Source organism: Rhodococcus sp. NPDC057529 (assembly GCF_042802055.1).
Taxonomy (GTDB): domain Bacteria; phylum Actinomycetota; class Actinomycetes; order Mycobacteriales; family Mycobacteriaceae; genus Rhodococcus_F.
In genome coordinates this window covers 249,291-306,961 of the sequence record NZ_JBHVEY010000008.1, presented here as the reverse complement: position 1 = coordinate 306,961, position 57,671 = coordinate 249,291, and the positions used below count along the sequence as shown (strand labels likewise).

General features: G+C 67.1%; 53 protein-coding genes. 41 read left to right on the top strand and 12 right to left on the bottom strand.

The features are described 5' to 3' along the window. Positions 1-6: 6 nt before the first annotated feature. The 4 genes from urtA to ACFU5V_RS18300 form a co-directional block, all read right to left on the bottom strand. Positions 7-1,257 (bottom strand): urea ABC transporter substrate-binding protein, encoded by a 1,251-nt coding sequence (urtA, locus tag ACFU5V_RS18315; RefSeq protein ID WP_378701041.1) that lies wholly within the window; start codon positions 1,255-1,257, stop codon positions 7-9. Positions 1,258-1,464: 207 nt separating this feature from the next. Beyond that, a complete protein-coding gene (gene ramB / locus ACFU5V_RS18310; RefSeq protein WP_007301354.1) occupies positions 1,465-2,877 on the bottom strand; it encodes an acetate metabolism transcriptional regulator RamB in 1,413 nt (470 codons plus the stop codon). A gap of 73 nt (positions 2,878-2,950) precedes the next feature. After that, positions 2,951-4,210 (bottom strand): formamidase, encoded by a 1,260-nt coding sequence (fmdA, locus tag ACFU5V_RS18305; RefSeq protein ID WP_378701039.1) that lies wholly within the window; start codon positions 4,208-4,210, stop codon positions 2,951-2,953. Positions 4,211-4,231: 21 nt separating this feature from the next. After that, the gene (locus tag ACFU5V_RS18300; protein ID WP_378440113.1) at positions 4,232-4,522 is read right to left on the bottom strand and encodes an FmdB family zinc ribbon protein; all 291 of its coding nucleotides are present in this window, start codon (positions 4,520-4,522) and stop codon (positions 4,232-4,234) included. A 402-nt stretch (positions 4,523-4,924) separates the two neighbouring features. On the opposite strand from ACFU5V_RS18300, the gene aceA reads away from it, so the two are divergent. From aceA to ACFU5V_RS18280, 4 genes are all read left to right on the top strand, one after another. Continuing rightward, positions 4,925-6,214: an isocitrate lyase gene (gene aceA, locus ACFU5V_RS18295; protein WP_072939629.1), complete on the top strand. Its 1,290-nt coding sequence runs from the start codon at positions 4,925-4,927 to the stop codon at positions 6,212-6,214. A gap of 169 nt (positions 6,215-6,383) precedes the next feature. Next, positions 6,384-7,280, top strand: coding sequence for a 3-hydroxybutyryl-CoA dehydrogenase (locus ACFU5V_RS18290; RefSeq protein WP_378437425.1), 897 nt, complete (start codon positions 6,384-6,386; stop codon positions 7,278-7,280). 44 nt (positions 7,281-7,324) lie between these two features. After that, positions 7,325-9,619 (top strand): 5-methyltetrahydropteroyltriglutamate--homocysteine S-methyltransferase, encoded by a 2,295-nt coding sequence (gene metE, locus ACFU5V_RS18285; protein WP_378437427.1) that lies wholly within the window; start codon positions 7,325-7,327, stop codon positions 9,617-9,619. Positions 9,620-9,701: 82 nt separating this feature from the next. Beyond that, positions 9,702-10,742: an NAD(P)-dependent alcohol dehydrogenase gene (locus tag ACFU5V_RS18280; protein WP_378701037.1), complete on the top strand. Its 1,041-nt coding sequence runs from the start codon at positions 9,702-9,704 to the stop codon at positions 10,740-10,742. 1 nt (position 10,743) lies between these two features. On the opposite strand, the gene ACFU5V_RS18275 is transcribed toward ACFU5V_RS18280, so the two are convergent. Together ACFU5V_RS18275 and ACFU5V_RS18270 are read right to left on the bottom strand one after the other, a co-directional pair. Further along, positions 10,744-11,541, bottom strand: coding sequence for an RNA polymerase sigma factor SigF (locus ACFU5V_RS18275; protein WP_072939636.1), 798 nt, complete (start codon positions 11,539-11,541; stop codon positions 10,744-10,746). Beyond that, positions 11,538-11,972 carry an ATP-binding protein gene (locus ACFU5V_RS18270; protein WP_378437432.1) on the bottom strand — a complete coding sequence of 145 codons (435 nt, stop codon included), beginning with the start codon at positions 11,970-11,972 and terminating at the stop codon, positions 11,538-11,540. Before ACFU5V_RS18270 ends, ACFU5V_RS18275 begins: the two co-directional genes overlap by 4 nt. A gap of 225 nt (positions 11,973-12,197) precedes the next feature. On the opposite strand from ACFU5V_RS18270, the gene ACFU5V_RS18265 reads away from it, so the two are divergent. Further along, entirely contained in the window at positions 12,198-12,950 is a 753-nt protein-coding gene (locus ACFU5V_RS18265) for a GAF and ANTAR domain-containing protein (protein ID WP_378701035.1), read from the top strand. A gap of 358 nt (positions 12,951-13,308) precedes the next feature. After that, the gene (locus ACFU5V_RS18260) at positions 13,309-13,617 is read left to right on the top strand and encodes an STAS domain-containing protein (RefSeq protein ID WP_241032615.1); all 309 of its coding nucleotides are present in this window, start codon (positions 13,309-13,311) and stop codon (positions 13,615-13,617) included. Positions 13,618-13,647: 30 nt separating this feature from the next. On the opposite strand, the gene ACFU5V_RS18255 is transcribed toward ACFU5V_RS18260, so the two are convergent. From ACFU5V_RS18255 to ACFU5V_RS18245, 3 genes are all read right to left on the bottom strand, one after another. After that, entirely contained in the window at positions 13,648-14,850 is a 1,203-nt protein-coding gene (locus ACFU5V_RS18255) for a glycosyltransferase (protein WP_378437436.1), read from the bottom strand. Positions 14,851-15,036: 186 nt separating this feature from the next. Beyond that, a complete protein-coding gene (locus ACFU5V_RS18250) occupies positions 15,037-15,192 on the bottom strand; it encodes a DUF6131 family protein (RefSeq protein ID WP_095862504.1) in 156 nt (51 codons plus the stop codon). Between the two features lie 16 nt (positions 15,193-15,208). Continuing rightward, positions 15,209-15,766, bottom strand: a complete 558-nt coding sequence (locus tag ACFU5V_RS18245) for a DUF2231 domain-containing protein (RefSeq protein ID WP_378437438.1) — start codon at positions 15,764-15,766, stop codon at positions 15,209-15,211. Positions 15,767-15,871: 105 nt separating this feature from the next. On the opposite strand from ACFU5V_RS18245, the gene ACFU5V_RS18240 reads away from it, so the two are divergent. Further along, complete coding sequence (locus ACFU5V_RS18240) at positions 15,872-16,093, top strand: hypothetical protein (protein ID WP_025433155.1); 222 nt, start codon at positions 15,872-15,874, stop codon at positions 16,091-16,093. 144 nt (positions 16,094-16,237) lie between these two features. Then, on the top strand, positions 16,238-17,713 hold the full coding sequence (locus ACFU5V_RS18235) for a flavin-containing monooxygenase (protein WP_378437441.1): 1,476 nt from the start codon (positions 16,238-16,240) through the stop codon (positions 17,711-17,713). On the opposite strand, the gene ACFU5V_RS18230 is transcribed toward ACFU5V_RS18235, so the two are convergent. Next, positions 17,700-18,005, bottom strand: coding sequence for a DUF4873 domain-containing protein (locus tag ACFU5V_RS18230; RefSeq protein ID WP_378437443.1), 306 nt, complete (start codon positions 18,003-18,005; stop codon positions 17,700-17,702). The genes ACFU5V_RS18235 and ACFU5V_RS18230 overlap by 14 nt on opposite strands. Before the next feature lie 49 nt (positions 18,006-18,054). Next, on the bottom strand, positions 18,055-18,750 hold the full coding sequence (locus ACFU5V_RS18225; protein WP_378437449.1) for a TetR/AcrR family transcriptional regulator: 696 nt from the start codon (positions 18,748-18,750) through the stop codon (positions 18,055-18,057). 190 nt (positions 18,751-18,940) lie between these two features. On the opposite strand from ACFU5V_RS18225, the gene ACFU5V_RS18220 reads away from it, so the two are divergent. The 21 genes from ACFU5V_RS18220 to ACFU5V_RS18120 all read left to right on the top strand — a co-directional run bounded on the left by ACFU5V_RS18220 (position 18,941) and on the right by ACFU5V_RS18120 (position 39,221). After that, the gene (locus ACFU5V_RS18220) at positions 18,941-20,212 is read left to right on the top strand and encodes a DUF445 domain-containing protein (protein WP_378701030.1); all 1,272 of its coding nucleotides are present in this window, start codon (positions 18,941-18,943) and stop codon (positions 20,210-20,212) included. A gap of 103 nt (positions 20,213-20,315) precedes the next feature. Further along, positions 20,316-20,822, top strand: a complete 507-nt coding sequence (locus ACFU5V_RS18215; RefSeq protein WP_012689029.1) for a helix-turn-helix domain-containing protein — start codon at positions 20,316-20,318, stop codon at positions 20,820-20,822. Continuing rightward, entirely contained in the window at positions 20,815-21,639 is an 825-nt protein-coding gene (tadA, locus tag ACFU5V_RS18210) for a major lipid droplet protein TadA (protein ID WP_378437447.1), read from the top strand. The genes ACFU5V_RS18215 and tadA overlap by 8 nt, the downstream gene beginning before the upstream one ends. 72 nt (positions 21,640-21,711) lie before the next feature. Next, entirely contained in the window at positions 21,712-22,005 is a 294-nt protein-coding gene (locus ACFU5V_RS18205; protein WP_005251878.1) for a DUF2516 family protein, read from the top strand. Positions 22,006-22,133: 128 nt separating this feature from the next. Further along, positions 22,134-22,925: a MerR family transcriptional regulator gene (locus ACFU5V_RS18200; RefSeq protein WP_378701027.1), complete on the top strand. Its 792-nt coding sequence runs from the start codon at positions 22,134-22,136 to the stop codon at positions 22,923-22,925. Between the two features lie 2 nt (positions 22,926-22,927). Beyond that, positions 22,928-23,959, top strand: a complete 1,032-nt coding sequence (locus tag ACFU5V_RS18195) for an alpha/beta fold hydrolase (RefSeq protein ID WP_378701025.1) — start codon at positions 22,928-22,930, stop codon at positions 23,957-23,959. 181 nt (positions 23,960-24,140) lie between these two features. Next, positions 24,141-25,820, top strand: a complete 1,680-nt coding sequence (locus ACFU5V_RS18190; RefSeq protein WP_378701023.1) for an FAD-dependent oxidoreductase — start codon at positions 24,141-24,143, stop codon at positions 25,818-25,820. A 233-nt stretch (positions 25,821-26,053) separates the two neighbouring features. Further along, a complete protein-coding gene (locus tag ACFU5V_RS18185) occupies positions 26,054-26,926 on the top strand; it encodes an SDR family NAD(P)-dependent oxidoreductase (protein WP_012689023.1) in 873 nt (290 codons plus the stop codon). A gap of 15 nt (positions 26,927-26,941) precedes the next feature. Further along, positions 26,942-27,175: a ferredoxin gene (locus ACFU5V_RS18180; RefSeq protein ID WP_172651486.1), complete on the top strand. Its 234-nt coding sequence runs from the start codon at positions 26,942-26,944 to the stop codon at positions 27,173-27,175. 6 nt (positions 27,176-27,181) lie between these two features. Further along, positions 27,182-28,411 carry a cytochrome P450 gene (locus tag ACFU5V_RS18175; protein WP_378701021.1) on the top strand — a complete coding sequence of 410 codons (1,230 nt, stop codon included), beginning with the start codon at positions 27,182-27,184 and terminating at the stop codon, positions 28,409-28,411. 179 nt (positions 28,412-28,590) lie between these two features. Then, positions 28,591-29,193, top strand: a complete 603-nt coding sequence (locus ACFU5V_RS18170; RefSeq protein WP_378441400.1) for a TetR/AcrR family transcriptional regulator — start codon at positions 28,591-28,593, stop codon at positions 29,191-29,193. Between the two features lie 402 nt (positions 29,194-29,595). After that, positions 29,596-30,666, top strand: a complete 1,071-nt coding sequence (locus ACFU5V_RS18165) for an ABC transporter ATP-binding protein (protein ID WP_378701019.1) — start codon at positions 29,596-29,598, stop codon at positions 30,664-30,666. Positions 30,667-30,749: 83 nt separating this feature from the next. After that, on the top strand, positions 30,750-31,556 hold the full coding sequence (locus ACFU5V_RS18160) for an ABC transporter permease (RefSeq protein ID WP_378433653.1): 807 nt from the start codon (positions 30,750-30,752) through the stop codon (positions 31,554-31,556). A gap of 1 nt (position 31,557) precedes the next feature. Further along, positions 31,558-32,433 (top strand): MlaE family ABC transporter permease, encoded by an 876-nt coding sequence (locus ACFU5V_RS18155; RefSeq protein WP_378433635.1) that lies wholly within the window; start codon positions 31,558-31,560, stop codon positions 32,431-32,433. Between the two features lie 4 nt (positions 32,434-32,437). Next, entirely contained in the window at positions 32,438-33,520 is a 1,083-nt protein-coding gene (locus ACFU5V_RS18150) for an Mce family protein (protein ID WP_378433636.1), read from the top strand. After that, positions 33,517-34,521, top strand: coding sequence for an MlaD family protein (locus tag ACFU5V_RS18145; RefSeq protein ID WP_378433637.1), 1,005 nt, complete (start codon positions 33,517-33,519; stop codon positions 34,519-34,521). The genes ACFU5V_RS18150 and ACFU5V_RS18145 overlap by 4 nt, the downstream gene beginning before the upstream one ends. Next, positions 34,509-35,534 (top strand): MlaD family protein, encoded by a 1,026-nt coding sequence (locus tag ACFU5V_RS18140; protein ID WP_378433638.1) that lies wholly within the window; start codon positions 34,509-34,511, stop codon positions 35,532-35,534. Before ACFU5V_RS18145 ends, ACFU5V_RS18140 begins: the two co-directional genes overlap by 13 nt. A gap of 1 nt (position 35,535) precedes the next feature. Then, complete coding sequence (locus tag ACFU5V_RS18135) at positions 35,536-36,567, top strand: MlaD family protein (protein WP_172651481.1); 1,032 nt, start codon at positions 35,536-35,538, stop codon at positions 36,565-36,567. 1 nt (position 36,568) lies between these two features. After that, a complete protein-coding gene (locus ACFU5V_RS18130) occupies positions 36,569-37,576 on the top strand; it encodes an MlaD family protein (RefSeq protein WP_378433639.1) in 1,008 nt (335 codons plus the stop codon). Further along, positions 37,573-38,532 carry an MlaD family protein gene (locus ACFU5V_RS18125; protein ID WP_378433640.1) on the top strand — a complete coding sequence of 320 codons (960 nt, stop codon included), beginning with the start codon at positions 37,573-37,575 and terminating at the stop codon, positions 38,530-38,532. The genes ACFU5V_RS18130 and ACFU5V_RS18125 overlap by 4 nt, the downstream gene beginning before the upstream one ends. 71 nt (positions 38,533-38,603) lie before the next feature. Next, positions 38,604-39,221, top strand: coding sequence for a hypothetical protein (locus ACFU5V_RS18120; RefSeq protein WP_378433641.1), 618 nt, complete (start codon positions 38,604-38,606; stop codon positions 39,219-39,221). 43 nt (positions 39,222-39,264) lie between these two features. Here ACFU5V_RS18120 and ACFU5V_RS18115 read toward each other — a convergent pair whose 3' ends face one another. After that, the gene (locus ACFU5V_RS18115) at positions 39,265-39,879 is read right to left on the bottom strand and encodes a TetR/AcrR family transcriptional regulator (protein WP_206013102.1); all 615 of its coding nucleotides are present in this window, start codon (positions 39,877-39,879) and stop codon (positions 39,265-39,267) included. A gap of 71 nt (positions 39,880-39,950) precedes the next feature. Here ACFU5V_RS18115 and ACFU5V_RS18110 point away from each other — a divergent pair, with 71 nt between their 5' ends. The 12 genes from ACFU5V_RS18110 to ACFU5V_RS18055 all read left to right on the top strand — a co-directional run bounded on the left by ACFU5V_RS18110 (position 39,951) and on the right by ACFU5V_RS18055 (position 57,566). Next, entirely contained in the window at positions 39,951-41,132 is a 1,182-nt protein-coding gene (locus ACFU5V_RS18110) for a Rieske 2Fe-2S domain-containing protein (RefSeq protein WP_172651476.1), read from the top strand. After that, positions 41,129-41,890 (top strand): enoyl-CoA hydratase/isomerase family protein, encoded by a 762-nt coding sequence (locus ACFU5V_RS18105; RefSeq protein WP_378433643.1) that lies wholly within the window; start codon positions 41,129-41,131, stop codon positions 41,888-41,890. Before ACFU5V_RS18110 ends, ACFU5V_RS18105 begins: the two co-directional genes overlap by 4 nt. Next, on the top strand, positions 41,887-42,558 hold the full coding sequence (locus ACFU5V_RS18100; RefSeq protein ID WP_378433644.1) for a PaaI family thioesterase: 672 nt from the start codon (positions 41,887-41,889) through the stop codon (positions 42,556-42,558). Before ACFU5V_RS18105 ends, ACFU5V_RS18100 begins: the two co-directional genes overlap by 4 nt. Beyond that, positions 42,555-43,805: a CaiB/BaiF CoA transferase family protein gene (locus tag ACFU5V_RS18095; RefSeq protein WP_378433645.1), complete on the top strand. Its 1,251-nt coding sequence runs from the start codon at positions 42,555-42,557 to the stop codon at positions 43,803-43,805. Before ACFU5V_RS18100 ends, ACFU5V_RS18095 begins: the two co-directional genes overlap by 4 nt. A gap of 191 nt (positions 43,806-43,996) precedes the next feature. Continuing rightward, positions 43,997-45,538, top strand: a complete 1,542-nt coding sequence (locus ACFU5V_RS18090; protein ID WP_378433646.1) for a class I adenylate-forming enzyme family protein — start codon at positions 43,997-43,999, stop codon at positions 45,536-45,538. A gap of 63 nt (positions 45,539-45,601) precedes the next feature. Continuing rightward, a complete protein-coding gene (locus ACFU5V_RS18085) occupies positions 45,602-47,008 on the top strand; it encodes an MFS transporter (protein WP_378433647.1) in 1,407 nt (468 codons plus the stop codon). Positions 47,009-47,011: 3 nt separating this feature from the next. Then, positions 47,012-49,141 carry a molybdopterin-dependent oxidoreductase gene (locus tag ACFU5V_RS18080; protein WP_378701016.1) on the top strand — a complete coding sequence of 710 codons (2,130 nt, stop codon included), beginning with the start codon at positions 47,012-47,014 and terminating at the stop codon, positions 49,139-49,141. Continuing rightward, positions 49,141-51,378: a molybdopterin-dependent oxidoreductase gene (locus ACFU5V_RS18075; RefSeq protein ID WP_378701014.1), complete on the top strand. Its 2,238-nt coding sequence runs from the start codon at positions 49,141-49,143 to the stop codon at positions 51,376-51,378. Before ACFU5V_RS18080 ends, ACFU5V_RS18075 begins: the two co-directional genes overlap by 1 nt. After that, the gene (locus tag ACFU5V_RS18070; protein ID WP_378701012.1) at positions 51,378-53,006 is read left to right on the top strand and encodes an FAD-dependent oxidoreductase; all 1,629 of its coding nucleotides are present in this window, start codon (positions 51,378-51,380) and stop codon (positions 53,004-53,006) included. The genes ACFU5V_RS18075 and ACFU5V_RS18070 overlap by 1 nt, the downstream gene beginning before the upstream one ends. Next, the gene (locus tag ACFU5V_RS18065) at positions 53,000-55,132 is read left to right on the top strand and encodes a molybdopterin-dependent oxidoreductase (protein WP_378701138.1); all 2,133 of its coding nucleotides are present in this window, start codon (positions 53,000-53,002) and stop codon (positions 55,130-55,132) included. The genes ACFU5V_RS18070 and ACFU5V_RS18065 overlap by 7 nt, the downstream gene beginning before the upstream one ends. A 166-nt stretch (positions 55,133-55,298) precedes the next feature. Continuing rightward, complete coding sequence (locus ACFU5V_RS18060; RefSeq protein WP_378701010.1) at positions 55,299-56,822, top strand: class I adenylate-forming enzyme family protein; 1,524 nt, start codon at positions 55,299-55,301, stop codon at positions 56,820-56,822. Beyond that, positions 56,823-57,566: an SDR family oxidoreductase gene (locus tag ACFU5V_RS18055; protein WP_378701007.1), complete on the top strand. Its 744-nt coding sequence runs from the start codon at positions 56,823-56,825 to the stop codon at positions 57,564-57,566. Positions 57,567-57,671: the final 105 nt, after the last annotated feature.

Sequence of the window (57,671 nt, the reverse complement as noted above, 5' to 3'; positions counted from 1 at the left end):
TTCCAGCTACCCCAGCGACTCGGCCCACGGGTAGGACTTCAGGTACGGGTCCGGCTGAATCGGGGTGCCCGAATCCCAGACCGTGTAGATCAGGCCGTCGCCCCGGATCTCACCGATCCGCGCGGTCTTGGTGATGTGGTGATTGGACCCGTCGATGGTGACCAGACCCTCCGGTGCGGCGAACGTGACGCCGTCCGCGTTGTCCTGGATGTCCTTGGTGGCGAACGAGTTCGCCTTCTCGACGGTGTTTCTCCACAGGTACACGGACGTGTACGCGGCTTCCATCGGGTCGGACGTCGGCTTGTTCGCGCCGTACCGGGCCTTGTACGCGTCGACGAACTTCTTGTTCTCCGGCGTGTCGACGGTCTGGTAGTAGTTCCATGCGGTCAGCTGACCTTCGATGTTCTGGACGCCGATGCCGCCGACCTCCTCCTCGGCGATCGACACGGACACGACGGGCATGTCGGCGGGTTTCAGGCCGACGTTCGCGTACTCGCGGAAGAAGGCGACGTTGGAATCGCCGTTCAGGGTGTTGAATACGGCGTCCGCGTCGGCGGAGCGGACCTTGTTGACGATGGTCGAGAAGTCGGTGGAGCCGAGCGGTGTGTAGTCCTCGCCCTTGATCTCGATGCCGTTGGCCTCCGCGTACGCCTTGATGATGCGGTTGGCCGTCTGCGGGAACACGTAGTCGCTACCGACCAGGTACAGCGATGTGACGCCCTTCTCCTTCAGGTAGTCGAGAGCGGGCACGATCTGCTGGTTGGTGGTGGCGCCGGTGTAGAAGATGTTCTTCGAGTCCTCGAGCCCCTCGTACTGCACGGGGTAGTAGAGCAGCGAGTTGTTGTCCTCGAAGACCGGCAGCATCGCCTTGCGGCTCGACGACGTCCAGCCGCCGAACACGGCTGCGACGCAGTCGCTGCTGATGAGCTTCTCCGCTTTCTCCGCGAACACGGTGGGCTCCGACGCACCGTCCTCGGCCACGATCTGGATCTTCTTGCCGAGCACGCCGCCCGAGTTGTTGATCTCGTCGACCGCGAGTGCGATCGAGTCCCGGACGGTCACCTCACTGATGGCCATGGTGCCGGACAGCGAGTTCAGCGACCCGACCTTGATCGTGTCCCCGGACGTGTCCACACAGGACGCCGCCGTGGACTCGCCGGCCGTGTCGGACGCCTTGCTGCCGCAACCGGTCAGCACGAGCCCGATGGCGGCGAGCGCGGTCGGTGCAGCGAGGGCGCGCTTGGAGAAGGTGCGCATGTACGGGCCTTTCCGTCGGAGGACTGGGTGGACCTCCGCAACCCGGGACATGTATCCGCCCCACGTATACAGAGGTGTATTCGTGGGGCGAACATTAAGCGGCCGTTGTTGCGCCTGAATGTCTGGCGGTGACGTGTTCGTGACGCGAATTACGGTTGCGTGAACAACCGCTCACAGTGCCCCGGCGTGGCCGGGAACCGGTGTGCGCTAACGGATCAGATAGGGCGACACCGAACTCTGGTGCTCGCTGATGTCGAGTTGCTTACCGAGCGGGGGGAACGCGCGCTGCGGGCAGTTGACGCGCTCGCACACCCGGCAACCGGCACCGATCGGGGTGCCCGGGTTGGAATCGTCGAGGTCCAGTCCGTCGCCGTACACGAGACGGTGCGCGTGCCGGATCTCGCAGCCCAGCCCGATCGCGAAGATCTTGGCGGGCTGACCGTAACGTTGGGCGCGGCGTTCGACGGTCCGGGCGATCCACAGGTACCGGCGGCCGTCGGGCATCTGCGCGATCTGGTTCATGATCTTGCCCGGGTACGCGAACGTCTCGTACACGTTCCACAGCGGGCACGTGCCGCCGCTGGTGGAGAAATGGAACCCGGTGGCGGACTGCCGCTTCGACATGTTGCCGGCCCGGTCGACGCGCACGAACATGAACGGGACACCGCGCAGCTTCGGACGCTGCAGCGTGGAGAGTCGGTGGCAGATCGTCTCGTAGCTCACCGAGTAGAACGCCGACAAGCGCTCGATGTCGTAGCGGAAGTCCTCGGCCACGTCGTGGAACTGGCCGTAGGGGAGGACCGTGGCCGCAGCGAAGTAGTTGGCCAGCCCGAGCCGGGCGAGCGCGACCGACTCGTCGCTCGTGAAGCCGCCCTCCGCCACCAGCTTGTCCAGCAGGTCGCCGTATTCGAGGAACGCCAGTTCGGTCGCGAACTTGAACACCTGCTGCCCACCCGACAGGTGCGGCGAGATCTCCAGCAGCCGCGACTCGGGGTCGTACCGGTGCAGGACGTTCTCGCCGAGGTCGATGCGCTTGACGATCTGCACGTCGTGCACCGTCTGCAACCGGCGGGCGATCTCACCGCCGACGTCGCCGCGGTGGAACCGCATCCGCGCCGTCAGCTCCTCCGCGGCGGTGTCCAGCTCGTGCAGATAGTTCTGCCGCTGATAGAAGTAGTCGCGGACCTCCTCGTGCGGCATCGTGATCGAGCCGCTGCCGCTGCCGTCGCTGTAGCGGTCCTCCGTCGCGAGCGCCAGCTGGGCGGTGGTGTTGCGGAAGCGGCGGTGCATGTTGACCATCGCCTTGGCCAGGCCCGGATGCGACGCCACCATCTCCGCGATCTCCTGGGCGTCGGCGTCGATCCCCATCTCCTGATCCAGCGCCACCTCGCGCATCTCCGCGATCAGGCGCGTGTCGTCCTGGGACGAGAAGAACGTGGTGTCGACGCCGAAGACCTCGCTGATCCGCAGCAGCACCGGCACCGTCAGCGGCCGGACGTCGTGCTCGATCTGATTGAGGTAGCTGGCCGAGATCTCCAGCGTCTTCGCCAGCGCCGCCTGGCTCAGACCACGCTCGGTTCGGAGCTGACGCAACCGGGTGCCGACGAAGGTCTTGGACATACGGCAATGGTACCGGCGCAGGTCAGCTGTGCGAACGGAACCTTCGCAAGATTTGCTCGCTCGGGTCGGGAGGTCAGGCCCTGTTCTCCGAGCGCGGGGCGCCGATCCCCGGGTCGATCCGGTACGGACCCGACGCCGACGGTGCGACGGGGAAGTCGAACATCGCCGTCGGCAGGTACACGGTCGAGCAGGAGTTCGGGATGTCCACGACCCCGGACAGCCTGCCCTCGATCGGCGCGGCGCCGAGCAGGAGATACGCCTGCTCGGGGCTGTACCCGAACTTGGTGAGGTAGTCGATCGCGTGGAGACATGCACGCTGATATGACAGGTGCGAGTCGAGGTACTTCTGTTCCCCGTCCAGGGTGACGGACGTCCCCGAGAACGCGAGCCATTCCGAGTACTGCGGATCGGTGTTGCCGGGCATGAAGATCGCGTTCTCGGACACGCCGTACGTGTCCATCCCGCCGGGGATGATGTCGACGCGCAGGTCGATGAAGCCGCCCATCTCGATGGCGCCGCAGAACGTGATCTCGCCGTCGCCCTGGGAGAAGTGCAGATCGCCGACCGACAGGTTCGCTCCGTCGACGAACACCGGGTAGAAGACGCGGCTGCCCTGGGTGAGGTTCTTGATGTCCTGGTTGCCGCCGTTCTCGCGCGGGGGCGCGGTGCGGGCCGCCTCGCCGGCGACGCGGTCGAAGTCGGAACCCGACAGGGACCCGAGGACGGCGTCCTGCGGTTCGGGCGGCAGCGCGAGTGGGGGAACCCGGCCCGGGTCGGTGGCGATGAGCGCGCCCTCCCTCGCGTTCCACTTCGACAGGAGGGCGGCCGACGGCGCGGTGCCCATCAGCCCGGGGTGCACGATGCCGGTGAACGAGACGTGGGGGACGTGGCGCGACGTGGCGGTCTGGCCGGCGAAGTCCCAGACGGCCTTGTAGGCGTCGGGGAACTGCTCGGTGAGGAGTCCGCCGCCGTTGTGGCGGGAGAAGATGCCCGTGTAGCCCCAGCCCTGGCCGGCCAGCGGGCCGGAATCCTCCTGGGGGATGGGCCCGACGTCGAGGATGTCGACGATCAGCAGGTCGCCGGGCTTTGCGCCCTCCACGGCGAACGGTCCGGACAGGGTGTGCACGGTGGTGAGCGGTGCGTTGAGGATGTCGTCGGCGGAGTCGTCGTTGTGGATGGCGCCGTCGAACCATTCGCGGCAGTGCACGCGGAAGGAGTCGCCCGGTTTCACCGTGACTGCGGCCGGGATGTCGGGGTGCCAGCGGTTGTGCCCGACTATCGCCTGGTCGGTGAACTTCTTCGAGGAATCGAGCGGAAACAGCAGTTCGGGCATGTGCGCTCCTTCGGTGGCCGGTCAGGGACGAGGAAGTCGGCGATGCAGCGGGTTGTTCGTGACGGGTGAACGCCCGGTCGCGGCCCGCGGTGGCGGTCCGGCGACGACGGCCGGTTCGTGAGCCGACCTCTTCGTTGCGTCGAGGAGTTTCATCGCGGACGAAGATCCGTGTCCGAGGCGCGGGGAGGACACGAGCCGGGCGGCGTCGCCTTCGCATCCGGGGCAGGGGACCGATCGGGGCACGTCGGCCATGGGGAACGACCGCTCGAACGGGCCGCAATCGGCGGCGCATCGGAATTCGTACAGCGGCATCGTGGTGCCCTTCGCCCGGAGGAGACCATTCGAGGTCACGGTAGCCGACCGGATCGGTGATTGCAGTCACATCGGGCTGTCGGAGGCGCCTCCGCGGACGGGGAACGGCACGGTCGGGCGGGGGCAGTTATCTGTGTACGACGGGTTGCGTGCATGTGGTTCACCACCTGCGAGTTTTTGCTACTGGCGAGTATTTTTCCTCCCCGATCGGGCAGGTGTGGCGCTGAACTTTCTTAACAGTCTTTGCAAAGTGTTGTGAAAAGCTAGCCAAGATTGGCAGTAGCAACAGGTAGACGGCACTTTTTGCTTATGCCATTCTCGGTGAGTACATACGAAGGGCCTGGCAAGGATGTGAAGCAGTACATCCGTACCGGACCAGAAGTCGAAGAGAGTGGAGTCTTGATGTCGACCACCGGCACCCCGAAGACCGCAGCTGAAATCCAGCAGGATTGGGACACCAACCCGCGCTGGAAGGGAGTAACCCGCAACTACACGGCGGAGCAGGTCACCAAGCTCCAGGGCACCGTTGTCGAAGAGGCGACCCTCGCACGCCGTGGATCCGAGATCCTCTGGGACCTCGTGAACAACGAGGACTACATCAACTCGCTGGGCGCGCTGACCGGCAACCAGGCCGTGCAGCAGGTCCGTGCAGGACTCAAGGCCATCTACCTGTCCGGCTGGCAGGTCGCCGGTGACGCGAACCTGTCCGGACACACCTACCCCGACCAGAGCCTCTACCCGGCCAACTCGGTCCCGCAGGTCGTGCGCCGCATCAACAACGCGCTGCTGCGCGCCGACGAGATCGCCAAGGTCGAGGGTGACACCTCCGTCGACAACTGGCTCGCCCCGATCGTCGCCGACGGTGAAGCCGGCTTCGGTGGCGCGCTCAACGTCTACGAGCTGCAGAAGGCCATGATCGCGGCCGGTGTCGCCGGTTCGCACTGGGAGGACCAGCTCGCGTCGGAGAAGAAGTGCGGCCACCTCGGTGGCAAGGTGCTCATCCCCACGCAGCAGCACATCCGCACCCTGACCTCGGCTCGCCTCGCGGCCGACGTCGCGGACGTCCCCACCGTCGTCATCGCGCGAACCGACGCCGAGGCCGCCACCCTCATCACCTCCGACGTGGACGAGCGTGACCGCCCGTTCCTCGACGGCACCCGCACCGCCGAGGGCTTCTACGGCATCAAGAACGGCATCGAGCCCTGCATCGCGCGTGCCAAGGCCTACGCCCCGTACTCCGACCTCATCTGGATGGAGACCGGCGTGCCGGACCTCGAGGTCGCCAAGAAGTTCGCCGAGGCCGTCCGCAGCGAGTTCCCCGACCAGCTGCTCGCCTACAACTGCTCCCCGTCCTTCAACTGGAAGGCGCACCTGGACGACGCGACCATCGCGAAGTTCCAGAAGGAGCTCGGCGCGATGGGCTTCAAGTTCCAGTTCATCACCCTGGCCGGCTTCCACTCGCTCAACTACGGCATGTTCGACCTGGCCCACGGCTACGCCCGCGAGGGCATGACCGCCTTCGTCGACCTGCAGGAGCGCGAGTTCAAGGCCGCCGAGGAGCGTGGCTTCACGGCTATCAAGCACCAGCGTGAGGTCGGCGCCGGCTACTTCGACAGCATCGCCACCACGGTCGACCCCAACACGTCGACGGCTGCGCTGAAGGGCTCCACCGAAGAGGGCCAGTTCCACTAGGAACTGAGCCGCCTCTCCGGAACGTCAACGCACCAGTCGGGCGGCCCGCAATTCGCGTTGCGGGCCGCCCGTGCCGGAGTCCGAGGCTTTTGGAAGTACCCGGTGAGTTACCCCTGTGCTCGCCAAATCGGTTGTCACCGAAGCGCAGTCAAGGTTGAGGAGATACGACGTGACCAGCGAAAAGATTCAGCGCGTCGGCGTGATCGGCGCCGGGATCATGGGCGCCGGAATCGCAGAGGTGTGCGCTCGCGCGCACGTCGACGTTCTGGTGTTCGAGCAGACCCGTGAGCTTGCGGCGGCGGGGCGTTCGCGCATCCTGCGTTCGCTCGATCGCGGAGTGAGCAGCGGCAAGATCACCGAGCGGGAACGGGAGCAGGCCGCCTGGCGGCTGCGGTTCACCTCCGACCTCGGTGATTTCGCGGACCGGCAGCTCGTCGTGGAGGCCGTCGTCGAGGACGAGAAGGTGAAGAGCGAGATCTTCGCCGAACTCGACCAGGTCGTGACGGATCCGAACGCCGTGCTGGCGTCCAACACGTCGTCGATCCCGATCATGAAGCTGGGCATCGCCACGACGGCCCCGGAGCGGGTCATCGGGATGCACTTCTTCAACCCCGTTCCGGTGCTTCCCCTCGTCGAGCTGGTGACCACGCTCAAGACGAGCAAGTCGGTGTCCGAGCGGGCCGAGGCTTTCGCGAGTGACGTGCTGGGCAAGCAGGTCGTCCGGTCCGCGGACCGTTCCGGGTTCGTCGTCAACGCCCTCCTGGTGCCGTACCTGCTGTCCGCGATACGCATGGTGGAGTCCGGGTTCGCCACGAAGGAAGACATCGACAAGGCAACCGTTCTCGGCCTCGCGCACCCGATGGGTCCGCTCGCGCTGACCGACCTGGTGGGCCTGGACACGGTGAAGTCCATCGCCGACTCCATGTACGAAGAGTTCAAGGAGCCCCTGTACTCGGCTCCGCCGCTGCTGCTCCGCATGGTCGAGGCCGGGTTGGTCGGCAAGAAGTCCGGTGCGGGCTTCTACGAGTACGGCGACAACGCCCGTGCCGGCAAGAAGGCCAGCTAGCAGGTAGGTAGGTGACTGCACCTGTGCCCAGAAAGGTCGACCGCATGTCCAGCACCGCAGCATACGGATCCAGCATCCTGGGGTATCCCCGCATCGGACCTCGCCGCGAACTCAAGCGTGCCCTCGAGTCCTACTGGCACGGCACGGGAACGAAGGACGAACTCGTCGCCGTCGCCCGCGATCTCCAGGAGGAGACGTGGAGTGAGCTCGCCGCGACCGGGTTGACCCAGGTCCCGGGCAACACGTTCTCCTACTACGACCACGTACTCGACAACGCGCTGCTGTTCGGTGCGGTGCCCGAGCGGTTCGCGCCGCTCGAGAGCCAGCTCGATCCGCTGGACTTCTATTTCACCCTGGCACGGGGCAGGCCGGACTTCCCGCCGCTCGAGCTGGTGCGGTTCTTCGGCACCAACTACCACTACCGTCAGCCCGAACTGGACGAGAACACCGAGTTCTCGCTGCGGTCCGAGACCCTGCTGGACGAGTTCGAGCGGGCGAAGGCCCGCGGGATCGAACTGCGCCCCGTCGTGTTGGGACCCGTGTCGCTGCTCCTGCTGTCGAAGGTCGGTCCGACGTCGAAGCGGCACGGCTTCTCGACCCTGGATCTGCTGGACGAGCTGCTGCCGGAGTACGAGCTGCTGTTCGAGCAGCTGGCGAAGGCCGGCGCCACGTGTGTCCAGCTGGACGAGCCGTCGTTCACCGAGGACCGCACGCCGGAGGAGCTGGCTGCGCTGGCCCGGGTATACGAGAAGTTGTCGCACGCGCCGCTGCGTCCCCGCATCCTCGTCACCGGACCGTACGGGCATCTCGGGGAGGCCCTCGCCGTCCTCGCCTCCACGAAGGTCGAAGCGATCGGTCTCGATCTCGTCAGTCATCGGCTCAGTGCCGACGAGCTGGCGCGGATCCCGGGGATGAAGCGCAAGCGCATCTACGCCGGCGTCGTCGACGGCCGGAACGTGTGGCGGGTCGACCGGTACAACACGCTGACGTACCTGAACACGCTGAAGGACGTCGTGCCCGATCTCGTGGTCTCGACGTCGACGTCGTTGCTGCACGTGCCGTACGACGTGCTGTCCGAGTACGACATCCCGGGCGACGTCGCGGACCGGCTCGCGTTCGCGAAGCAGAAGGTCGGCGAGGTGGTCTCGCTGGCCAAGGCTCTGACGGAGGGACCGTCCGACAAGTGGCGCAAGCGCCCCACGTCGGTGCACTTCAAGCTCAAGCACGCGGTGCGCGCACGGGTCAACGCGATCAGGCCGGACGACCGCATCCGCGCCCCGTACGAGGAGCGGCGGGTCGCGCAGCAGGAGCGACTGAACCTGCCGCTCGTTCCGGCGACGACGCTGGGTTCGTTCCCGCAGACGAACGAGATCCGGATTGCCCGGTACGAGCTGGGGCAGGGGCGCCTGGAGTGGGACGAGTACTACAAGCGGATCCAGGCGGAGATCGAAAGCACGATCCGGTTGCAGGAGGACATCGGTCTCGACGTCCTCGTGCACGGTGAGCACGAGCGCAACGACATGGTGCAGTACTTCGCGGAGCTTCTCGAGGGGTATGCCTTCACGCACAACGGCTGGGTGCAGGCTTACGGCTCGCGGTGTACACGTCCCCCGATCCTCTACGGGGACGTGTCGCGGCCGAAGCCGATGACCGTCGAGTGGATCGCGTACGCGCAGTCGCTGACGGACAAGCCGGTCAAGGGCATGCTGACGGGTCCGGTGACGATGATCGCGCGGTCGTTCGTCCGCCAGGATCAGCCGCTGTACGAGACGGCCGACCAGTTGGCGCTGGTGATCCGTGACGAGATCGCCGACCTGGAGGCGGCGGGAATTGCGATCATCCAGGTCGACGAGCCGGCCATCCGGGAACTGCTGCCGTTGCGCGAGAACGGCCGCGAGGCGTATCTCGAGTGGGCGGTCGACGCGTTCCGTCTCGCGACGGGTGCGGCGAAGCCGGAGACGCAGATCCACACGCACCTCACGTACACGAGCCGGGCGTCGGTGGTCGACGCCATCGAACGGCTCGATGCGGACGTGACGGCGATCGTGGCGACGCGTTCCATCACGTGGGTGCTCGATGCCATCAAGGAGCGGGCGTTGACCCACGGGGTGGGTCCGGGTGTGTACGAGAGCCGGTCGGCCCGGATTCCGGACATCGACGAGTTGGACGAACTGCTCACGGAGGCGAGCGAGTCGGTCTCACTGGAACGGCTGTGGGCCAACCCGGACGGCGGGCTGAAGACTCGCCACTACTGGCAGCTCGAGCCCTCGCTGCGCAACCTGGTGGCGGCCGCGAAGCGTCTGCGCAGGCGGTCCGAAAAGGAAGAATCCGAGGACTGATTCCTCCGGCGTGTTCGGGGTCACCGCGGTAGCGGCGGCCCCGAACGTGCGTTCGGTCGCGCAAGCATGTAGGCATGTACGGATGGTTACCGCAGCCGCATATGCAGTCACGTCCGCCGACAGCCGTTTCGAGAAGACCACCCTGCAGCGCCGCGAACTCGGACCGCTCGACGTGCTGATCGAGATCAAGTTCGCCGGCATCTGCCACTCCGACATCCACACCGCCCGCAACGAATGGGGCAGCACCCGGTACCCGGTCGTGCCCGGTCACGAGATCGCGGGCGTGGTGAGCGCGGTCGGGTCCGACGTCACGAAGCACCGGGTCGGCGACCGCGTCGGGGTCGGGTGCTTCGTCGACTCCTGCGGCGAATGCGACGCCTGCCGGGCCGACGAGGAGCAGTACTGCTTCAACCGGGTGACCGGGACGTACAACGCCGAGGGGCGCGACGGCGAGCGGACGCAGGGCGGCTACTCGACGCACATCGTGGTGACGGAACACTTCGTCCTGTCCATCCCCGACGGCCTGGAACTGGACGTCGCGGCGCCGCTGCTGTGCGCGGGCATCACGTTGTACTCACCGCTCGCGCACTGGGGCGCCGGACCGGGCAAGAAGGTCGCCGTCATCGGGATGGGCGGTCTCGGGCACGTCGGCGTGAAGATCGCGCACGCGATGGGCGCCGACGTCACCGTGCTCAGCCAGTCGCTCGGCAAGAAGGACGACGGCCTGAAATTCGGCGCCGACCACTACTACGCCACCTCGGATCCGGGCACGTTCGCGCAGTTGCGCGGACGGTTCGACCTCATCGTCAACACCGTGTCGGTGAATCTCGACATCGACGCGTACCTGTCGATGCTCGCGATCAACGGCACCCTCGTCGAACTGGGGTTGCCGGAGAAGCCGATCGAGGTGCGCGCGTTCAGCCTCGCCGCGAACCGCCGCAGCCTGGCCGGTTCGATGGTGGGCGGCATCGCTCAGACGCAGGAGATGCTCGACTTCTGCGCCGAACACGGAATCGGCGCCGAGATCGAGGTGATCTCGGCGGACCAGATCGACGGCGCCTACGACCGCGTCGTCGGCAGCGACGTGCGGTACCGATTCGTGATCGACACGGCAACGATCTGACCTACGCGTCGCCGAGTTGATCTCGCAGCGACGCCAGGGTCTTCGCGAGCAGGCGGGACACGTGCATCTGCGAGATGCCGACGCGGTCGGCGATCTGGGTCTGGGTCATGTTGCCGAAGAACCGCAGCATGAGGACGGTCCGCTCCCGTTCGGGCAGTGACTGGAGCAGGGGGCGCAGGGTCTCGTGGTTCTCGACGTCGTCCATCGCGGCGTCGTAGTCGCCGAGTGTCTCCACCATGGACAGCTCGCCCGCCCGGTCCGACGACGTGTTGTCTACGGAGACGGTCTGGTAGGCATTGCCCGCGAGCAGTCCCTGCGCCACCTCCTCCTGTTCGAGGTCCAGGTGCTCGGCGAGTTCGGAGACGGTCGGGGCGTGGCCGAGGCTCTGCGACAGTTCGGCGACCGCCTGACTGAGCGCGAGGTGCAGTTCCTTCATCCGGCGGGGAACCCGGACGGCCCACCCGGTGTCGCGGAAATGCCGCCGGACCTCGCCCATGATGGTGGGAACGGCGAAGGACACGAAGTCCGAGCCGCGCTCCACGTCGAACCGGTCCACGGAGTTGACCAGGCCGAGGCGCGCGACCTGCACCAGATCGTCGTGCGCCTCGCCGCGGCCGTCGAAGCGGCGGGCGATGTGCTCGGCCAGTGGCAGGCAGCGAGTCACGACGGCGTCGCGCAGTCTGCTGCGCCGCGGGTCGTCCTCGTCGAGGGCTGCCATCTGTTGAAACAGTGCTGTGACGTCCTGATACTCGTCCGGCCAACGGGCCGTGTGCCCCCCACTGTGAGTATGGGACGTCACAGACTCAGGCCGTTCTTCACCTTGGTGAATTCCATGGTGGTGACGAAACCCGCGGTGGAAGCGTCGCGCTCCTGTTTCAGGTCGAGCGAATCGGTGAGGGCGTTGAGGACGTGCCAGGCGAACGAGCGTTCGCCGAGGGAGTCGACCGAGGTGGTGGTGCTCGACACGTCGACGCGCAGGGTGCCGTCGAGGAATTGCAGGCGGCACACCAGAAGTGCATCCGGTGTCGCGCGGACGATCAGCTGGGTACAGATCTCGTCCATGGCCAGTTTGATGTCGGCGATGGAGTCGAGGTCGAAGTCTTCGTGGATGGCAACGGTGGCTGCCAGGGCGCGCAGTACGGAGAGCTGATCGGGCGTTGCTCGCACGCGCAGTTCGACGACGGGATGTGTGTGATCCTGGTCGGGTTCGATTGTCTTGGCGATGGCCATGAGACCTCCGGGTCGGGCGTACCGTGCTGTCGGCGAGTGGTGGGTCGGCTCGCGCTGCTGAGAAGTCAGGGTAGCGATCCGGCGACACCGCAGGTGGAATACCGCAGAACAGGACCGATCAAACCAGTCCGATCAGTACGTTTGCGCGGGTAGTGTTGGCGGCACGATCAGCGTTCCTGAGGCCCTCGGCAGGGTCGTGACGGTCACGGGAGACGAGTGAGTGGGATGCCTGACGAGATTCACCTGCACACGTTGAGTGACGTCGATGCCGACGCGGTCACCGTCTCGCTCGACTCCGTGCTCGAATTGCTCGAGCCCGAGGACGAGTTCGAGGTCGTGCTGGACACGGTGTGCCGCAGGATCGTGTCGACGTTCGCGGGTGCGGCGATGGCCGGGGTCACCGTTCTCGGGGCGACCGGACCGGTGACGGCGGCAGCGACCTCGGACGACGTCGTGGCGCTCGAGGAGTTGCAGTACCGCTTCGGTGAGGGCCCCGCGCTCGACGCCATTCGCTCCCGCGAACCAGTGCGCGCCGACCGTGCCGCCGCGTACGAGAAGTGGCCGGCGTATGCCGCGAGTTCCGAACCGGTAGGCGTTCACAGTTATCTGTCCGTTCCGCTGCCTGGCCCGGAGCAGTCGGCGGCACTGAATCTGTACGGACTGTTGCCGCACGCCTTCCACCGGATGGACGAGTCGGTGCTCGAGTTGCACGTCGAGGCGGCATCGGTCGCGGTGCGCAACGCCCGACGGTACGGCGAGGCGAGAAATCTGATCGGACAGCTTCGGATCGCACTTCGTTCCCGTTCCGTCATCGACCAGGCCAAGGGAATCGTGATGGCGTTGCGGGGTCTCGACGCCGAGACCGCATTCGACGTCCTCGTCACCCGTTCGCAGCGCGAGAACGTCAAACTTCGGGTGGTCGCAGAACGTGTCGTGGCGGCTGTTTCTGCCCGCACAACCGTGCGTAACGGTTTGTAATCGCTCACCAGGGCAAATGAGGGCCCGAGTATCTGTTATTTCCTTGTGACACATCACAGGCGGGAGTAGTCTCGAACCGAGGTTGAACACACAGCCGATGTCGGGAAGCGCTGCCGTAGCAGACAGTGTCATGTGTCCGAGGTCGGGTCTGTCTGCAAGTGCTCCGCTTCCCCTCTCAATGTTCGAGATGGGGTGAGCCATGTCTGTTGGTCAAGGGGTCCCAGAACCTGAAATGGCGTGTTCGGGCACGGAGTTCGGTACCACGTACAAGCCGAGAGTAACGCTCGCGGCCGTCGGTTCCGCTCCGACACGCTGTGCGAGCGCGGAATTCACTTCCGAGCGACTCGGTTCCGGGGTGATGCTGGTAGGGGTGCGGGGCGAGATCGACCTGTTCAGTGCACCGGGGTTCCGCGATTACGTGTGTACGCGGATCTCGCCCGAGGGGCAGTTCATCCTCGACATGTCGAAGGTGGACTTCATCGGAACCGCGGGACTGTCGGTGCTCGACACCGTCCACGCGACGAACGTCCGGGACGGGCGGACGTGGGCGATGATCTGCGGCCGGCCGGTCTACCGGCTGCTCAGGGCGGCGGGCCAGGAGTCGAGCTTCCCGTGCTTCGCGTCCGTGGACAGCGCCCTCGGGGCCTGGCACGGCCGAACGGCGTAAGCGGCCGACCGGCCGAACCGGCGCCCGAGTTCAGTGGGCGCCGGTTCGACTCGTACGCGGAGGGGCCGACACACAGCGGCCGTAGGCGCGGAGGGTGTCGGTGGCGACCCGGTCCCACGAGTAGCGTGCGCGGGCGCGATCGCAGCCCGCCATGCCGTATCCCGTGCGGAGGGCGTCGTCGTCGAAGATCTGTCGCAGGGCCTCGGCCAGGCGGACCGGGTTGCGCGGGGAGATCAGGCGTCCGGTGATGCCGTCGACCACCGTGTCGCGCATGCCGCCGACGGCGGACGCGACCACCGGAGTGCCGCAGGCCATCGCCTCGAGCGGCACCATGCCGAACGGCTCGTACCACGGGGTGCACACGACGGCGTCCGCTGAGCGCAGCAGCGCGGGCATGGCGTTTCGCGGCACCCGCCCGACGATCCGTACCCGGTTGCGCACCTTCGTCTCACGGGCCAGCGTCAGCAGTCTGGACGCTTCGGGGTCGTCGGCGACGTCGTCGGCGGCCGGTCCGCCCGCGATGACGAGTTCGGTGTCGGGGAAGTGGGTGAGCGCCTCGATGGCGGTGTCGAAGCCCTTGCTCGGCGCCAGCCTGCCGACCATGACGAGGCGGTGGCGTTTGCCCTTCTCGTCGGCGCGGCCGTCGGGTGTGAACTCCTTGACGTCGACGCCGGACGGAACGACGGACGTGCGCGAGCGGGGCAGGCCGAGGTGGGAGAGTTCGAAGACCTCGTCCGTGCACGTCGCCACCACCCGGGTGGCACCGCGGGCGATCAACTGCTCCAGGTGAATTCGGTTGTGGGTGCTCGACGTGTCCGCGTGCTCGAACCGTTGCTCGACCACTCCCAGCGCGTGGAACGTCTGGACCACCGGGATGCCGAGTGTGCGGGCCGCGAGTTGCGTCGCGATCCCGGACATCCAGTAGTGGGCGTGGACGATGTCGGGCCGCTCGGCCTCCCATTCGGCCTTCAGGACGCTGCCGAATGCCCCCATCAGCGGCAGGATCTCGGCCTCCGGCAGCGGCCGTGCGGGGCCGACCGGAACGTGCACGACGGTGTACCCGCCCGCGGCCGTGACGCGCTCCGGGGCGTCCTCGCTCTCCGCCCGCGTGTAGACCGTGACGTCGTGGCCCTCCCTCGTGAGGGCCGCCGACAACTCGGCGAGATGAATGCTCTGCCCTCCGACTTCGGCGCCGTCCGACACGTCGAGGGGACTGGCGTTGGCGGAGACCATCGAAATCCGTAATCGTCTCGAGGTGCCGACGGCGGCCGTTCTCATCGGCTGCCCGCCGCACACGGGAGGTCTGGGTTCGCGATGAATGGCCGTCATGCCACGGGGATTCCCGAACTTCGGGTTTGTAAACCGACCGACTCGCATTCTGTCACGGGACGGGTGACACGAGCCGGCCGGTGTTGCGTTCTAGTACCAGCGACGCCTGCCGCCGACCGCACGCCCGGTCGCGCCGAGAATCCACAGGACCGCACCGATCACCACGAGGATGATGCCGATGGTCCAGAGCCAGTTGATGCCGGCCAGCCATCCGATCAGGAGCAAGATCAGTCCGAGCACGATCATGACGTTCCTCGATTCTTCATCCCACCGAAGTGAGGGGCGAGTCCGACTGCGGACCCTCCCGCACCTCGTCGACCCCTGCGCCCATTGCGTAGGTCAGATGCCCGCCGAGCGCGCCGCCGATGCCGATCGCGAGGAGTCCCGCGGTGCTCGTGGCGACAGCGCGTCCGTCGGTCCCGTGTCTGCGGCGAAGGTAGGACGCGAGCATGGCCACGACACCGATGGCGTTGGCCTCGGCGTGGATCAGCCCGACGCGGCGCTGAACAGTGTCCCGTTCGGCCCAGTCCGCCCAGCCGGTCATCAGTGTCGGGGGAGTGGCGAGTAGTCCCAGGGCGATCAGCCTGCGTGCGCCGACGTGATCGCGAAATGCCAGATCGAAGACGCTCGCGCCGACCCACGCCCCGATGGGAAGGCTGACGAGAACGGGGTGCACGGGATGCCCGAGCCAGGACCCGCGCAACAACGGGCCCGCGTCGGAGGAACCGAGTGCCCCCTGGATCCGCTGCTGCAGAAACCGGCTGCCGCCGTCGAGGAACCCGGCGGCCTCCGCTTTACGGAACAGGCTCTCGAGGTTCATGGCTTCCGGTTACCCACGGCGGCTCGAAGAAAACCGGTCCGCCTTGTCGTCGGTGCAGGTCGGGCGTAGCGTCGGGACCACGTTCTCGAAGGTGAGGTGAGTGCAATGAAACTCAATCTCTTCGCAGCTTGGGTCAGCTTCGCTCTGGTTCTGCTCTCGGTGGTCTGTCTGGGTGGGTTCCTCGTCGCCGCGGGATCCGGGCAGGGTGGCTGGGCGGTGATCTCCGGGTCGCTGTGCGTCGTCGCACTGGCCGGAGCGATGGCGCTGTACGGCGGAACCGTGCGCCACGACCACAGGCTGCATCACGAAACGCCGCACCTGTTCTGACTGCGGCACTTCCGGTCGGCGTCAGGATTCCGCGAGCCGCCGCTTCTCCGCGTCGATGTCGAAAGTGGCGGGCCGGTGTCGTCCAGAATCCGCATGCGTACTCTGCCATGTACAGACGGTGCCACAGGAGCGTTACATGGAGGTGTGGTCGGCGACGTGCATCAGTGCCGTGTCCTGGTGATCGGGACCGGGTTCTCCGGTCTGGGCACGGCCATCCAGCTGCGCAAGCGTGGGCGCGACGACTTCATCCTACTGGAGAAGGCGCGGGAGGTCGGCGGCACGTGGCGGGAGAACACGTACCCGGGCTGTGCGTGTGACGTGCCCTCACACCTGTACTCCTTCTCGTTCGAGCCGAACGCGGACTGGACGCAGATGTGGTCGGGGCAGGCGGAGATCTTCGACTATCTGCGCGGACTGGCCGACAAGTACGACCTGCGGCGCAACATTCATTTCGGCCGCACGATGACGGGCGGCTACTGGGACGCCGACCACTGCCGCTGGCACATCCACACCGAGTCGGGCGACGAGTACGTCGCGCAGTTCGTGGTGTCCGGGATCGGCTCCCTGCACATCCCGAACGTCCCGGATCTGCCGGGAGCCGGCACGTTCGAGGGCACCGCGTTTCATTCGGCGCGGTGGAACCACGACTACGACCTGCGGGGCAAGAAGGTCGCGGTGATCGGGACGGGCGCCAGCGCGATCCAGTTCGTTCCCGAAATCGTGGGCGACGTCGCCGAGTTGCAGTTGTATCAGCGGACGCCGCCCTGGGTGATCCCGGGCTTGAACTTCCGTATCCCGCCGAAGGTGCGGCGCCTGTTCGGCCGGGTCCCGCTGGTGCGGCGGATGGCGCGTGCCGCCGTCTACTGGACTTACGAATCGCTCGCGCTCGGGTTCAACGGGCATTTCCGCCTGATGAAGCCGATCGAGAGCGCGGCGCGGGGGAATCTGAACAGGACGGTCACCGATCCCGAACTCCGCCGCAAGCTCACCCCGTCCTATGTCATCGGTTGCAAGAGGATCCTCGGGTCGGACAGGTACTACCCGGCGCTGATCTCACCGAGGTCGGTCGTGATCACCGAGGGTATCGCGGAGGTCCGGCCGCACGGCATCGTCGCGGGGGACGGGACGGAGCGGGACGTGGACGCGATCATCTATGCCACCGGATTCCACGTCACCGACGGCTTCGAAAGCATCGCCCTCACCGGGGTCGACGGCAGGCGCCTCGCCGACGAATGGCACGAGCACGGCATCCGCACTCACCTCGGTATCACCGTCGCGGGTTACCCCAACGCGTTCTTCCTCCTCGGCCCCAACACCGGGCTCGGTCACAATTCGGTGGTGTTCATGATCGAGTCGCAGATTCGCTACGCCCTTCGGCTGATGGATCTCGTCGACCGGCGCGGGGCCGACGCTGCGGTCGTCCGGCCTGCCGTGCAGAGCAGCTTCAACGCAGACATTCAGCGGAAGCTGTCGAGGGGCGTGTGGTCCCGCGGCGGATGCGTGAGCTGGTATCTGGACTCGCACGGTGTCAATCGCGCGATCTGGCCGGGCTCGACCGTGCGTTACTGGCGGCAGACGCGGGATGTCGATCCGGCGGACTTCGAGTTCACACCCGGCTGAAGGGCGGCGGGGTCACTCCGTCAACGAGATGGCTTCCCCAGAGGTCCGTTCCGGTGATCCGGGCGATGGCCGTGCCATCCGGGCCGGTGATCCGGAGTTCCGTACCTGCGGACAGGTCTGCGTCCGCACCGAGGGCGTCCGTCAGGGTGCGGACGCGGCCGTGCCAGACGTACCGACCGCTGATGGGTTCGAAGTTTCCCGCCAGCTGGACCTGCACGGTCACCGCGGGACGGTCGCCGACGACGATGTCGGCGGGGCCGCGGTAGCCCTCTTCTTCCTCGTGTTCGTTCACACGGGCAAGTTTACCTGTGACTGCTAGTTACACAAGAATGGATCGGTGCCTAGTCTTTCGCGTCGGCAGGCGGCAGCAGCGGGTGCGGGATCGCATTGAAGCGGGCGGGCGAGCCGTTGACCGCGGCGATGCCCGTGACGCCGCCCCAGGTCATCATCGTGAGGTAGTTGATCAGGTCCTCGACCGACATCGACCGGTTGGAGATCCACCAGTGGGTGGCCAGTTGCACACCGCCGACGATGCCGTACGCCCAGGGAACTGCGCCGCCGGAGTCCATCTCCATCTGCCGCAGGCGCTCACCGAGAACGGTGGAGAGCACCTCCGCGATCATCCGCTCCGAGTCGGCGACCGTCTCGCGGCCGGGGCCGGAACCGTTGGCCATGATGTAGAGGTAGACGTCGGGATCCGACGCCACCGTCTCCACGTATGCGGTGATCGTGGCGCGGGTCAACTCGAAGTCGTCGAGGTCTCCGCCGATGGCCTCGTAGATCCGGGGGGCGAGCGTGGTCTCCACGTACCGCGCCATGGTCGCGTTCGTCAGGTCGCTCTTGTCCGCGAAATAGCGGTACAGGACGGTCTTGGAGACGCCGATCTCGGACGCGATCTCGTCCATGCCGATGTCCCGTCCACGCAGGCGGATGGCGGCGATCGTTCCGTCGACGAGTTCTTCTCGGCGCGCGATCTTGTGCTCGCGCCAGCGGCGCTTGCGCCCATCGGGCTTTGCCGCCTTGTCCAGCTTCGTCATCGACTCGGTCACCTGCTCGGGATCCTTCACGCCGTCGTTCGCCACTGACTCTCTTCACATCCGTTTCGTGTCGCGATCTCCTGTCAGCTTAGTGCGCGGGTGTTGTCGCACGGCACAACGCCGTCTGTGCGGGCGCGCGTCCAGCGGCTGGGCGACCGCCGCCGCGCCGACCTTGGGCACAATGGCGTCTGTGGATCAATTGAGCTTTTCCGCCTTCGACGACGATGCGAAGCGTCGCGATCTTCGCAAGATGAAGGCTGTCGCGACGGGCTTCCTCGTCTTCGCCACCGCGGTCTACCTCGTGTGCCGGTGGCAGGAATCGCAAGGCGCGGGGGCGTGGGTCGGCTACGTGCGGGCGGCGTCGGAGGCGGGCATGGTCGGCGCGCTGGCCGACTGGTTCGCGGTCACGGCCCTGTTCCGGCATCCGCTGGGGTTGCCGATCCCGCACACCGCGATCATCAAACGCAAGAAGGATCAGCTGGGGGCGAGTCTCAGCAGCTTCGTCGGTCAGAACTTCCTGGCCCCCGAGGTGGTGTCCGCCAAGGTGGAGGCCGCGGAGATCCCGCTCCGGCTGGGCACGTGGATGGCGCAGCCGAAGCACGCCGCGCGGGTCGCCGCCGAGACGGCGACCATCCTGCGCGGCTTCGTCGAGATCCTGCGCGACGAGGACGTGCAGCAGATCATCGACAGCACTCTGGTGCGCCGGCTGGCCGAGCCCCAGTGGGGGCCGCCGATCGGGCGGGTGCTCGGCGAACTCCTGCGCGAGAACCGGCAGCTGCCGATCCTGGATCTGCTCGCCGAGCGGGCGCATCAGTGGGCGCTCGGGAGTCAGGAGACCATCGACCGGATCGTCAGCCGCGATTCGCCCGCCTGGTCGCCCAAGTTCGTCGACGCCATGCTCGGCGAGAAGATCCACCGGGAACTCGTCGAATTCACCTGGAAGGTGCGGTCCAACCCGGAGCACGAGGTGCGGCAGGCGGCCAACCGCTTCCTCGTCGACTTCGCCGACGACCTGCAGAACGATCCCGCGACCATGGAGAAGGCCGAGAAGATCAAGGCCGAGATCATGGGACGCGAGGAGGTGACCGGCCTCGCCGCGGCGACGTGGAAGGTCGCCAAACGCCTGATCATGGAGTCCGTCGACGACCCGGACAGCACGCTGCGCACGAAGGTCGCGGAGAACGTCGTGCGATTCGGCGAGCGGCTGCGCGACGACCACGAGCTGCGGACCAAGGTCGACGGGTGGGTCCTCGCAGGTACGCGCTACGTCGTCGTCCACTACACCGACGAGATCACCGCGATCATCTCCGACACCGTCGAACGCTGGGACGCCGAGGAGGCGTCCAAGAAGATCGAGCTCCAGGTGGGTCGTGATCTCCAGTTCATCCGGATCAACGGCACCGTGGTCGGTTCGATCGCGGGCCTGCTGATCTACACGTTCTCGACGTTGCTGTTCGGCTGATCTCCCGCGCGGAACGGGCCCCGCTAGCTGGGTGCTAACAGAGTGCTTGCAATTGCTAGCACCCTGCTTTAGACTGGGTGCTGCCCAGCAACACGGAGGACTGATGGCCAGCGATGACCGCGATGCGGCCGGTGCAGGAGATCTGGCAGCTCGCGTAGTCAGCAACGCCGCTCACGACATCGGAGGTTTCATTCGTGCCCAGCGCGAAGCGGCCCAGGTGTCGATGCGGCAGTTGGCGCAGCTGGCCGGTGTCAGTAATCCGTATCTGAGTCAGATCGAACGTGGGTTGCGCAAGCCCTCGGCCGAGGTGCTTGGGCAGATAGCCAAGGGGCTCCGGGTCTCGTCGGAGGTCCTGTACGTCCAGGCGGGTTACCTCGAGCAGCGGCCACACGGTCCCCTCCGTGACGCTCTGCTCGCGGATACGGCCATAACCGAGCGGCAGAAGCAGGTGCTGCTCGAGATCTACGAGTCGTTCTGTCGTGAGAACGAATCGGCGGAAGCGGCCGAATCCCGGACGTCCGAGCTTCGGACAGAAGAACACCAGCGTTCTGATTCCCAGACGCCGGAACCAGAACCCCCCACCGTTGAAGAGGAGAAAGCCGATGACTGACCAGAAGACCATCGACAGCGTCAAGACCTCGCTGTACGCGGCCGTAGGTGCCGGAGACGTCGTGGTGCAGGCCGTGGCCGACGTCGTCGCCCAGGTCCGCTCGCGCGCCGAGTCCACCCAGGGTGACGTCGAAGAGCGTGTCGGCGGCGCCAAGGAGCGCTTCGCCGGACTGCAGGAAGAGGTCACCGAGGGTGTCGAGAACCTTCGCGACCGCCTCGCCGGACTGCCGTCCGAGCTGCCCGAGGAGCTTGCCGAGCTGCGTGAGAAGTTCACCGCCGACGAGCTGCGCAAGGTCGCCGAGGCCTACCTGAAGGTCGCATCCGACCTGTACACGTCGCTTGCGGAGCGTGGCGAGGACACCGTCGAGCGCATCCGCAAGCAGCCGGTCGTCGAGGAGGGCATCGGCCGCGCCGAGACCGCCTTCGGTGACGCCGTCGAGCTGACCGAGGAAGCTCTCGGCACCGTTGCCCGCCAGACGCGCGCCGTGGGCGAGCAGGCCGCGAAGCTCGCGGGCCGCGCTTCGGGTCGCATCTCCGACACCGCCGAGGGACTCGGCGAGGCCATCGCCGACGCCGGCGACGAGGCTGCCCTGAAGGTTCTCGACCTGGGCGACCAGGCCGAGGAGGCGTCGAAGGGCGCTGCCGATCGCGTCACCGCCACCGCGGCCGACGTCCAGGCTCGCGCCGACCAGGCCGTCCCGGCCAAGCACGCCGCTCCCGCCAAGAAGGCCGCTCCGGCCAAGGCTGCGGCAACGCCGGCTCCCGCCAAGAAGGCCGCCGCTCCGGCCAAGAAGGCTGCTCCGGCCAAGAAGGCTTGATCCTTCACGCTTTTCGGCCCCCGCACCGTTGGTGCGGGGGCCGTTTGCATGTCGACCTCGTAGGATGGAGCTGTGATTCAAGTTGACGGCGTCGTCTCGGTGATCTTGTTGGTGATTCGCATCGTCGCCCTGGGCGGTGCTGCATACGCACTGTTCCACGCGGCTCGCCAGCGCAAGGACGCGTTCACCGCCGTGGACAAGTTGAGCAAACCGATCTGGCTGAGCATTCTCGCGGTCGCATTCCTCGTTCTCCTGCTGTTCCCCGCGGTGCAGTTGTTCGGCATCGTCGCGGTCGTCGCGGTGTGCGTCTATCTCGTGGACGTGCGTCCTCGTGTCGACGACGTGCAGCGCGGGCCTCGCTGGTAGGCATTCCGGCCGGACAGTCACCGCTCCTCCCGCACGGTCCTGCGGCGTTCGGGCCCTTGCGCGCCCTAACGATGACAATGAACATTGTGACAATGCTATTGTGGTGACTCGGCTACCGAGGAGCTGACATGTCCGCGACGGAATACCGGATCGACGACCTCGCACGCGAGGCGCGGGTGAGCGTGCGCAACGTCCGCGTCTACCAGGACCGCGGGCTACTCCCACCGCCGCGGAAACAGGGGCGCACGGGGTGGTACAACGACTCGCACCTCGCGCGGCTGCACCTGATCGGACGCATGCTCGATCGCGGTTACACATTCGCGACCATCAGCGAACTGCTCACCGCCGCGCACTACGGACTGCAGGTCAAAGACGTTCTGGAGACCGACGACCCGGGCCGCCGCTGGAAGAAGCGCAGGCGCGCGGCACGCCTGACGATCGCCGAGCTGAAACGCATGTTCGGCGCGCAGACCACCGAGGCCAACATCGCCCGCGGCACCGAACTCGGTGTGCTCGTTCCCGCCGGCGACGACTTTTCGGTGGACGATCCGCGACTGGTCGAGGCGGCGCAGGTCCTCGTCGACGCCGGCATCCCGCTCGAGGACGTCCTCGAGCAGACCGCGGCGGTGCGACGTGACCTCTCGGACGTCGCCGCGCGGTTCGTTGCCGTCGTCGCAGACCGCTACCTCGCCGCCGAGGGGGAGCCGCTCGAACTCGACGAGGCGAAGGTCTCGGACATCGCGCGGCTCGTCGACCAGATGCGTCCCCTCGCGCACGACGCCGTCCAGTCGCTGTTCGAAGAGGCGATGGAGGAGCAGATCTCCCGGGCTCTCGAGCGGGCGGCCCGGCAACTCGGCGAGACGGTGGGTCCGGCGTCGGGCACAGGCACCAACAGGGCAAGTCAGACAGGACAGGGGTAGGAATGACCAGCAGTTCGCGCACCATCGCCTTCCGGGCTCTCGCAGGCGCAGCCGGGGCGGGCGCCGTCGTCGCCGCGGCAGCGGCGATCCGTCACAAGCGCGCCACCCGCGGGTTGACGTTGTCGACCGAGGTGGCCCCGAACGAATTGCTGCGCACCCCGGATCTGCGCCCGGACGTGACGGAGATCCTCACCGACGACGGAGCGACGCTGTACGTGCGCGCCTATGGTCCGGTGGACGGCGATCCCATTGTGCTGAGCCATGGTTGGACCTGTTCGACCGAGTACTGGTACCCGCAGGTGAATGCGCTCGCCGGTGAGTACCGCGTCATCACCTACGATCAGCGGGGGCACGGCCGCAGCTCGGTCGGCTCGCTTCCGCTCGGTCCCGACGTCCTCGCCGACGACCTGTCGGAGGTGCTGAGGGCAACGGTACGTGCAGGCAAGAAGGCCGTGCTCGTGGGTCACAGCATGGGTGGCATGAGCATCATGGCATGGGCGGGGCGGCACCCCGACGAGGTCGGGGAATATGCGTCCGCGGTCCTGCTCGCCAGCACCGCCTGCGACCGGCTCGTCGCCGAGACCACCGTCATCCCGCTGCCGAATCGGTTTCCGCGCGTGCCGGTTCCGGTCGGTCGCGCCGTCCTGAGCACACCGGTGCCGCTGGTGTCGTCACCGGTGATGACGCGTGCGCTGCAGTACGTGTCGATGTCGCCGAACGCGTCGCGCGCGGAGGTTCAGTTCTGCGAGAACATCGTCCGGGACTGCAAGCCGCGCATCCGCGGCGGCTGGGGTGCTGCGCTCAGCGGCCTCGACATCCACGAGGCGCTCGACCACCTCGCGGTCCCGACGACGGTGCTCGTCGGATCCATGGACCGGTTGACCCCGCCCGTTCACGCCCGCAAGCTCGCTCGTGTCCTGGACGAGGCCGGTCACCTCCAGCGGCTGATCGTCCTGCCGGGCGTCGGCCACATGAGTTCCGTCGAGAGTATCGACGAGTTCGACAAGGAGATCGTGCGGCTGCGCAACCTCTGACCTTCCGGCTCCCTCCGCAGTCGGTCGGGCCCACACGCTGATGGCGTGTGGGCCTGTTTTTTTGTGCCGGTGTGAGGCTTGACACATCGACAGTATTACATCTAACGTAATTTGTATCACTGTAAAACGTGACGCGATCCAGCGTTCCACCGATCCGGTCATCAGGCGATAGGAGCTCACGTTGGCTCATGTAGTTACGCAATCCTGCTGCAACGACGCGAGTTGCGTCGCGGTGTGCCCCGTCGATTGCATCCATCCCACTCCGAGCGAGCCCGGCTACGGCACCGCGGAGATGCTGTACATCGATCCGGTCGGCTGCATCGACTGCGGAGCATGCATCGACGCGTGCCCGGTCGACGCGATCGTTCCCGACTACGACCTGACGCCGGAGACCGCACGCTACGAGGAAATCAACGCGGCGTTCTACGCCGACAGGGAACAGCAGGAGCCCGTACCCGGACGTCCTGTTGCCGAGGCGGTCCCGGTGTCCGAACGCGCACTGCTGCGGGTGGCGATCGTCGGTTCCGGGCCGTCCGGCTGCTACGCGGCCGAGAGTCTGCTGTCCCGGATCGGTCCCGCCGTGGAGATCTCCTTCTTCGAGAAGCTCGCGACACCGTTCGGGCTCATCCGATTCGGCGTCGCACCGGACCATCAGGGGACCAAGGCGGTCGCCTCCCTGTTCCAGAAGACGGCGTCGCGGAAGAACGTGGACTTCTACCTCAACGTGGAGGTCGGCACGCACCTGACTCACGACGATCTGCTCGCGCATCACGATGCGGTGATCTACGCGGTCGGCGCCCCCGCCGACTGCTCGCTGGGGATTCCCGGTGAGGACCTGCCCGGAAGCCACTCGGCAACGGAATTCGTGGCGTGGTACAACGGCCACCCCGACCACGCGCACCGCACGTTCGACCTGTCGGGCGAGCGCGCCGTGATCGTCGGCAACGGCAACGTGGCGTTGGACGTGGCCCGAGTGCTCGTCGCCGGCACCGCCGAGCTGACGAAGACCGATATCGCCCCGCACGCATTGGAAGCGTTGTCGGAGAGCAGGATCAGAGAAGTGCTCGTCGTCGGACGGAGAGGTCCGGCGCAAGCCGCGTACACGAATCCGGAGTTGCTCGCGCTCGGCCATCTTCCCGGCGTGACTGTCGCGGTACGGCCCGAGGAGGTGGCGCGGGAGGCAGGTGGGCGGACCGACTCGATCGAGGCGATGAAAGCCAGGATCGTCGCAGAGTACGCCGCCGCCCCGCACACGCCGGGAAACAAGCGTATTGCGTTGCGCTACCTACTTTCTCCGGTATCGGTTCTGGGAGACGGCCGGGTAGAGGGGATCCGCCTGGTCCGCAACGAGCTGGTTCGGGATGCGGACGGCCGTTCCAGGGCGGCTCCGACAAGTGTCGTCGAGGACGTCGACTGTGGTCTGGTCCTGCGGTCGGTGGGGTACCGGGGGATCCCCGTCGCGGGAATCCCCGTCTCGGGTGCACGATCGACGATGCTGAACGACGGAGGTCGTGTGCTGGAACCGGACTCGGGCAGGCCGATGCCCGGTGTGTACACCGTCGGGTGGATCAAGCGCGGCCCCTCCGGCGTCATCGGAACCAACAAGGCGTGCGCCGCCGAAACTGTCGACAAACTCGTCGACGACTTCCACTCCGGTCGATTGGCAGCTCCCGGCGGCGGCAGGCAGGACCTCCGTCGGCTGGTGGGGGAGCGGCGTCCCGAACGTATCGACTACGACGGATGGAAGGCGATCGACGCGCACGAGCGACGGCTCGGCAGGCAATCCGGCCGGCCGCGCGTGAAGCTGGTGGACACGCCCTCGATGATCGAAATTGCCTTGGGTGCAGCTTCTTCCGAGTGAAGGATCCCTGATGAGCGCCGATTCGGCGCGCATCGAGAAAAGTGATTGACGTCTCATCGCCTAACGGTATAAGGTTTATCTGGATCGGAGATGCGGCCCGCACTCGATCCTCTCGACCGGCGACAGCCCGTGCGGTCGAGGATCGGAACAGTCTCGCCGCCCGACTTCGCCGGACGATGCCCCCACGCACCGCGAGTCTCCGGCATCTGACGAATCATCACAGAGGAGTTCACATGAAACTTCAGGACAAAGTCGCCGTCATCACCGGAGGTGGATCCGGGCTCGGACGCCAGGGTGCGCAGTTGTTCGCATCGGAAGGCGCGAAGGTGGCGGTCGTCGACATCGACGGCGACCGAGCCGAGCAGACTGCGAAACTGGTTGAGCAGCAGGGTGGAACGGCGATCGCCATCACCGCCGACGTGAGTGACGAGGCTGCCGTCTACCGCAGTGTCGAGACCACTGTCGAGCAGTTCGGCAAGCTCGACATCATGTGGGCCAACGCGGGTGTCGTCTCCCGCGGCGGTGTCCCGTCGGTGGCGGGCGGCGAACACGTGGAGTTCCAGGATCTCACGGATGCCGACTGGCAGCACGTTCTCGGAGTCAACCTCAGCGGCGTCGTGTACTCCTGTAAGGCCGCGGTGCCTGCGATGCGGGCCAACGGCGGCGGCACCATCCTGGCGACGTCGTCCGCGGCTTCCTTCGCCGCCTATCACAGCATCGCGATGTACTCGGCGACGAAAGCCGGTGTCAACGGCCTGGTTCGCGGCCTCAGCCTGGATCTCGGACGCTACGGCATCCGCGTCAATGCCCTCGCCCCCACGCACGGGATGTCGCCGAACTTCCTGATGGGCCCGGGCACCCCGGTGATCGGCCAGTCCTACGAGGAGACCGCGGGACCGTGGGATCCGGGTGTCTCGCCGATTCCGCTCAAGCTCCAGCGTCCGCCGTCGCTCGTGGACAACGCGAAGGTCGCACTCTTCCTCGTGTCGGACGACTCCGCATACATCTCCGGTCTGACGCTGCCCGCCACGGACGGAGGCACACTGTCGCGCGTGGCGATGATGTTCGAAGAGGACACGCCGACTCCGACGCTTCCCGTCGACTGAGTGGAGCGTCCGCCGATGACCGTTCATCCGCAGAACCGTGCGCCGTCGCTGAAGGTCGACCGATCCGCCTGTGCGGGTCACGGCCTCTGCTACGGAGCGGAACCCGAGATTGTCGACAGCGACGACCAGGGCTACCCCGTCGTCGTGGCCGAACCTGTTCCCGAGGACCTACGAGACCACCTGGGTGCCCTCGTCGAGATGTGCCCCGAACGCGCGCTGAGCGTCGAACTCCCGAATTCGGAAGGCTGAGAAGCAGTGACGACTACCCAACTACCCGAGAACCTCATCGTGGACTTCGACGTCTACGACCAGACGTTGGCGATGCCGGAGGACGTGTTCCAGGAACGCGCGGCGGCGCTGCGGGCCATCGGCCCCGTCGTGTATTCGAAGGCGCACGGCGGTCACTGGATCGTGACGCGCTACGAGGAGATCCATCAGGTCCTGCGTGATCCGGAGACCTTCTCCAGCTACCCGAACAATCTCGTGAACGCGGGCCAGGGGAAGTTCATTCCGATCGAACTGGACCCGCCGGAGCACACGTTCTACCGGCAGGCGCTGCAACCGCTGTTCAGTCCCAAGCGGATGAAGGAACTCGAGCCCCAGATCCGGGACGTCATCAACGAGCTCATCGACGACTTCGCGGCACGCGGTGAAGCCGAGTTCATCTCGGAGTTCGCCCACGAGCTGCCGACGCGGGTGTTCCTGGCCCTGATGGGCTGGCCCCTCGAAGACGCCGAGATGTTCACCAAGACGACAGACGTTGCACTGCAAGGCATTCCCGGTGGAACGGAAGAAGAATCCGCCAAGGCGCGTGAGGATGCGGCCAACCAGATCTTCGGCTACTTCGGTGCCATCGTCGCCGGAGTGCGGTCCGGTGAGAACACCTCGGACAGTCTGACCGCGCAGATCATCAACACCCCGATCGAGATGGAGGACGGGGTACGGCTGCTCACCGACGAAGAGCTGTACCGCATGTTCTTCCTCCTCCTCATCGCGGGCCTGCACACGGTCCAGGGTTCGCTGGCGTGGGGGATCATCCACCTGGCGAACAATCCGGGGCAGCGGCAGGAGATCGTGGACGATCCCGACACCATCCCGGCGGCCGTAGAGGAGATTCTCAGGATCGAGGCTGCGGTGATCGCAGGCCGGCGAGCGACCCGCGACGTCGAGATCGGCGGCGTCACGATCGCGGAGGGAGAACAGCTCATCGTGCTGCTCTGCTCGGCGAATCGCGACGGCGGCGAGTTCGAGGATCCGGACGAGCTGAGAATCGCCCGCTCGCCCAACCGTCACCTCTCGTTCGGTGCCGGACCGCATCGCTGCATCGGGTCTCACCTGGCACGAATCGAGCTCAAGCTGGCCATGGAGGAGATTCACCAGCGGCTGCCCGATTACCGGCTCGTTCCGGAGGATCCGCCGATCCTGCACGCCACCCAGGTGCGTGGCTGCATCCGGCTCCCGATCACCTTCACGCCGTCGGCCTGAGGCCGGGCCGGACGTCCGAGGCAGTTGTCCGTGGTCCTGTGGGACTTCGGGCAGCTGCCTCGCTCTTTTGGTGTAATGGAGTGGACGTGGCCCCCCGGTATGCAACAACTTACGTGTATTGTCATTTGTATCGCGACTGGTCGGGTGACCGGTCGGAAGTGACGGTGTCTGGAGCGAGGATGGCAAGAAGGAAGACCGCCGGTGTGCTGAGCCAGGACGCCGATGTCGCACGGTCTCAGATACTCGTGGCAGCCCAGACGATGATTCTTCGTTTCGGGATCGCGAAGACCACCATGGAGGACATTGCCAAGGAGGCGGGGGTCTCTCGCCCGACCGTCTACCGGTATTTCCAGGATCGCGAGACGCTCACCACCGAGTTGATCAGGTGGCGATCGCGTCAGACGCTCGAACGTGGCCGCAAGTTCCTGATGGAGTGTGCGACGTTCGAGGACAGGCTGATCGAAGGCCTCATCTACCTGGTGTACGACGGGATCAACGATCCGATCGTGCGCATTCTCGTCAGCCCCGAACACGTCGGCGGCGAGTCGTGGCTCGAGACGATCCCCCTCGCAACGAGTCTGACCACCGAACTGTGGGGGCCGATTTTCGACGACGCGAAGGCAGGCGGCGAGATGAGGGCGGATATCGACACCGGCGAGGCGTGCTCCTGGATCACCCTCGTGCAGCTGATGCTCGCTCCGAGACTGGATAATTCGGATCCTGCCGATCCCTCGCACCGGCAGATGATGCGGCAATTCGTTCTGCCGGCCTTCCTGCCCTAGTCGCCCGCGCCAAAGAGAAGCCGTGTCCCCGATGGGGCACGGCTTCTTTTGTGCTTTCTTTCGGTAAATCTAATGTTCTTAAGTATGCTGGTCGACGGTTTCCGTGCCTGGTCACGGCCGAATCGGTCGGGAATGCCTATGCCGGCGCATATTTCGCAGGTGAACCATTTCGCTTCCTGCTCTTGCCTGGACGGTCAAAATCCGTATAACGTATTACGTGCGACGTAATGTGTATCACAGCTGGAGGTCGTGAACTCGCCGTCCATCGTCCGCGATTCGATGAAAAATGCTGCAAACAAGCTGCATTCGACGTGCGCGGCGGGACGGCCGTGGGTTCCGGCCCGAGGTTGCAAGTGCCCTGCAACATCCGAGGCGCGTTCGACGCCTGAATACACGGAGGTAATGGTGGGAGTCGAGGTATCCGTCGAGGGACTGACCAAGTCCTTCGGCTCGCAGAGGATCTGGCAGGACGTCACGTTGACCCTTCCGGCCGGTGAGGTCAGTGCGTTGCTCGGGCCGTCGGGTACGGGTAAGTCGGTGTTCTTGAAGTCGCTGATCGGTCTGCTCCGTCCGGAGCAGGGGTCGATCGTGATCGACGGCACCAACATTCTCGAGTGCTCCTCGAAGGAGTTGTACGAGATCCGGAAGTTGTTCGGGGTGCTGTTCCAGGACGGTGCGTTGTTCGGGTCGATGAACCTGTTCGACAACGTGGCGTTTCCGTTGCGCGAGCACACGAAGAAGTCCGAGTCCGAGATCCGCAAGATCGTGATGGAGAAGATGGAACTGGTCGGTCTGCTCGGGGCCGAGGACAAGCTGCCGGGCGAGATCTCCGGTGGTATGCGTAAACGGGCCGGGCTGGCGCGGGCGCTGGTGCTGGATCCGCAGATCATTCTGGTCGACGAGCCGGACTCTGGTCTGGATCCGGTACGTACCACGTATATTTCGCAGACGTTGATCGATATCAATGCGGAGATCGATGCGACGATTCTGATCGTGTCGCACAACATCAATCTGGCGCGGACGGTGCCGGACAACATCGGGATGTTGTTCCGTCGGCATCTGGTGATGTTCGGTCCGCGGGAGGTGTTGCTGACCAGTGAGGAGCCGGTGGTCAAGCAGTTCCTGAACGGCACGATGATCGGTCCGATCGGGATGTCGGAGGAGAAGGACGAGGCGCAGATGGCGCAGGAGCAGGCGATGGTCGATGCCGGGCATCATGCCGGTGGTGTCGACGATGTGGAGGGGATCGTTCCGCAGATGAAGGCGACGCCGGGGATGCCGTTCCGGCAGGCCGTGGCCCGTCGTCAGGAACGGGTCCGGCACATCATGCACACATTGCCGGAGAACGCGCAGATCGCGATCCAGGAAAGCCTCGGAGCGGACGGACTCGGTGACGAGTGGAGTCCGGGCGACGCAGACACGGACCGAATGTACTTCGAGGCAGTGGGATTCGACACGGGAGTTGCGAAGTGACGAGTGTGAAGGTCCCGATCGCCGTGGATGCCGCGCCGATCGAACCGGCCGCACCGGAGAAGCGACGGCGGCCGCGTCCGTCGATCGCCGCGGTGGGGAAATACCTGAAGGACACGCCCCTTCGCAGCCTCGCGACTTTGGGGCGATCCGGTGAGCTCGCCGTGAACATCCTGAAATATGCGGTGTCCGACACAATCGCCCTGCGGTTGCCCCTCGAGGAAGTGGCCACGCAGATGTGGAAGCTTCTCAAGGTCACCGCACTTCCCGCGGTGCTGATGGCGGTGCCGATCGGTGCCGAGGTCTCGGTGCAGGTCGGTGGAATCATGAATCAGGTCGGCGCGAACTCGCTGGCAGGAGCCGCGAGCGGGCTGGGTGTGGTGGGGCAGGGAGCGCCGATGGCCGCGGGACTGCTGATGAGCGGTGCGGCCGCATCGGCGATCGCCTCCGATCTCGGTGCCCGCGCGATCCGCGAGGAGATCGAAGCGATCCGGGTCATGGGGATCGACCCGGTCCAGCGACTGGTCGTTCCGCGGTTCATCGCGATGGTCGCCATCGCGCCGATGCTGTGCATCGTCATCGTCGCGGCCGGTGTGGCTGCGGGGCTGGTGATTTCGGCCAACGTCAACGACGTGGTACCCGGCAGTTTCTGGCAGTCGTTCGGCTCGTTCGCGACACCGACCGACCTGGTCTTCTCCGTGCTCAAGTCGGTGATCTTCGCGGCGCTCGTCGTGTTGATCGCCAGCCTGCGCGGCCTCGAAGCGAAGGGCGGCCCGAAAGGCGTGGCCAACGCGGTCAACGCCTCGGTGGTACTCAGTGTCTTCTGCATCTTCATGACCAATCTCGTGGTCAGTCAGATCCAGATGATGTTCTTTCCGGCCCGGTTGGCGTGACATGAACACACACTCCACGCATCGCAGGGGACCTGTCGGCGGGCTTCTGCTGCAACCGATTCGCTCGGTGGGGCGCGCTGCGACGTCGGTGGTCGAGGAAATCGGTCAGGTGACGGTCTTCACCGTCAAGACGATCGCATTGCTGCCCAAAACTCTGCGGCACTACCGCAAGCAGACGATGACCACCATGAACAACATGGCGTGGGGGAACGGATCCCTCGTCGTCGACGGCGGTGTCGTCAGCCTGATGTTCTTTCTGGGACTGGCCGTCGGCGCCGTGGTCGCCATCCAGGCGTTCATGGCCTTCGATCTGCTGGGATTCGGTGCTTTGACCGGGATCATCGGATCGTTCGGCAATGTCCGGGTCATCGCCCCGATCATCACCGGAATCGGATTTGCCGCGCAGGCCGGCTGCCGGATGACCGCCGAGATCGGCTCGATGCGCATCTCCGAGGAGATCGACGCCACCGAATCGATGGGATTGCAGGCCATTCCGTTCGTGGTCGGGACGCGGCTGATCGGAAGCATGCTCATCGTGATCCCCGGGTATCTGATGGCGCTCGTGGTCAGTTTCTTCACCGGAGGGTTGATCATCAAGACGTTTCACCATCAGCCCTCGGGTACGTACGATCACTACTTCAGCCAGTTTCTCAGTGTTCCCGACCTCGTGGCGTCGCTGGTCAAAGCAGTCGTCTTCTGTGCCGTCGTCACGATGATCCACTGCTACTACGGATACTTCGCCGGTGGTGGGCCCGCGGGCGTGGGTGCGGCGTCCGGGCGGGCGATCCGGGCGAGCCTCGTCGCGATCGTCGTCCTGAATTTCTGTATGACTGTGGCGATCTGGGGCCTCAGTCCCGAACTGGTGTTCAAAGGATGAGTCAATGAGCAGAGCGAGGAGTCAGGACTTCCTGAGAGGGGTTCCCGGCCGTCAGAGCCGAGTGCTGCACGGGGCGGGGCTGGGGGTCGTCGTGACGACCTGCGCACTGATCGCTGCGGTCTGGGTGTACCCGGGCAGTGCGGACACGGAAGGGTTGCCGATCAGCATCGACGTCCCCTACGTGGGCCCGGGCGTCGACGCCGGCACGAAGGTGATCCTGCGGGGCGGTGAGGTCGGTGTCGTCACCGGATTGGAACGGACGGGCGCGGACTCCGTCCGCATGGACCTTCAGCTGGATCCCGATCAGATCGGCGGCCTGACCGATGCCTTCGATGTCGACTTCCGGCCGCAGAACTACTTCGGATCCACCGCCGTCAATCTGGTCGGCAGGCCCGGCGGTTCCGGTCTGGAGGCACACCGCACCCTGGACCGCATGCCCACAGGAGATTTCACGATGTCGACCATGATCGAGAAGGGTTCGCTGGCCGTCGACGGCACCCTGACGGACTCGATGATCACCAGCTTGGACAAGGTCGTCCGGTACACCGACGGCCTGACACCGATGTTCGATGCGGCACTCGTGCTCGGTGACCGGGTCGCGCAGACTCAGCAGGCACTTCCGGCCGACCTGCTCGGGCGAGTCAACGACGTCCTCGACGTGTTCCCGGCGTTCAATCGCCAGGCGATCGATTCGCTGACCCACATCTACAACAGCACCTACAACCAGCGACCCGACGGTTCGGTAGGGGTCGACGACCCGTTCATGGACGAGACGGACGCGGGTCTGACCCTGGCGGCCGGACAATTGTTCGGACAGGCCGGGCAGTTGCTGAAATCTCACGGTGACGAACTGGTACCGGTCACCGAGGTGGTCTCGGAACTCGCCGGCGTGGTGCCGCACCTGTACGACGGTGGGGCGCGCCCCGAGCGGCTGCGCACCGCCGTCGAGCGGCTGGACACGGCGTTCGAGGACAGCGGCGACGGGCAGCGGCTCAATCTGCGGATCGTCCTGGACGATCTGCCCGCACTGGCGGCACCCCTGGCGTTGACCGGTGCCCCGCCGTCCGAGGACGGGGCCGGCCGATGAGCAACCGAACCAGATACATCGTCACTCTCGTCAAGCTCGCCGTTGCGGCCGCGGTCTCCGTGGTCCTCTTCATCATCGTGATCAGCGCGATGAAGAGCCCGGTGACCAATGAGACAAACAGCTACACAGCGGAATTCACCGATGTCTCCGGGCTCGGTGCACACGGGGACATCCGGACGAAGGGGGTCCGGATCGGCAAGGTCGAATCGGTCGAACTGATCCGGGACGGCGGGCGGAGTCTCGCGGAAGTGCACTTCACGATGGAGAAGCCGTATCAGCTCACCTCCGATACGATCCTCGCGGTGAAGTACCAGAACCTCACCGGCGTTCGCTACATCGACGCCGAATTCCCCGAAAACCCGGGCGACGCAGTCGATCGACTGCCTGCCGACAAGACGCGGGCCTCGTTCGACATCACCGAGTTGTTCAACGGACTGCAACCGGTACTCGCGACCATGAGCACCGACGACATCAACACCTTCACCGAGAACGCGATCTCGCTTCTGCAAGGAGACGGAAACGGACTGTCACCGATGCTCGAAGACGCACAGAAACTCGCAGGCCTCGCCCACGACCGCGAACAGGTCATCTCGACCCTCACCGGCAATCTCGCACGGATCTCCGACAGCATGGGAGGCCGGTCGCCCGAGGTCGTCGAGTTCCTGCGCTCGGTGAGCTTCCCCATCGCGAAGGCGATGACGGTTATCGACGAGTTCCCGAAGACGGCTGCGTTCGGCCCCGAATTCCTCACACCGATCACACGGTTGATCGATGCTCTCGGTCTGCAACCCGGAATGAACGTCGAGCAGATGCTCTCCGACGCATTCGCATCGGTGCCGGACACCGCGGAAGCGTTGCGACTGCTGCCGGTCGCCTTCGCCGGACTGCAGGTTCCGCAGACCGGCCCGGGCGGTCTCCAGTGCACGAACGGCGTGGCGCAGCTACCCACCGACGTCGAGGTTCTGCTGAGAGGGAGCGAGGTCGTCGTATGCAACCCGTGACGAAGAACCGTGCCCAGCGTATCGGCGGGGTGTTGAGCCGCGCGCGGGCGCTGGTCGGCAGGGAGGTCGCGTTCGGCGCGGGCATCGTTCTCCTGGTGGTTTTCGCACTCGTGACCACCGCCGTCCTCTACGCGAACCCACCGGGACGGATGTCGTTCTCGTTCCGTACGGACGATGCCTCCTCGATCGACGTCGGCCAGGACGTCCGGGTCGCGGGCATCGGCGTGGGAACCGTCACGGACGTGTCGATCGAGCCGGACGCGGTACTGGTGACGGCCGAGATCGACGACGCGGTACCGGTCGGCTCGGACTCCCGTGTGGAGGTGCGCATGCTCACCCCGGTCGGGGGGTACGCGATCACCCTCGTCCCTCTCGGCGTTCTGCCGCTCGGGGACACTCCGCTGCCCGTCGAGCAGGTCAGCGTCCCGTATTCGATCGGCGATGTCCTCCAGGCCGCGCCGCACACGACCGACAACGTCGAGGGCGGCACCGTCGACGCGAACCTCGACGAGATGGCCCGGGCGCTCGGGGAGAACCCGAATTCGATCGCGTCGATGATCTCGGGCCTGACCAGCATCGCCCGCGTGATGGATCAGCAGCGTGCGCAGGTCCGCACGATCGCCGACCTCGCCGCGGAGTATCTCCAGAGCTTCGAGGCCGACCAGGACATGGTCTTCGAACTGATCCGCGAGATCGATGTGGTCCTCTCGACGTACGACACCACCCACGCCGGTTTCAACGAGGCGTATTCCCTGCTCGGCAACGTCCTGATGACGATTCAGCCGTTCGAGGCGTTCTATCTCGACCACAAGACGGAGGTACTCGACGCTGTGAACCACGCGAAGGGGGTGATCGACGAGTTCCGGACGTCGATGGGCCCGGCCATCGACAATCTTCAGTCGTTGCGCACTCAGCTTGCCGAATGGCTGACGCCCGAAGGAATGGCCGCGATCAAGGGCGGCACACTCATGGCCTCGGACTTCTGTGTCCCCGTTCCCGGACGGACGTGCTGAGATGTCCGGGAAATCACGCCTGATGGTCAAGGTGCTGGCCGTCGTGTGCGCGGCCGCCGCCGTCTGCGGCGCCGGTGTGGCGGTCGCGACGACGGGGCAGCAGGCAGACCGGTCGGCGTTCTGCGCGCTCATGCCCGACGCCATCGGCCTCTACGCCGGCAACCCGGTCACCCAGATGGGTTACGAGGTGGGCCGTGTCGAAGGCATCGAGCCGCAGGGCGACCACGTGCAGGTCACCTTCTCGCTCGCGAGTGGCCGGTCCTATCCGTTCGACGTCCGAGCGGTCACCCGCTCGAAGTCCCTGCTCGCCGATCGGAGCCTCGAACTCGTCGGCAACTACACGACCGGTCCGGAACTCGCTCCGCAGCAGTGCATTCCGCTGGAGCACAGCCATACTCCGAAAAGCATCTCCGAGATCGCCGGTTCGGCAGCCGATTTCATCGATGCCATCGCTCCGGACGACGGTGAGGAGAACGTCCGGAAGACGGTGCTCGGTCTCGACGAGGCGCTCCGCGGCCAGGGAGAGAACGCCGCGGACATGATGAGGCATGCCGCCGAGGCCGCGGCCGATCCGGACAAACTCGTCGCCGACATCGGCTCGTCGATCGCGAACATGGCCCCGCTGACGGACGAAGCGCTCCGCCGGTGGAGTTCGATCCGGTCGATCGTGGAGCAGATGCCTGCCGTCGTGGCCGCGGGCATCGACCTGTGGCCCGGAGTCATCGAGGTGTGCGAGGGAATCGGTTGGCTGGTAGCGACCTTGCACGACATCCAGCAGAACTACGGCGCCGACATCTGGCCCTTCGTGCACGGACCGGCGACCGATGCCCTGAAGCTGGCGGCGACACGGTCGAACGACATGGCAGGCCTGATCTCGACGATTCCGTCGGTTGCACCCTTCCTCGCGCAGCAGACGACGCGTGACGGCGCACTCACCATTGCCTACCAGCCGCCGACCGTGGCTCTGACGACCACCGGAACCGAGGTGCCGATGGATCGGCTGCTCGACCTCGTGCGGACGGGAAGGAATTGAGATGAATCTGTCGAGAAGAACGCGGCAGCTTCTGTGCGCTGCCTCCGTGAGCGCGGTGGTGCTGACGGTACCGGCATGTTCCCTGGGGCCGGACGACCTGCCCTCGGTCCGCGGTGGCGTCGGCAATACCTACGACCTGTCGCTCGAGTTCGCCAGTGTGATGAATCTGCCCGCCGGTGCCGACGTGATGATGGACGGTCTGCGGGTCGGCGAGGTCCGGTCTCTGCAGGTGTCCGGATCGACGGTGACTGTGTCGGCCGGAATCGGCAGCGACACCAGGATTCCCGCCGACGCGCGGGCGATCGTCCGTCAGGACACTCTCCTGGGCGACACCTATATCGCGCTCACCGGCGACGGCGAACATTCCGCCGACGAATACCTGCCTGCCGGTGGCACGATCCCCGTCGCCCGCACCATCTCGCCACCGCAGTTGGAGGACACCATCGCCGTCCTCGCGAACTTCGTCAACGGCGGCAGCATCCAGCGGATCGAGGATGTGATGGCCCGGGTCAACGCCGTCGTGCCGCCGCTCCCGGCCGTGCGCGACGTGGCGTCCGTGGCGGCGCTGGACATGCAGGATCTCGCGGCCAGGACGCGGGAGATCGACCGGACGCTGACGGGGCTGAACGAGACCGCACTGTCGTTCGACGATCGCACCGACGCCCTGTCGGCCATGTTCGACAGTTCCAGCGTGCATTACTGGCGGCGACTCGCGATCTCGGTGGTGTCGCACATCGGCCAGATCCTGCCCTCCGTCGGCAGCGTCTACGAAGGCGGTCTGTGGATGGTTCCCATGCTGAACACGCTCGCCGACACGGGGGACGTGGCGCGCGACGTCTGGGACGAGGGCCCGGACACGACCGTCGTGCTGTCGCGTTTCCTGCGCAGCAGGATCGTGCCGTTCGCGCAGAAGCCGTCCGTGGAGATCGAGGGCATCGAATCTGCCGGGGGAGACCAGATCGTGGCCGACGCGGAGAACCTGCTCCGCATGCTGGGAGCTGTGAAATGACCGTCAAGACTTCGTTGTCGATTCTCGGCATGGTGGTGATCGCCGTGTTGTCGTTCCTCTATATGGGCCGGGCGGGTCTGCACGTCTCCCGGTTCGACGACGTACGCTCCGCCACATTGGACGTGCCGGACACGAACGGACTCGTCGTCGGCTCCCGTGTGTTGCTCCGGGGGGTGGCGATCGGACACATCAGTGGCGTGACGGCGTCGGCCGATCACATCGAGGTCGCGTGGAACTACGAGAGTGACCGGTCGATCCCCGCCGACAGCGAGTTCCGCGTCGACAATCTGTCGGCACTGGGCGAACCGTTCCTCGCGGTGCTGCCCTCGTCCGCAGCGGGGCCGTATCTCGAGGACGGGGACACCGTCCCGGCGAACCAGGTCGTGGTGCCGACGACGTTCAAGGAGCTCTCGGAGCGCCTGACCAGGCTCCTCGAGCAGGTGGATCCCGTTCGGGTACAAGCGATCTTCGACACGATCGACGTCGCACTCCCCGACGACTTCGCGGTCCTGAACAATCTCACGCGGGCAGGCGAACTACTCGCGGCGACGCTCACCCAGCAGTCCGACAACCTCACGACGCTGTTCGACACCCTGCAACCACTGCTGATGGACAGCGCCACCCTCCCACAGGGTTTCCGGGATACGACACCGATCGTCGCCGAGTTCGGCAGCGGGTTCCACGACGTACTCGGCGGAATCCGGTTCGCCACCGAGAAGGGTCCCCTGCGCGACGGAATCGCGAACGGTGCAAGTCCTTTCATCGGGGAACTGCAGACGTTCCTCGACCACACCGCCCCGGACCTGCAGGTGATCGGCGTGAACCTCCTGCCCTCGGTCCAGGCCGGGGCGGCGTCGATGCGGACCGTCGACGTGGGCCGCCTGCTCGACAACGTCATGGCGTCCACCGCATCCGGAGATGCACTGACAGTCCACCTCAGCCCGTCGGGACGGTAGAGCCGACCGCACCCCGAGACGTACTCGATCGTCCACCCCCGGAGATCGGACAGCCCAGTGAAAGGCGAACGATGCAGAAATCAATGGAACTCGTGAACTCCGGAACCGCCCCCGAGGCCGATTCGTCCGAGGGTGCGGGCGATCGTGGGCGTCGCGGTGGCAGGAACGTGCCACTGCGGTCGGTGGTGGCCGGGGGCCTGGTCGCCGTTCTCGTCGTCGCACTGGCGGTGCTCGGGTGGCAACTTCGGAGCACGACCGACGAACTCGACCGACTCCACGACGCGGCGGCGAGCAGGCAGCAGGCCGAACGGATCGCCCTCGACTACGCGACCGGCGCCGCCGAAATGGACTTTCGCGACCTGCCCGCGTGGCGAACACGGCTGACGGCGGGCACCGCCCCGGAACTGTCCAGCCGTCTCACCCAGGCCGCGACGTCGATGGAGCAGATCATCGCTCCGCTCCAGTGGACGTCGAGCGCACAGCCGATCTCGGCGAAAGCAGAACCGGGACCGGACGGAACCTATTCGGTCGACTGCTTCGTCAGCGTCCTGACGAAGAACAGCCAGGCACCGGACGGACTGCAGTCGACCGCGACCTACAAGATGACGGTCGACAGCGGTAACGACTGGAAGATCACCGAGATCAGCGGAATCGATTCCGCACTCGACGGGGACACGGCGCCGCGGTAGCCGGTTCGGGGCCCTCTGCCGGCGGCGCCGTACCTGTGCGTACTCAGTCGCCGGCAGGCAGCGCGGCAGGAACAACCGAGGGGACCAGGAACGTGCGGATCTTCTCGCGGAACCGTTCCAGCGAGCCGGTGCCGCCGTTGAGTTGGCTGATACACATGATCTCGAGTTCCGAGATCCATTCGCACAGCAATGTCAGATCCAGGTCGGCGCGGAGATCGCCGGCCTCCTGCGCTTCGCGCAGAATCGGCTCCCACAGCTCACTCGTCAGTTCGACGGCCTTGCCCGACGTGGTCAGCAGGGAGTTCGCCAGGGTCATCTCCGAGGGGGAGACGAGCAGGTGGACCATGGGGTCCCGCAGACCGCTCTCGACGTTCTGGCAGATGCCCTCGACGAGTCGCTCCTCGATAGTGGGCCACTTCGCGATGAAGGCGCGGGCGGGCGTCATGTTCTTGCGCGCGCGCCGCGCGACCGATTCGATGATCAGACTCTCCCGGTCCGAGAAATACCGGTAGACGGTTGCGCGGGACATGTCCGCGGCGCGGGCGACGTCCTCCATGGTCGTCTTGGTGATCCCGAAGCGTTCGAAGCACGACTCCGCTGCGGTGAGGATCGTCGAGCGGACGTCGGTCGCGGGGTCGTTTCCAGTCCTTGCAGCCACCAGGAAACAGTACAACCACAATCTGCCGTGAGACGCTAGACAACGAATGTCTCATGTGCCACTCTCGGTGTATGGAGCGCGAAGACAAGATCACCCTCACCGAGCGACTGATCGCACACGTCGACAACAACAGCACCGACTACGCGGACGACCTGCTTCGAGTGCCGTTCTCGGTGTTCAACGACCCCGAGCTCGCCGAACGCGAGCGCACGGTGGTCCGGCGGCTGCCGCACATCGTCGCCCACGTCGACGAGCTGAAGAAGGCGGGCGACTTCGTCACGACCGAGCTGATCGGCACGCCGCTGCTGGTGGTCAAGCAGACGGACGGCAGCGTCAAGGCCTTCTCCAACGTCTGCAGGCACCGGGGCTCGAAGGTGGAGTTCGAGGAAGCCGGCTGCAAGCGCGTCTTCAGCTGCCCGTATCACAACTGGGCGTACGGCCGCGGTGGAGATCTGCGGGGAATGCCGCACGCGGAAGGCTTCGACGGCATGGACCGCTCGCAGTACGGGCTCGTCGAATTTCCCTGCGAGGTGCGGCACGGCCTGGTCTGGGTGGTTCCGACGGTCGGCGCCGAACTCGACATCGCCGCGATTCTCGGCGCCAAGCACGACGCGGAGGTGACGGACACCGGGATGGCCGAGTCGTTCCAGGTGCGCAAGGAGACCTGGAAACTCGACATGAACTGGAAGATCGCCGTCGACGGCGTCCAGGACTCGTACCACCTGTGCCAGTTGCACACCAAGACCGTGTGCAACTACCTCGAGGGCAACATCACTGCCTACGACCTGGTCGACCGTTCGTGGCGAATCGTCGTGGCCCGCAAGTCGATCACCGAGGTTCGCGGCGCAGATCCCGACTCGTTCGACGTCCGCGACTACTCCCTGGCGAACTACACGATCTACCCGGGCACGATGCTCGTGACCGAGCCCAACCACTTCGAGATCTGGACGATCGTGCCCGACACCGAAGATCCCAACGTGTCGTACTGCACCATTCGCCTTCTCTCCCCGAAGGAACCCGAGACTCCGCGGGAGAAGCGGATTCTGGACAAGAACTGGGAACTCCTGATGGAGACCCTGCACGCCGAGGACTGGTTCGTCACGAAGACGATCACGGCCAACGCGGCACACGGGCAGGTCGACGAGCTGATCTACGGACGCAACGAGCTTCCCGGTCAGGTGTTCCACAAGATGATCACCCGCGATGCCGAGGAGGTCGCTCGGCAGGAGGCCGCGGCCGGCGGTGTGCGGTGACGACGGGCGACCTTCGCCGATCGTCGCCCGCGCCCGGAGTGCTGCAACTCGAACTCGCGCGGCCCGACGTGCACAACGCGATCACCCTCGGCCTGCAACGTGAACTCGATTCCGCGCTCGCCGAGGCGGCGGACGACCCGGACGTCCGGGTGGTGCTGCTGGCGGGGGAGGGTACCGCCGCGTTCTCCGCGGGATACGACCTGAAGGAACTCCGGGCGATGACGGCGGACGCCTGCGCCCTCAGCCTGCTCGAACGGGACGAACTGTTGTGGAGGTACTTCACGTTCCCCAAACCCACCGTCGCCGCGGTCCAGGGCATGGCCTACGGCGCGGGCACCCTGCTGGCGGCGTGTTCGGATCTGCGCGTCGGAGGTCCCGGCACCCGCATCACCGTCACCGCGGCGAAGTACGGCGGCGCCAATCTCACGTGGGTACTCGACCACCTGATCGGCGCCGGGCTCGCCCGCGATCTGCTGATGACCTCGCGGGCAGTCACCGGTGAGGAGGCCCACCGGATGGGTCTGGTCTCCCGGTACGCCGCCGACGGCGACGTGCTCGGCGCCGCACTCGAGGCGGCCGGGCAGATCGCTATCCAGCCCCCGGAGTCGATGCGCGAGATCAAGACTCTGCTGCTCGACGGACCGGGACGCGACCTGCGGTCCCGGTACGACCGGGAGAATGTCGTGTCGCGCACGACGCTCCGGCCGCGTCCGGTCGAGGAGATGTTCGGCTCCTACTTCGGACGGCGCGCCCGGTGACCCGCGTCTCGACCCCCGACGACATCTGGAGTCCCAGCTGGGACGACCCGTTCGCACCGACCGCGGACGGTGACGACGAGTTCGCGGAACTGGCGGAGGCTCTGCGCTCCGTGCAGGAAGCCGTCACCCGCAGTCGGCCGAGTCCGGACGCGGCGAGTCGCGCGGCGCGTACGCTCCGCGACCTCGCAGCACGACTGGCGGAGTTCGAGGTAGGCGAGGACCAACAGATCGCCGGCAGGCGCTGGGATCTTCCCGGCCGGGCACAGGCGCTGACGCCACCCCTCCACGTCGACGAGGTGACCGCGACCCGGGCGCGGGGGCGCGTCACGGTCGGCAGATTCCATTCCGGGCGCTACGCGATGAACGGCGGCGTGACGCCGCTGATCTTCGACGAGATACTCGCGCGCCTCGCCAACAGTTCCGGCAGGCACTGGGCGCGCACGGCGTACCTGCACGTCAACTATCGTGCCCCCGCGCCGCTCGGCGTCGAATTGCGCGTGGAGGCGGAGCTGGCCGGGCAGGAGGGCCGCAAGCGATTCCTGCGCGGCGCGATGTATCACGGCGACGTTCTCGTCGCCGACGTCGACGGACTCTGGATCGAACTGAAACCGGAACAGACACAGAATGTCTCGCTGGCCGTCGGTCGGGGAGCAGAGGAGGGTTCATGAGTGGGTACTCGCTGCTGGACGGCGTTCGGATCCTCGAGGTCGCGCAGCTGGCGCCGTCGTCGCTCGGCGGGCATCTCGCCGATCTGGGTGCGGACGTGATCAAGATCGAATCCGGTCCGCTCGGGGATCCCGTGCGCATCGGCGGCAGCCGTGCCGTCGGAGACGAGGACGGGCCTGCCTTCATGCACCTGCGGTGGAATCGCGGAAAGCGCAGCGTCGCAATCGATCTGCGCACCCCCGAAGGAAAGCAAGCGTTCCTCGACCTCGCGCGGTCGTGCGACGCGGTCATCGAGGGCATGCGGGGCGGGTATCTCGACTGGCTGGGCATCGGCTACGAGCAACTGCGACAGGTGAATCCGAAGATCGTGCTGTGCACGGTGTCGGGCATGGGCACCGACGGGCCGTACCGTGTTCTCGGCACCGGCGGTCCGGTGTTCGACGCGTACGCCGGGCTCCGCGAGGTCGGCACTCCCGCGGAGCCGCCGACCGAGGGCATGGCGGGCTCCACGACCCCGCCGATCGCGATGTACGCGCTGGGCGCGTACGCGGCGATGGGCCTGCTCGCGGCGCTGCACAAGGCCGGCGCCACCGGTACCGGCTGCCACGTCGAGGTGGCGGGCATCGACGTCGCCGCCGCGTGGATGCCGGACCTGGTGGACGCGGCGTTGAACAGGGACCGCTCGATTCCCCGGCCGACGTGGCTCCCGGACGGCCGGCTGCCCGACTGGCCACGGCTCGAGGCCTACCGCACGAGCGACGGCGAGGCGATCCTGTTCGGGTCGCACGTGGAGAAGTTCTGGCACAACTTCCTGGTGGCGGTTGGACGCCAAGACCTGATCGACGTCGACCTCACCGGGACGGACGACGGTGCCCCCGCCCGCGCGGACCTGGTGTGGCGCGCGCTGACGGAGATCTTCGCGCAGCGCACCCGTGCCGAGTGGGTGCAGCTGTTCCTCGAACACGGCATCGCGGGAGGTCCGGTCAACAGCGTGGCCGACATGCTCGACGACCCGCACTTCCGGGCGCGGGACAACACCTACCGGGTCGACTACCCGGGGGTCGGCGAGCTCGAATTCGTGGTCAGCCCCGTGCGCGTCGCGGGGGAGAAGTTCGCGCCCGCGCTGCCGCCGGTCGTGGGCGCGGACACCGCGGAGGTGCTGCGGACGGTGGCGCAGTACGACACCACGCGGGTCGCCGCGGCAACCGACTCGGCGAGCCCTCGGCGCGAGGCCCCTCCCGCCGGCTGACCGGACGCAGTCCCCAGAAGCAACACCCACACGAAATACACTGTGTGGGTGTTGTTTTCGTGCGACGACCCAGTTCAGCCGGGTGTCCGAAATTCCCGAATCGAGCATTGCGCCGTTCGCCTACAACTGTTAGGTTTACGGCACACGAAGTGAGGGTGGTCACACCCGGCTGACGAGCACGAGGAGCACAGATGAATCTCGCGGACCTGACCCGGTTCTGGGGTAAGACACGTTCGCAGCAGCAGGCCATCGTGTTCGGGGACACGGCGCAGACCTGGGCCGAGGTCGACGCGATCACCGACGCACTCGCCCGCGGACTCGCCGCGCGGGGCGTCCGCAAGGGCGACCGGGTGGCGGTGATGATGCTCAATCGCCCCGAACTCGCCCACATCATCCTGGCGACCCTCAAGCTCGGCGCCATCAGCGTGCCGCTGAACTTCCGGCTCACCGGCAGGGAGCTGGCGCCGATGGTGCTCGACTCCGCGCCGCGCGTGGTGATCGTCGAGGACGGCTTCGCATCGCTGCTCGAGGTCGCCGCCGAGCAGGCGGAGTTCGAGACCTACGCGATCGGGGGCAGTGCCCATCCGCCGTACGAGCGGCTGATCGACCCCGGGACCGCACCCGTCGTCGCCATCGACGCCGACGACCCCGGCTTCATCTGCTACACCTCGGGGACCACCGGCGTGCAGAAGGGCGCCCTGATCACCCACCGCAACGCCATGACGCCCGGCATCTCGCAGTCGATCACGTTCGGCTTCTCGTCCCGCGACCGGGTGCTGTGCTCCGCCCCGCTGGTGTACACCGGTTCGATCCTGTCGATCTTCATGCAGCTCGTCGTCGTGCCCGGCGCGACGATGGTCCTGCTGCGCGAGTACGACCCGGAGATCGCCCTCGACACGTTCGAGCGCGAGCAGATCACGGCGACCACGACCGTCCCCGTGATCTGGGAACGGATGACGATGCTGCCCGACTTCGGCACCCGGGGGCTCGCGAAGTTCACGTTCGCCGGCACCGGCGGCGCACCCGTCAGCCTGGACCTGCTCGACTTCTACCGCTCGCACGGCATCCCGCTCACGCAGTGCTACGGCCTGACCGAGGCGTCCGGCATGGTCTCGACCCTCGCCTACGAGGACGCCCTGTCCCGTCCCGGTTTCGCCGGGCTGCCGCTGGTCGGCACCCACATCCGGATCGGTGATCCGGGAGTCCACACCCCGGCCGGGGAGGTCGGCGAGATCCTGGTCCGCGGCGAGCACGTGCTGCGGGAGTACTGGAACAAGCCCGAGGCCACCGCGGCGACCCTCGGCGACGGGTGGCTGCGCACCGGCGACCTCGGCATGCAGGACGAGGGCGGATTCCTCAAGATCGTCGACCGGAGCAAGGACATGCTGATCTCCGGGGGCCTCAACGTCTACCCCGCGGAGATCGAGAAGGCGCTGCACGGCATCGAGGGCCTGGTCGACCTCGCGGTCATCGGCGTCAAGGACGACCGCTGGGGCGAGGTGCCGATGGTGGTGTTCCACAGCGAGCGCCCCGCCGCCGAGATCGTCGCCGACATCGCCGAGGTCGCCGGCGAGAACCTGGCGAAGTTCAAGCGTCCCAAGCACGCCGTCGCGCTGGGCGAGCCCCTGCCGCGCACCTTCTCCGGGAAGCTCGCGAAACCGTCCCTGCGCCAGCGCTTCCCCGAGGTGCCCGCCGACGCACTCGCGGTCGACGGCACCGTCACCCCCGTCTAGCAAGACCCATCCAGTTCGAGGCTTCATCTCCCGCGGTTCTCCCCTTCGAGAGGAATACACGTCGTGGCCCCCACTCGTGAAGTCGACATCTCCCAACTCATCGACGCCGCACCGGTGTCGGCCCTCCAGAAGCGTGCGATCGCGTTGTGCCTGGCGCTCGCGATCCTCGACGGCATGGACGCCCAGCTGATCGGATTCGCGATTCCCGCGCTGTCCGAGGACTGGGGCCTGTCCAAGGCCTCGTTCGGGCTGCTGCTGGCGCTCAGCAGCGGCGCGATGGTCGTCGGCAGCCTGCTGTTCGGTCCCGTCGCCGACCGCTGGGGCCGGCGCCGGGTGATCCTGCTGTGCACCGTGCTGTTCGCGGTGTTCACCCTCGCGTCCGCGTTCGCGCCGTCGATGGGGGTGCTGATCGTGCTGCGCATCCTCGCCGGAATCGGGCTCGGCGGCGTCACCCCCAACCTGATTGCGCTGACCAGTGAATACAGCCCCGCCCGCAGCCGCTCCACCCTGGTCACCATCGTCGTCGCGGGCATGTCGCTCGGTGGCTTCCTCGGCGGACTCGCTGCCGCTCAACTGATCCCGGCGTACGGGTGGCAGTCGATCTTCGTGGCCGGTGGCGTCCTCCCGCTGATCGTGGCGGCGCTGGCGTGGGCCGGGCTGCCGGAATCGGGCAAGTTCCTCGCGGCCCGGGGCGATCACGCCGGCGCCGCGAAGATCCTCTCGGCGATCGCACCGCACGCGGGCATCACCGGGTCGGTGACGTTCACCGTGGACACAGCGGTGGCCACCAAATCGCCCATCCGGGAACTCTTCGCCGGCGGCCGGGCGCTGGACACGGTGCTGCTGTGGGTGGTGTTCGTCATCAACTTCCTGGTCATCTACTTCCTGTTCGGGTGGATGCCGTCGCTGTTCAGCCAGGCCGGGCAGAGCGCGTCCCACGCGATCCTCGCCGCGGCGCTGTTCAACCTCGGCGGCATGGCGGGCGCACTGTCGATCGGGTGGATCACCGACCGAGTCGGCACCGCGTGGCGCCGGTCCCGGGGTGCGGACGCCGCCTACGCGGTGGTGATGGCCGGCTACACACTCGGTGCCGTGTTCATCGGCGTCGTCGCGATGTTCCTGGCGAACTCCACGTTGCTGCTGATCACGATCTGCATCGTCGGATTCGGGATGTCCGGCAGTTCGGCGGGCATCATCGCGATCGCGGCGTCGATCTACCCGGTCGCGGCACGGTCGACCGGCATCGGCTGGGCCATGGGAATCGGGCGGATCGGGTCCATCGCCGGGCCCACCCTCGGCGCCGCCCTGATCGCGGCCGGGATGGATGCCCGCACGATCTTCCTGCTGATGATCGTGCCGACCGCCGTCGCCGTCCTGACGCTCGGTGCGCTGTTCGCGCGGGAACGACTGCGCGTTCGCACCGTCGCCGGGGCCGCGGACTCGACCGCCGTCACCGCCGAGGCGCACTGAGCCATGCGATCCGTCACGTCGAGGGCCACGTCGTACTGCAGGCTGTGTGCCTCCTCGTGCGGGGTCCTGCTCGACATCGAGGACGGGCGGATCGCGCGGGTGCTCGGCGATGCCCACCATCCGATCTCCGGCGGCTACACCTGCCCGAAGGGACGCCGAGGCGGCGACCTCGTCCACGGCCCGGACCGGCTCACCACCTCGATGCGCCGCACCGCCGCAGGCACCCACGAGCCGGTGCCGGTGGCGCGGGCGGTCACCGACATCGCGGACCGGCTGCGCGCAATCGTCGACCGGCACGGACCGGATGCGGTCGCGCTGTTCATGGGGACACAGCAGAACTTCGCCGCACTCACCCCGCCGATGGCCCGAGCCTGGTTCCGGGGTACCGGCTCGCACAAGCTGTTCTCCACGATGACCATCGACCAGTCCGCGAAATGGGTTGTCGCCGAACGGATGGGAACGTACCTCGGCGGTCGGCAGCGATTCGAGGACGCAGACGTGTGGTTGCTCGCGGGCACCAACCCCGTCGTCTCCGGCAACGGCGGCGACGGGGACGGCGCGGTGGTGCAGAACCCGTCCGTCACCCTGAGGGCGGCGCGGGAACGGGGCCTGCGGCTCATCGTCGTCGACCCGCGACGCACCGAGACCGCGGCTCTCGCCGACATCCACCTGGCGCCCCGGCCGGGTACGGACGCAGTGCTGTTCGCCGGTCTCCTGCACGTCGTCCTGACCGAGCGCCTCCACGACGCCGGCTTCTGCCACCGGTACACGGCCGACCTGGCCGTGCTCGCCGATGCTGTCAGTGGCGTGACCCCCGGCGTCGTGCAGCGGATCTGCGGCATTCCCGCAGACAGGATCAGCGACGCGGCACGCGTGTTCGCAGACGCGGCACGGGGCATGGCGACCAGCGGCACCGGGTTGTGCATGGGCCCGCACTCGAACCTCGCGGAACACCTCGTCGCGGCACTGAACGTCGTGTGCGGCCGGTATCTGCGGGAGGGGGAGCGGGCCGACGACCGCGCGGTCCTGACCCGGCACCAACCGGCGCGCGCGGAGGTCGCCCCGGCCACCCGGGCATTCGAGCACGGATTCCGCAGCCGGATCGGCGGGGTCCGGGCGATCCGCGGCGAACTTCCGTCCGGCATCCTCGCCGACGAGATCCTCGAACCCGGCCCCGACCGGGTGCGGGCGCTGATCGTCTCCGGCGGCAACCCGGCGGCGGCGCTGCCCGATCGCGGGAAAGCGTTGCGCGCGATGCGATCACTGGACCTGCTGGTGTGCGTCGACCCGCGCATGTCGGACACCGCACGGCTCGCCGACTACGTGATCGCCCCGACCACGATGTACGAGCGTGCCGATCACACCGCGATCATGGAGCCGTTCTTCCCGCAGCCGTTCGCGCAGTACACCCCCGCGGTCGTGACCGCGCCGCCCGGCGTCGTCGACGACTGGCGATTCTTCCTCGACCTCGCCGCAGCCTCCGGGCAGCCCGTCAAGTTCGCCGGTCGCATCCTCGACCCCGCCGCGCCACCGACGCCCGAGCAGTTGCTGGCCATGACGGCCGAGCGGGGGCGCGTCCCGTTCGCGGACCTGGTCGCCGCCCCGCACGGACACGTCGCCGGACGCAGCGGCGCCGTCGTGGGTCCGGCGGCCGAGGAGAATGCCGGGCACCGCCTGACACTGATGCCCGAGGACGTGCGCGCCGAACTGCACGCAGCACTGACGGACAGGGCTGTCGCAGCACAGTTCCCGCTCCTGTTGACGGTGCGGCGGATCCGGGAGACCGTCAACTCCACCGGTACCCGCGTGCCGGGACTCGTTCCGGGTGGCGCCAACCCCGCGAGCGTGCACCCGGACGACCTCGCAGCCGCGGGCATCGCCGACGGGCAGGCGGTGATCGTGCGCTCGGCGTCCGGGCACCTGCGTGCGACCGTGCGGGCGGACGCCACACTGGCCCGCGGCACCGTATCGATGACGCACTGCTTCGGGAGCGTCGACCCGCGCGACGACGTCGGAGTGAACGTGAACGCGCTGACCGGAACCGGTGACGGCGTCCAGTCGATCAACGCGATGCCCACCATGACCGCGGTTCCCGTCGCGGTCGAGCCCACCACCATCGAACAGGACGTGTGATGACGACGGCAGAACCGATTGCCGGGCACCGGATCTGCCCGCTGTGCGAGTCGACGTGCGGGCTGCTGGTCGAACTCGACGGTCGCGCCATCACGAGGGTCGCGCCGAACCCCGACGACGTGATGAGCGCCGGGCACAGTTGCGCGAAGGGGCTCGGTCTCGGCCGCATCGAGGGCGACCCGGACCGGATCCGGACCCCGCTCCTGCGCACCGCGGACGGTGGGTTCCGCGAGGCCGGCTGGGACGAGGCGTTCGCTGAGATCGAGCGCCGGCTACCGGAGTTCGTCACCGGCGACCCGGGCAGCTGCGCCGTCTACCACGGGAATCCGGCCGCCCACCACCTGGATTCGACGTTCTACCTGGGTGAGCTGATCGGTGCCGTCGGTACCCGGAACATCTACTCGCCGGCCAGCGTCGACACCTGGCCGAAGAACCTCGCGCACATGCTGCTGTACGGCACCGGGCTCGGGATGAGCCTGCCGGACCTCGACCGCACCGACTACCTGCTGATCCTCGGCTCGAACCCGATGGTCTCCAACGGCAGCACCGTCACCGCGCCCGGCATGCACCAGCGCCTGCAGGCGTTGCGCGAAAGGGGCGGCACCCTCGTCGTGGTGGATCCGGTGCGCACCCGAACCGCCGAGGTCGCGGATCTGCACGTGCCGATCCGGCCCGGGACCGACGCCCTGTTCCTGCTCGGCGTGCTGTCCGTCATCGCGTCCGAGGGACTGTCCCGGCCCGACCGGGTGCCTGCGGTGGTGGACGGCCTCGACGCCGCTCTCGCGATGGCGGCGGACTTCGACCCCCACGCCGTTGCCGGCGCGTGCGGAGTCGACGCCGACATGATCCGCGCGGTCGCGCGGGGGTTCGCGGGCGCGCCTGCAGCGGTGGCGCATTCACGGATCGGGACGTGCATGCAGGAGTTCGGCACCCTCGCGAATTGGCTCGTCGAGGTGCTCACCGCCGTCACCGGCAACCTGGACCGGCCCGGCGGGGCGATGTTCGCGCTGCCGCCGGCCGGCGGGCAGAACACCTGGCCGGTGACCAGACCGCCGAAGCTGATGTTCGACAGGTGGCGTTCGCGAGTGCGGGGGCTGCCGGAGGCGATGGGGGAGTTGCCCGCGGTGTGCTTCGCCGAGGAGATCCTCACGCCCGGACCGGGCCGTACCCGGGCGCTGATCACCCTCGCCGGGAACCCGGCCCGGTCCCTGCCCAACAGCGGCGCGATCGAGGAGGCGCTCGGCGCCCTCGACTTCATGGTGTCGGTGGACTGCTACCTCAACGAGACCACCCGCCACGCCGACGTGATCCTGCCGCCGCCACCGCTGGCGACCCGCGGCCACCACGACGTGACACTGGCGCACTTCCAGATCCGGAACGTCGCGCGGTACACCCCACCCCTACTCGACCTCGCCGACAATGAGCTGGCGGAATGGCAGATCCTGCTGCGGATCGCCGCGATCGCCCAGGGAACCCCGCAGCGTCCGGTCGAGGAGATGGACGACGAGGTGGCCGCCGTCGCCGCCCGGCGCGCCGCGACACTCGCCGGCCGCGAGATGGACCAGGTTCTGCACGCCGTCACCGACCGGCGCGGCCCTCAGCGATTACTGGACCTGCGTCTGCGCAGCGGACCCTACGGAGACCGTTTCGGGCTCGACCCGGACGGGCTGACTCTCGCACTGCTGGAGGCCAACCCGGACGGCATCGACTACGGGTCGCTGACACCGCGCGTCCCGGAGGTGCTGCGCACCCCGGACGGGCGGATCGACCTGATGCCGGAGATGATCGTCGCGGATCTGCCACGGGTGCGGGCGAGCATGACCCGGTCCGCCCCGGATCTGCTGCTGATCAACCGGCGTCAGCGGCGCGGCATGAATTCGTGGCTGCACAATGCCCTGCCCCAACCGGACGGCGGCCAGTGCGCCCTGCTGATCAGCCCGCGCGACGCGGCCGAGCGCGGCCTGGTCGGCGGCGACCGGGTGGCGGTGACGTCCAAGGTCACCACCGTGACGGCCGAACTACGAATCGACGACGCGTTGCGTCCCGGGGTGGTGAGCATGCCGCACGGGTGGGGCCACCACGGGCCGGGCCTGCGGACGTCCCGGTCGGCTTCGGTGCCCGGCAGCAACTACAACGCCCTGGTGGACGACACCACCGACCTCGAGGCGCTGACGGCGTCCCCGATCTTCAACGGCGTCCCGGTCACCGTGACGCGCACCAGCGAGGAGCATCCCTGATGGCGTACGTGGTCACCCAGAACTGCTGCAACGACGCGACCTGTGTCGCGGTCTGCCCCGTCGACTGCATCCACCCGACTCCCGCCGAGCGGGAGTACACGCGCACCGAGATGCTGTACATCGATCCGGGCGCGTGCATCGACTGCGGCGCCTGCTCCGACGTGTGCCCGGTGGACGCGATCGTCCCGGGCGACGCCCCCGCACCCGACATCGACCGGTACCGGGAGATCAACGCCGAGTACTTCCAGCGGAATCCACGCAGCACCCCGCCGGGTGCACACGTGCAGCCGCTCCCGCTCGCCCTCGCGACCACCGGCGTCACCCATCCCCCTGCGCTGCGGGTGGCGATCGTCGGATCCGGACCGTCGGCGTTCTACGCCGCCGAGGAACTGCTGGCTCGCCGCGACATCGCCGCCGAGGTCACCATGTTCGAACGGCTGCCCGTCGCAGGCGGACTCGTGCGGTTCGGCGTCGCACCGGACCATTGGCAGACGAAGGCGGTGGACCGGGTGTTCGACCGCACCGCGCGACGCGACGGCTTCACCTTCCACCTCGGCGTCGAGGTCGGGCGGGACATGACGATCGACGAGGTGCTGGCCCACCACCACGCGGTGATCCACGCGTCCGGTGCGTCGGGGGACCGGCGCCTCGCCATCAACGGCGAGGATCTGCCGGGCAGCTACGCCGCCCGGGAGTTCGTCGCCTGGTACAACGGCCACCCCGATCACGCCGACCGCACGTTCGACCTGTCCGCGCGCCGCGCCGTCGTGGTCGGCAACGGCAACGTCGCGCTCGACGTCGCCCGCATCCTCGTCTCCGATGTGAACACCCTGCGCCGCACCGACATCGCCGACCACGCCCTCGCCGCCCTGGCCGGCAGCCGGGTCGAGGAGGTGGTGGTGCTCGGTCGGCGGGGACCCGAGCACGCGGCCTGCACCACGCCGGAACTGCTCGCGCTCGGCTCGCTGCCGGGTATCGACGTCCTCGTCGACGGTCCGGTGACGGCGGCACCTGACGCACCGGCCAAGCTGCGGATCCTCGCCGACTACTCCCGGCGGGAGCCGACGCCGGGCAACAAGCGCATCGTGTTGCGCTTCGATACCTCCCCACGAGAGGTGCTCGGCGCGGGCCGTGCCGAGTCGCTTCTGGTGTCCCACGGTGACACCGTGGACCGGATCGAGTGCGGTCTGATCCTCCGGGCGGTCGGGTACCGCGGGTTGCCGATCGACGGCCTCCCGTTCGACGAGGCCGCCGGAACCGTCGCCAATGCCGCGGGCCGCGTCGTGCTGCCGGGGACGGGGGAGACCGTCCCCGGGCACTACGTGGCGGGGTGGATCAAGCGCGGTGCCACCGGGGTGATCGGCACCAATCGCTACTGCGCGGCGGAGACCGTCGAGGCACTCCTCGCCGATCACCGTGCGGGACTGCTCGCCGCCCCCACCTCGGCCGCTGCGGACCTGGCGGCGCTGGTGCGCGAACGCAGGCCCGACGCGCTCGGCGGCGCGGACTGGCGCGCGATCGACCGCTTCGAGCGCGAGCAGGGGCGGGCCGTCGGACGTCCTCGGGTCAAGATCGTCGACGCCCCCGCGGCAGGCGATGTCGCGAGAGCCGCACGGGTGGGATCGTGACGCGGAAGGTCCACACGTTCTGCCGGATCTGCGAGCCGGGGTGCGGCCTGCTCGCCGAGGTGGACGGTGACGAGGTCGTCCGGCTGCAGCCGGACCGGGATCATCCCGTGCACAAGGGGTTCTCCTGCCACAAGGGCGTGCACTACCTCCAGGTTCACCAGGATCCGGATCGCCTCGACCGGCCGCTGAAGCGGAAGAATCCGCGGAGCGAGGAGCGCGGCGACTTCGAACCCGTGGAGTGGGACGTCGCGGCGCGCGAGATCGCCGACAGGCTCGCGGAAGTGCGGCGCCGATACGGCCGGGGTGCCCTTGCCGTCTACCAGGGAAACCCGTCGGCGTTCAACGGCGCCTACTACGCGAACGCCGCCACGATCGCGCGCGGCTTCGACACCCGGATGCGCTTCAGTGCGGGAACCCAGGACACCTCGGCCAAATATGCTGCGAGTGAGGCGATCTACGGGGCGTCGATGGCGCATCCGATTCCCGACCTGCTGCACACCGACTACTTCCTGTGCGTCGGCAGCAACCCGCAGGTCTCGCACATGACGCTGATCCACATCTCGGATCCGATGGCCAAGATCCGCGCGGTGAAGAGCCGCGGCGGGACAGTGCTGTTCGTCAATCCGCGCCGCATCGAGTCGTCGTCGCCGGAGACCGGGGACGTGTTGTTGATCAAGCCGGACACCGACTTCTACTTCCTCGCCGGAATCCTGCACGAGATCGTCTTCCGGATCGGGTACGACCGGGCCGAGGTGGAACGTCACGCTCGCCGCGTCGACGAGTTGCTCGACTTCGTCCGGCAGTATCCCGTCGACCGGATCGCCGGAGTCACCGGCATCGAGGCCGACACGATCCGGCGGGTCGCCGACGAGTTCTGCGCCGCACCGAGCGCAAGCGTCTACATGGCGACCGGGGTGAACCAGGGCCGTCAGGGCACCCTGGCCTACTGGATGCTCACCATGGTCAGCCTGTTCTCCGGCAACCTCGGCAGGCGCGGTGGCAACATCTACTCGCGTGGCGTCGCCGACGTGGTGCAGGGTTCCAAGCGCAAACGGGAGGACCCGTTTTACGAGGGTCCCTTCGGTGAGATGCGGACCGTCGGCGGTGATCTCCCCGCCGCGCTCCTGCCGGACTTCATCGAGAATCCCGACGACCCGGTCCGCGCGCTGATCGTGGTGTCGGGCAACCCGCTGCTGTCGGTCGGTGGGGACGACCGCCTGCGCCGGGCGTTCGAGCAGTTGGACCTGATCGTGACCGTCGATCTGTACCGCACGGTCACCGGTGAGATGGCGGACTATGTTCTGCCGGCTACGGACTGGCTGGAACGGGAGGACGTCAACTTCCTCAACACGATGGGCGTGGCGATGGAGCCGTACGTGCAGTACACGCCCGCCGTCGTCCCCGCGAAGGGGGAGCGCCGCGACGACTGGTGGATCCTGTCTCGCATCCAGCAGGCGATGGGCGTCCCGACGCTGCTCGACGACCCCGACCCGAATCCGTTCGCCGCGGTCGACGCGATGATGCGGGACTCGGGTCTGAGCATCGAACTCCTCGCGACCCTGCCCTGCCAGACCGCGGTGCTGCCGGAGGCCGAACCGTCGCACGTGTTCAGCATCGCGGTCCAGCACGACGACGGCCTGATCGACTGCTGTCCCGCGCTGTTCCAGCGCTCGTACGGGACCGCGGAACGCATCTTCGAGGAGTTGGCCGCCGAGCCCGCCGACCAGCTCAAACTGATCACCCGGCGCACCCACTACATGGTCAACAGCTGGCTGCACAATCTTCCGGTGTTCAAACAGGGCGTCCACCAGAGCAATCCGCTGTGGATGCACCCGGACGACGCGCGGTGCCGGGATCTCGTCGAGGGCGACGACGTCACCGTGCGTAACCGCCACGGCGACGTCGACGCGATGCTGATCTACGACGACACCCTCCGGCCGGGCGTCGTGGCGATGACCCACGGCTGGGGGCAGCGCACGGCCCGGGGGCTGGACGTCGCGAGGCGCAACCCGGGTGTGAACGTCAACCGTCTCGCGCCCACCGGGCCGGACGGCTACGACCCGCTGAGCAACCAGTCGCAGCTCACCGGCATCAACGTCGAGGTGGTGCGCCTCCGGCACCCGTGAGTACTTGTTAACGTCCGGCGGTTAACAAGTACTCACGGGCGCGAAGCGCAGACCTTGCCGGATTTAACAACAACCTTTAGATTTAGCAGCTGTGACGGGCGGCACAGTCACGGAGAACTTCGGTTTCGATCCCACCGGTCGCGGCCGGGCACACAGGAGGCAATGAATGAGCGGAACCGTGATCGACGCGCTGAATTTCTGGGCGCGGATCGTCCCGGGCCAACCGGCCATCGATTTCGACGGCGACGTCGTCACGTACGCGGAACTGTCGAGGTGGGCCGACGGCGTCGCCCACGACCTCGCGGCGCGCGGCGTCCTGCCGGGTGACCGGGTCAGCTTCGTGGGAACCAACACCCTCGAATGGTGCGCGGCGGCGCTGGGGGCGATGAAGGTGGGCGCCATCGCCGCGCCGTTCAATCAGCGGATGCTCGCCGGCGAGCTCACGGCGCTGGTCGAGGATTGTGAGCCGAAGGTCGTCTACTGCGATCAGGCGTACCTTCCGAGACTCGAGGAGGTCCTGAAGGCGCACGACACGTTCTCGATCGCCGTCCTCGAACACGACGTGCGGCCCCTGCGCGGCGGGGAGCACAGTACGTTCCCGACTCCCGTCGTCGACGTCTCGACCCCGACCGCGATCGTCTTCACCAGTGGTACGACGGGCAGGCCCAAGGGCGTGGTGTTCACCCACGCGACCATCGCGGGCGAGATGCACGAGTGGTCGCTGATGGAACCCATCCTGCCCAACGGTTTGCGTCCTCTGCTCGTGCTGCCGTTGTTCACCGCGGCGGGCATCATCTGGGGCATCTCCCGCACCGTCATCCACGGCGGCACGCTCTTCCTGCAACCGGGATTCGACCCGCAGGCAGCCCTGCGTGTCCTGGTCGAGGACCAGGCGACGACGCTCACCGGTCCACCCATCCTGTTCGAGCAGATCGCGAAGGTCCCGGGATTCGCCGACGCCGACCTCCGCCACCTCACCACCGCCCACGTGGGCGGTGCCCGGGTGCCTGCGCACCTGCTGGGGATCTGGCAGGACCGGGGTGTGCAGTTGCGGCAGATCTACGGGCAGACCGAGATCGGCGGTTCCGCCACCGTGATGCCCCGCGACGAGGCGGCCGAGCATCCGGACAAGTGCGGGTGGGGTGGCATCTTCACCAAGATCCGAGTCGTCGACGCGTCCGGAAACGACTGCGCGCCCGGTGAAACCGGGCAGATCCTCCTCCGCGGTCCGGGAATGATGCCGGGCTACTGGCGCAACGAGGACGCGACGAAAGCCACGCTGATCGACGGCTGGTTGCACACGGGAGATCTCGGAAAGCTCGACGAGAACGGCTACCTGACCTACGTGGACCGGCTCAAGGACATGATCATCTCCGGTGGGCTCAACATCTCGCCCGCCGAAATCGAATCGGTGATCAATCAGATCCCCGAGGTCGAGGAAGTCGCGGTGATCAGCGTGCCCGACGCGAAGTTCGGAGAGACTCCGGCTGCCCTCGTGAAGGCGGCGCCGGGCCTGACCGAGGCGGATGTCGTCGAGTTCTGCAATCGGCGCCTCGCCGACTTCAAGGTCCCGCGCTACGTCGTGCTGCTGGACGAGCCGTTGCCGCGGATGGCCAGCGGCAAGATCGCCAAACGGGAACTGCGCGACACGTACGCGGACGTGCCGGACTCTCACCGGAAGGTGCGCTGAATGACGAACGCGGGTGAACAGAAGGTCGCCGTCGTCACCGGGGGTGGCCGGGGCATCGGTGCGGCAATCGCGCAGCGACTCGCGTCGGACGGTTTCGCTGTGGCGGTGAACTATTCGCGCAGCGAGACGCATGCGGCCGACGTGGTCGCGAAGATCGTCGCGGGCGGCGGCCCCGCGGCGGCGATCAAGGCGGACATCGGGGACGCGGCGTCCGCCGAGGAACTGATCTCACGGACCGCCGACACGCTCGGGGCACCGACGGTACTGGTCAACAACGCGGGCATGAACCTCGCCGGTTCGGTCCGCAAGCAGCAACCGGACGACTGGGATCGCGTGATCGCGGTCAACCTCAGCGGGGCGTTCTACTGCACGCACGCCGCGTTGCCTGCGATGTACGAGAACGGCTGGGGCCGCGTCGTCTTCTTCGGAAGCCCGTCCGGCGGACGGCGGCCGTCGCCCGGGATGAGCGCCTACTCGGCGGCGAAGGCCGGTCTGACCGGAATGACCCGGACGTTGGCACTCGAGGTCGCGCGGCGCGGCATCACCGTCAACACCGTCGTCCCCGGTTTCGTCGAGACCGACATCATCAGTTCCGGGGGCGACGCCGCCGTCGACGCCCTGGCCGCCCATTGGCCGCGGATCCCGGCAGAGTCCGTGGCGGCGACCGTGTCCTTCCTCGCCAGTGACGACGCGCGCCATGTGTCGGGTGAAGAGGTGGGCGTCTGGCTCGGCGGTCCGGTGTAGGCGCCTCCGGCGCCCGTGAGGGGGTGGGTGGAGGACGCGAAAGATGACAAAATCACAGGGGTATCTGCGGTCGTCAGGCGTGTTAATCGCCTGTCCATCAGTCTG

Bases quoted from the DNA above. Each gene is read 5' to 3' on its own strand.
- ramB (WP_007301354.1), bottom strand. From the start codon at position 2,877: ATGTCCAAGACCTTCGTCGGCACCCGGTTGCGTCAGCTCCGAACCGAG.
- ACFU5V_RS18075 (WP_378701014.1), top strand. From the start codon at position 49,141: ATGACGACGGCAGAACCGATTGCCGGGCACCGGATCTGCCCGCTGTGC.
- ACFU5V_RS18215 (WP_012689029.1), top strand. From the start codon at position 20,316: ATGGCCAGCGATGACCGCGATGCGGCCGGTGCAGGAGATCTGGCAGCT.
- ACFU5V_RS18170 (WP_378441400.1), top strand. From the start codon at position 28,591: ATGGCAAGAAGGAAGACCGCCGGTGTGCTGAGCCAGGACGCCGATGTC.
- ACFU5V_RS18120 (WP_378433641.1), top strand. From the start codon at position 38,604: ATGCAGAAATCAATGGAACTCGTGAACTCCGGAACCGCCCCCGAGGCC.
- ACFU5V_RS18200 (WP_378701027.1), top strand. From the start codon at position 22,134: ATGTCCGCGACGGAATACCGGATCGACGACCTCGCACGCGAGGCGCGG.
- ACFU5V_RS18055 (WP_378701007.1), top strand. From the start codon at position 56,823: ATGACGAACGCGGGTGAACAGAAGGTCGCCGTCGTCACCGGGGGTGGC.
- ACFU5V_RS18245 (WP_378437438.1), bottom strand. From the start codon at position 15,766: ATGAACCTCGAGAGCCTGTTCCGTAAAGCGGAGGCCGCCGGGTTCCTC.
- ACFU5V_RS18125 (WP_378433640.1), top strand. From the start codon at position 37,573: ATGACCGTCAAGACTTCGTTGTCGATTCTCGGCATGGTGGTGATCGCC.
- urtA (WP_378701041.1), bottom strand. From the start codon at position 1,257: ATGCGCACCTTCTCCAAGCGCGCCCTCGCTGCACCGACCGCGCTCGCC.
- ACFU5V_RS18260 (WP_241032615.1), top strand. From the start codon at position 13,309: ATGCTGGTAGGGGTGCGGGGCGAGATCGACCTGTTCAGTGCACCGGGG.
- ACFU5V_RS18195 (WP_378701025.1), top strand. From the start codon at position 22,928: ATGACCAGCAGTTCGCGCACCATCGCCTTCCGGGCTCTCGCAGGCGCA.
- fmdA (WP_378701039.1), bottom strand. From the start codon at position 4,210: ATGCCCGAACTGCTGTTTCCGCTCGATTCCTCGAAGAAGTTCACCGAC.
- ACFU5V_RS18080 (WP_378701016.1), top strand. From the start codon at position 47,012: ATGCGATCCGTCACGTCGAGGGCCACGTCGTACTGCAGGCTGTGTGCC.
- ACFU5V_RS18185 (WP_012689023.1), top strand. From the start codon at position 26,054: ATGAAACTTCAGGACAAAGTCGCCGTCATCACCGGAGGTGGATCCGGG.
- ACFU5V_RS18140 (WP_378433638.1), top strand. From the start codon at position 34,509: ATGCAACCCGTGACGAAGAACCGTGCCCAGCGTATCGGCGGGGTGTTG.
- tadA (WP_378437447.1), top strand. From the start codon at position 20,815: ATGACTGACCAGAAGACCATCGACAGCGTCAAGACCTCGCTGTACGCG.
- ACFU5V_RS18270 (WP_378437432.1), bottom strand. From the start codon at position 11,972: ATGGCCATCGCCAAGACAATCGAACCCGACCAGGATCACACACATCCC.
- ACFU5V_RS18090 (WP_378433646.1), top strand. From the start codon at position 43,997: ATGAATCTCGCGGACCTGACCCGGTTCTGGGGTAAGACACGTTCGCAG.
- ACFU5V_RS18145 (WP_378433637.1), top strand. From the start codon at position 33,517: ATGAGCAACCGAACCAGATACATCGTCACTCTCGTCAAGCTCGCCGTT.
- metE (WP_378437427.1), top strand. From the start codon at position 7,325: ATGTCCAGCACCGCAGCATACGGATCCAGCATCCTGGGGTATCCCCGC.
- ACFU5V_RS18280 (WP_378701037.1), top strand. From the start codon at position 9,702: ATGGTTACCGCAGCCGCATATGCAGTCACGTCCGCCGACAGCCGTTTC.
- ACFU5V_RS18095 (WP_378433645.1), top strand. From the start codon at position 42,555: ATGAGTGGGTACTCGCTGCTGGACGGCGTTCGGATCCTCGAGGTCGCG.
- aceA (WP_072939629.1), top strand. From the start codon at position 4,925: ATGTCGACCACCGGCACCCCGAAGACCGCAGCTGAAATCCAGCAGGAT.
- ACFU5V_RS18180 (WP_172651486.1), top strand. From the start codon at position 26,942: ATGACCGTTCATCCGCAGAACCGTGCGCCGTCGCTGAAGGTCGACCGA.
- ACFU5V_RS18110 (WP_172651476.1), top strand. From the start codon at position 39,951: ATGGAGCGCGAAGACAAGATCACCCTCACCGAGCGACTGATCGCACAC.
- ACFU5V_RS18135 (WP_172651481.1), top strand. From the start codon at position 35,536: ATGTCCGGGAAATCACGCCTGATGGTCAAGGTGCTGGCCGTCGTGTGC.
- ACFU5V_RS18070 (WP_378701012.1), top strand. From the start codon at position 51,378: ATGGCGTACGTGGTCACCCAGAACTGCTGCAACGACGCGACCTGTGTC.
- ACFU5V_RS18155 (WP_378433635.1), top strand. From the start codon at position 31,558: ATGAACACACACTCCACGCATCGCAGGGGACCTGTCGGCGGGCTTCTG.
- ACFU5V_RS18255 (WP_378437436.1), bottom strand. From the start codon at position 14,850: ATGGTCTCCGCCAACGCCAGTCCCCTCGACGTGTCGGACGGCGCCGAA.
- ACFU5V_RS18225 (WP_378437449.1), bottom strand. From the start codon at position 18,750: ATGACGAAGCTGGACAAGGCGGCAAAGCCCGATGGGCGCAAGCGCCGC.
- ACFU5V_RS18150 (WP_378433636.1), top strand. From the start codon at position 32,438: ATGAGCAGAGCGAGGAGTCAGGACTTCCTGAGAGGGGTTCCCGGCCGT.
- ACFU5V_RS18060 (WP_378701010.1), top strand. From the start codon at position 55,299: ATGAGCGGAACCGTGATCGACGCGCTGAATTTCTGGGCGCGGATCGTC.
- ACFU5V_RS18240 (WP_025433155.1), top strand. From the start codon at position 15,872: ATGAAACTCAATCTCTTCGCAGCTTGGGTCAGCTTCGCTCTGGTTCTG.
- ACFU5V_RS18165 (WP_378701019.1), top strand. From the start codon at position 29,596: ATGGTGGGAGTCGAGGTATCCGTCGAGGGACTGACCAAGTCCTTCGGC.
- ACFU5V_RS18130 (WP_378433639.1), top strand. From the start codon at position 36,569: ATGAATCTGTCGAGAAGAACGCGGCAGCTTCTGTGCGCTGCCTCCGTG.
- ACFU5V_RS18265 (WP_378701035.1), top strand. From the start codon at position 12,198: ATGCCTGACGAGATTCACCTGCACACGTTGAGTGACGTCGATGCCGAC.
- ACFU5V_RS18300 (WP_378440113.1), bottom strand. From the start codon at position 4,522: ATGCCGCTGTACGAATTCCGATGCGCCGCCGATTGCGGCCCGTTCGAG.
- ACFU5V_RS18250 (WP_095862504.1), bottom strand. From the start codon at position 15,192: ATGATCGTGCTCGGACTGATCTTGCTCCTGATCGGATGGCTGGCCGGC.